Genomic DNA, 56,960 nt, shown 5'->3' with positions numbered 1-56,960 from the left:
TCCAGTCCGCGTGCGCCATGACCGCCTGGTGGTGCTCGATCACGATGACGCTGTTGCCGGCGTCGACCAGGCGGTCGAGCATCCCGAGCATGTTGTCGACATCGGCGAGGTGCAGACCGGTCGTCGGCTCGTCGAGCACGTAGATCGCGCCCTTCTTGGCCATCGAGATCGCAAGCTTGAGTCGCTGTCGCTCGCCGCCGGACAGGGTGTTGAGCGCCTGGCCGAGCGTGAGGTAGCCGAGGCCGACGTCGATCATGCGGACGAGGATGGTGTGCGCCGGCCCCTTGCCGAGGAAGTCGGCGGCCTCGGCCGCCGACATCGCGAGGACTTCGGCGATGTTCTTCCCGTCGAGCGTGTACTCCAGCACGACGTCGCTGAAGCCGGTGCCCTCGCACAGCTCGCACAGCGTCTCGACCGTCTGCGTGAAGCCGAGGTTCGTGATGATCACGCCGAGCCCCCGGCAGGCCGGGCACGCGCCCTCGGAGTTGGCGCTGAAGAGAGCCGGCTTGACCCCGTTCGCCTTCGCGAATGCGGTGCGCACCGTGTCGAGGATGCCGGTGTAGGTGGCGGGGCTGGAGCGCCTGTTGCCCTTGATCGGCGACTGGTCGACGACCACGACGTCGTCGAACGCGGGCACGTTGCCGTGGATGAGCGACGACTTGCCCGATCCGGCGACGCCGGTCACGACAGTCAGGATGCCGAGGGGGATGTCGACGTCGACGCTCTTGAGGTTGTGCTGGGTTGCGCCGCGGATCTCGAGCGCCCCCTTCGGCATCCGCGTCGACTCCTTCAGCCGCGCGCGGTCGTCGAGGTGCCGCCCGGTGATCGTTCCCGAGGCGCGCAGCCCCGGGACGTCACCCTCGTACTGGATCTCGCCGCCCGCCTTTCCCGCGCCGGGCCCCAGGTCGACGACGTGGTCGGCGATCTCGATCACCTCGGGCTTGTGCTCGACGACGAGCACGGTGTTGCCCTTGTCGCGCAGCAGGAGCAGCAGGGCGTTCATGCGCTGGATGTCATGCGGATGCAGCCCCGCCGTGGGCTCGTCGAAGACGTACGAGATGTCGGTGAGTGCGGAGCCGAGGTGGCGGATCATCTTCGTGCGCTGCGCCTCGCCCCCCGACAGGGTGCCGGACGCGCGGTCGAGCGACAGGTAGCCCAGGCCGATGTCGATGAACGACCCGATGAGCTGGCGCAGGCTGACCATCAGCGGCGCCACGTCAGGGGTGTCGACGGTCTCGAGCCACGCCGCGAGATCGGTGATCTGCATTGCCGCGGCGTCCGCGATGCTGATCCCGTTGATCTTCGACGAGCGCGCACCCTCGTTGAGACGCGTGCCGCCGCACTCGGGGCACGGGAGGAACTTCACGGCGCGGTCGACGAACGCGCGGATGTGCGGCTGCAGCGAGTCGCGGTCCTTCTGGAGCATCGACTTCGTGATCTTCGGCACCAGACCCTCGTAGGTCATGTTGATGCCCTGGATCTTGATCTTCGTCGGCTCCTTGTAGAGGAAGTCGGCGCGCTCCTGCTCGGTGTAGTCCTGGATGGGCTTGTTCGGGTCGACGAGGCCCGACTCGGTGTACCCCTTCACCATCCAGCCGTCGGGGCTGTACCCGGGGATGGTGATCGCGCCGTCGGCGAGCGACCTGGTCTTGTCGTAGAGCTCGTCGAGGTCGACGTCGCTCACCTCGCCCAGTCCTTCGCAGCGCGGGCACATGCCCCCCGTGATCTCGAACGAGCGGCGCTCCTTCTTGCCCTTGTCCTTGCCGACGGCGATCGTGACCGCGCCGGCTCCCGACACCGAGGGCACGTTGAACGAGAACGCCTGCGGCGATCCGACGTGCGGCTGCCCGATGCGGCTGAACAGCAGACGCAGCATGGCGTGGGCATCGGTCGCCGTGCCCACGGTCGACCGCGCGTTCGCGCCCATGCGCTCCTGATCGACGATGATCGCCGGACTCACGTTCTCGAGCCCGTCGACCTCGGGGCGGCTGAGCTGCGCCATGAACTGCTGCACGAACGTCGGGTAGGTCTCATTGATGAGACGCTGCGACTCGTTGGCGATCGTGCCGAACACCAGCGATGACTTGCCGGAGCCGCTGACCCCCGTGAAGACCGTCAGGCGGCGCTTCGGGATCTCGACGTCGACGTTCTTGAGGTTGTTCTCACGAGCTCCGATGACGCGGATGACCTCGTGCGAGTCGGCGATGTGGGGGACGGATGCCTCGGCCATGGGGTCCTTCCGATCGATGGCGACGCTACAGTCTGCCCGCCATCGCGGACACCCCGCTTCCTCGATCCTGCTCGGTTCGGTCAGGCCGCCTCGGACTCGGCCGGCTCGATCGCGAAGTTGTCGCGGAACACGCACGTCGGGTCGTACGCGGCCTTCACGGCGCGCAGCCGCTCGAGCGTCGCCGGCGGGAAGGCCTCGGCGATGCGCTCGGGCCGCTCCGACGAGTCGAAGCTCAGGTACATCCCCGCGGTGTGCGCGGCGAGCGCCTGCCACTGCACGTCGAGGCGCTGGGCGTCGGAGCCGAGCGCCACGACGGAGAAGTTCGCCGAGCGGTGGGCGTACGCCGTGGCGTCCTCGGCCACGTCGGCCACCGCTCCGCCGACCGCGCGGAGCTGGAAGAACGGCACCGCGCCGGAGGCCAGCATCCGTGCCGCCGTCTCTGCGAACTCGGGCGTGATGTGCTCGATCAGTCCCGAGCGCGAATGGGGCTCGCCCACGCCGTGCTGGGGGCCGAGATCCGCATTGGCCATGACCTGGGCGTACGACGCGACCTGCACGGACTGCTGCACGAGCGGCGCCAGCTCGGCGAACGGCTGCAGCCGCGCGATGATCGTGTCGGGGTCGTCGGAGTCGACCACGCCGTACAGCTGGACCACCTGGGGCTGGCCTGGGCGCGGGCCGCCGGCGAGGAGGAACGCGGTGAGGTCCCGCGGCGACTCCTCGACGACGCGGCCGTACCCCTTGAGGAACTCCGGCAGGTCGTCGACCTGGAACGCGAGCTGCGCCCACCCGATCGCGCCGACCTCGTCGACCTCGAACTCGAAGGCCGTGACGATGCCGACGTTGCCGCCTGCGCCCCGCACCGCCCAGAACAGGTCGCGGTGGGTGTCGGCGTCGGCGCGCACGATCGATCCATCGGCCAGCACCACCTCGACCGCGCGCAGGTGGTCGATGGTCAGGCCGTGCTCGCGCGCGAGGAAGCCGATGCCGCCCGCGGTCGCGAGGCCGCCGACGCCGACCCCGCCGTAATCGCCCGAAGTGAGCGCCCAGCCGTGCTCGCCGAGGGCCGCGGCGACCTGCATCCAGCGCGCTCCGGGCCCGATGCGCACGAGACGGCGCTCCTCGTCGAGGACCTCGATGGCGTCGAGCCGGCGCAGGTCGATCACGATGCCGCCGTCGTTCGTGCTGCGCCCGCTGATCCCGTGGCCGCCGCTGCGCACGGCGAGCGGGAGTCCCGGGTGCCGGCGGGCGAAAGCGATCGCCTCGGCGACCTGGGCGGGCGAGTCCGGCTGCAGCACGATGCCCGGCGATCCGCCGCGCATGTACGTCGACCGCACGTCGCCGTAGCCGAAGTCGCCGGGCTCGATCGCGGTGAGGCCCCCGGGCACGTCGTCGTAGGCGATGCCCTCGCGGCGTGCGGCGAGCGCGGCGGCGGAGCGCACCTCGCCCTGCGTCGTGCCGCGCGCAGTCCGCTCGCGGGCGACCAGCTCGCGGACCGCGGGTGCGACCTCCTGGCCGAAGGCCTGCAGCAGTCGCGGGTCGTCGCCGGCGAGGATGAACGTGCCGATGCCGTCCTCGAGCGCGAGCTGCGCGAGGCGGTCGGCGAACTCGGCGGGGTCGGCGGCGAGCTGCCCGACGTTGAGCAGACGGCGGATCTCTCGGGGGTCGCGACCGGCCGACTCGGCCGCCGCGTCGATGGCCGCATTGCCGCGCGCCAGGTCGCCCGGCTTCATGTACCCCAGGGACGGGAGCCAGCCGTCGCCCTTGCGTCCGGTGAGGGCGAGCATGCGCGGCTTGTACGCGCCGATCCAGATCGGGATGCGGTGCGCCGGGCTCGGTCCGCGCTTCGCGCCGTGCACGCGGTGGAACTCCCCGTCGGTGAACGCACCGCGCCGCTCGCTGGTGTCCCACAGCGCGCGGATGACGTCGATCGCCTCCTCCAGCGCGGTCACCGCCTGGCCGGGCGTGAGGCGTCCGCCGCCCATCGCCTCGATCGCATCCCAGAAGCCGCCGGCGCCGAGCGCCAGGTCGAACCGGCCGCCCGACAGCAGGTCGAGACTCGCCGCCGACCGCGCCACGACGGCGGGCGGGCGCAGCGGCACGTTGAGCACGTTGGGAGCGATGCGGATGCGGTCGGTGCGCGCGGCCACGAACGACATGAGCGTCCACGTGTCGAGGAACGCGGGCTGGTAGGGGTGGTCCTGAAAGGTGACGAGGTCGAGGCCCGAGGCCTCAGCCGCCTGCGAGAGCAGGACGGGGACGTCGGGGTCCGCCGCAGCGGGTGTGATGAATGCGCCGAACTCGAGTGAGTGTCCGTAATCCATGTGGGTCCTCCGAGTCTGCGAACGCCTCGGCGGCCGGGATCATTCCGTGCCGAACGACGCGGCGAGCGCGATCGAGTCGAACAGGTTGAGCATGGCGGAGCGGATCTCGCCGAGCGGGGTGGCGAAGCTCGCGAGCACGACCTGCTTCGACCCGGGCACGGCGAACCAGTACTCGGCTTCGAGTCGCGTCGACACCGCCTCGACGCCCTCCTCCTCGACATGCTCCTCGTGCACGCGGTCGATCCGGAGCATGCTGGCCCGCGGCCCGTCGAGCCGCCGGGCGGTCTCGGCACCCTCGACGTCCAGCACGCGGAAGCTCTCCTGCAGCACCGCGAGCACGGCGTCGGCCGACGTGCCCACCGCCGGGGTCATGCGCATCCCCGCCGGCGCGTGCACCGTGAGCGACGCGGGTGTGGGCAGGTCGGGCACGATCTCGATGCACAGGAAGAGGGCGTGGGCCGAGGCATCCGCTGCTCTCTCGACGACGGTCCGCAGCTGGTCGCGCAGCCGTCGTCGTGCGATCGCGGCGTCGTCGGCCGTTCCGACCACTTCGCACACGACCTCGTCGATGCGGAGGGATGCCGCGGCCCGATCGCGCGGGTCGACGGCGAGCCACCGCCCGGGCAGCTGGAACGTGAGCCGCGGCGCGATGCGCGTCGACTCGTCGGTCGAGGTCACGACCCGTCGGCGAGGCGGCGGACGTCGTCGGGCGAGAGGCGGAGCGCTTCACTGCCGGGCTGCGAGACGCCGAGCGCCTCGGCGAGCGCGGGCGTCACGGGGACGGCGTCCGCGAAGGCCGCGGAGCGTCCTTCGTAGTCCGCGCGGTCGCCGTCGATGAAGTAGACGGCAACCTCGCGGCCCGACGAGGCAGGGTCGCCGGCCAGCACGGGCGCCGCAGCCCTCGCGGTCGCGACGACGGCCTCCTCGGAGGGGTCGTCGACGAACAGCAGCACCACGACCTGGGTGTTCCACGGTCCGCCCGAGTGCGTCGTGTACGCCAGGGTGCCGCTGACGCCGTCGATCTCGGAGAGACCGGACTCGAGCCCGCCCACATCGGGGTCGGACGCACAGCCCGAGAGCGCGAGGGCGCCGATCGCGACGGCGATGGCGAGCACGGCGCGGAATCGCTTCATCGGCACTCAGGACCCTCTCGTGTATTCGGCGACGTACACGTCTTCGTAGCTGCCTGCGCCCTCACCGGCGAAGAAGATCTCGTCCCCGGGACGCGGTTCGGGCAGGTACCGCTCCGCCTCAGCACCATACATTCCGGAGTCGTGCATCGGCCATGTGAGCGGACGGTAGGTCTGCCAGTCGTTGTCGAACCGCACGTAGTCGATCGGGTCGAGTCCCAGGAACTCGAGCGTGTGCACCGGGTCGATGCCGTTGTTGATCTGCGTGACCCGCACGTCGGGCGGCATGTCGCTGTAGTGCTTGTCGATGGCGGAGCCGGCGGTGAACACCGACTCGACGCGGTCGGCGACCCGCGGGTCGGTGGCGAGCTCGCCCGCCATCATGCCGCCGAGCGACCAGCCGGTGAACATGATCGGCGCCTCGCTTTCGAAGACCCCGGCCTCGGTCATCGCGTCCCACACCGCCTGCTCGTACTGCGTCGGCACACCCGGGAACATCGACAGCATCGCGTCGGTGCGCGCGTCGTTGAGGGCGCCCCCGGTGTTGAGCGGATCCCAGTTCTGGGTGCTCGGCAGCTGCACACGCCACGAGATGACGTTGCCCTCGGAATCGCGGATGGCGACGACGCGGATCTGCGTCAGGTCTTCGCCGCCCTGCGAGTCCTGCTCGGCGAGGTCCGCCATGAGCCCCTCGTAGTCGCGCGCCTCGAGGGCGTCGGCCGCGGCATCCGCTTCCGCATCCCCCGTGGCCGCGGTGCTGCGGTGCGAACCGGAGACCTGCTGCGGCTTGCCCAGCATCTCGGCGATGGCGAGGGTCAGCAGCGCGGCGGCCAGCACAACACCCAGCAGGATCAGGCCCACGAGGCCGAAGGCCACGAAGACCAGCCCCACGAGGAGCAGACCGGCCACCAGCAGCAGGGCGACCACCAGCGCCGAGACGAGGGCGCTGAGCACCTCCATGAGCGCATCGACCACCACCGAGAGCACCTGCGATGCCCATTCGCCCACCATCTCGAAGAAGTCGCCGACGCCGCTCCAGAACTGATTCCAGTTGTCGCCGAACGAGTCGGCGCCGTGCTCGATGGCCGTCTCGATCGCGTCGATCGCGCGGTTCGCGGCATCCCAGATGTCCTGCCGCGCCTGATTGAGCGTGCGCCGCGCGGCGTCGACCTGCCCTGCCGAATAGGCCGCACCGTCGCTCGTGGACCAGAGCTGCTCGTAGAGGGCGTCGGTCGACGAGCCCTCCGCCTCGGCGCGGACGATGTCGTCGCGCAGATCGTCCGCGCTGCCCTGCAGCCGGTGGCTGCGCGCCTGATGGAAGTCGGCGTCGGCGATGGCCGCGCGCGCGCTCGCCTGGATCGGTGCGAGCTCGACGGCGTACGTCGTCAGCGCCGTCGCCGTGCCGCCGTAGCGGCGCCGGGCGCGACGGAGACCGGCGGATGCCTCTTCCGCCGACGCCTCGAGGGCATCGGTCGCGAGGCTGCGCTGGTCATCGACGAGGTCGCGCAGGGCGTCGGCCGCGCGCGAGATGGCCTCGGCGGTGGTCTGCAGACGGCGCGCCCGGCTCTCGAGCTCGGTCGGGTGACCGGCGAAGACGTCTTCGAACTCCCACTCCAGCCCCGATGTCACGGCGTCGTCCCCTGTTCCACGGAGTCGCCCATCGACTGGTCGAGCTCGGTCATCGTGTCGTCGATGGCCTCGAGCCAGTCGCGCAGGGTGACCAGCTGCTCCTCGAGCTTTCCGCGGTTGTAGTCCCAGTTGCCCGCGAAGTCGCGGACCTTGCCGGCCAGGCGGTGCTCGCCGGTCAGCTCGGCCAGGTCGTCACCCACGCGGTCGGCGCTGCGGAACGTCTCGAGTGCGGCGGCGACGCGGCCGCGCGCGAGGCGCAGCGCCGTCAGATCCAGATCGACGTCTGTCATCGGCTCCCCCGTCTCGGTGCGACCGGGTCGAGCCTACGATTCCGCGGCGGCGGCGGCGATGGGGACAATCCCCCACGAGCGTGCAGCGGGGCGGATCGGCGGGCAGCGGGCGGATCCGCGTGCGTCATGCGGCGCGCCAGCACCCGACGACGTGATCGTCGACCATGCCGGCCGACTGCATGAGCGCGTACATCGTCGTCGAGCCGACGAAGCGGAAGCCGCGCGTGCGCAGCGCTTTGCTGAGGGCGTCGGAGTCGGACGTCGTGGCCGGCACCTCGGCGAAGCTCGCGGGCCGGCGGCGCGCCGGCGGCGCGAAGGACCACATGAAGGCGTCGAGCTCGCCGTCGTCGAGCTCGGTGACGAGGCGGGCGTTCGAGATCGTCGCGAGGATCTTCGCCCGGTTGCGGATGATGCCGGCGTCGGCCATCAGCCGCTCGACGTCCTCGTCGTCGAACTGCGCCACCACGGCCGGGTCGAACCCGGCGAACACCTCGCGGAACCGAGGACGCTTGCGCAGGATCGTGATCCACGACAGACCGGCCTGGAAGCCCTCGAGGCTCATCTTCTCGAAGAGCGCCCGGTCGCCGTGCAGCGGGACGCCCCACTCCTCGTCGTGATATCGGCGGTACTCGGCGTCGTCGCCGACCCACGCGCAGCGGTCGATGCCGTCGGGACCGGTGCGGGTGTCGGTGCTCACGCGCTCAGCCTAAGCGGGCTCGCCGACGTCTCCCGGCGGGGCGACCGGGCGGGCGGGCCCGGCCCAGGTCGTCCTGCGCCGGGCATCCCCACGTCACTTCTTCTTGAGCGACTTCTCCGACACCGGCGCTTCGCCCGATGCGGCGAGCGCGGCGTAGTACTCGCGCGCCTCGGTCTGCCGCGCGAGCTCCGCACCCGACGCGATCGGAGCGCGCACGTGCTCCGGCGCGAAGCCGTAGGCGTCGACGAGATCCTGAGCGTGCGGGCGCAGGCGGGCGGCGAGCCGATCGATGTAGCGCGACACGGAGGCCCCGCGCTGGGCCGACAGCCGCCCGTTGATCAGATACCACGCCAGGTGCTTCTCGATCAGGTGCAGGCCGAACAGGTCGCGCAGCCACGTGAGCACCTGGCGGGTGCCGGCGTCCTCGATCCTGTTCACACCGTCGGTGAAGGCCTCCCACTGCAGCAGCTCGCCGTGGGCGCGCGCCGCCTCGATCAGCTCCGCCTGGTGACGGTTGAAGATCGCTGCAGCCTCCGTGGCCGAGAGCTTCGCCGCCGGACGCAGCGCACCGGCGACGTCGGCCACCATCTGCTGCACGCGGCCGGCGAGCAGGTCGTGCTGCTGGTCTTCGCGCAGTCCGAACTCCACCGAGCGCGCCGTCGAGCCGAGGTCGGCGACCGACTGCCCGAGCTGGCGCAGACCGGCACCGTGGAACACCCTGCCGGCGGTCTGGCCGACGGCGAAGCGCGCGAGGGTCGCGGCATCCGCTCCCTTGAACTGCTTCGCGTAGTCGGACAGGAGACGCTTGCCGACGAGTTGGAGCAGCACGTTGTTGTCGCCCTCGAACGTGACGTACACGTCGAGGTCCTGGTGCAGTCCGACCATCCGGTTCTCGGCGAGGAAGCCCGAGCCGCCGCAGGCCTCGCGGGCCTCCTGGATCGTGTCGAGGGCGTTCCACGTCGAGAGCGGCTTGAGCGCCGCCGCCAGGGTTTCGAGGTTCTCGCGCTCCTCGGGGGTGTCGGTGCGGCCCGAGAACACCCCGTCGAAGGTGCGCAGCAGCTCGTCGTTGGCGAAGAACTGCGCGTAGTTCTGCGCGAGCAGGGGCAGGAGGCGCCGCTGGTGCTTGCCGTAGTCGAGCAGGACGACCTCGCTGCTGCCGGCGCCCGAATCGAACTGGCGACGCTGGTTCGCGTAGGTGAGCGCGATGTACAGCGCCAGCGCCGTGCCGGTCGTCGCAGCGCCGTCGAGCGACACGCGACCCTGCACGAGGGCGCCGAGCATCGTGAAGAAGCGGCGGCCGGGCGAGGGGATGTCGGAGCTGTAGGTCCCGTCGGCGGCGACGTCGCCGTACCGGTTCAGCAGGTTCTCGCGCGGGACGCGCACGTGGTCGAAGTGGAGGCGCCCGTTGTCGATGCCGTTGAGACCGCCCTTGACGCCGTCGTCCTCGCCGCCGATGCCCGGCAGGAAGTCGCCCGCGTCGTCGCGCAGCGGCACGAAGAAGCAGTGCACGCCGTAGTTCACGCCGCCCGTGATGAGCTGGGCGAAGACCGTGGCGGCCTTGCCGTGCAGGGCCGCGTTGCCGAGGTAGTCCTTCCACGCACCGCGGAACGGCGTGTGGATCACGAACTCCTCGGTCTCGGGGTCGTACGTCGCCGTGGTGCCGATGGCGGCGACATCCGATCCGTGTCCTGTCTCGGTCATCGCGAACGCGCCCGGAAGCGACAGGTCGATGATGTCGCGCAGCCACTTGTCGTGGTGCTTCTGGGTGCCGAGCTGGTACACGGCGGAGCCGAAGAGGCCCCACTGCACGCCCGACTTGATCTGAAGGCTGGGGTCGGCGAGGACGAGCTCCATGAACCCGGCGATGTTGGCCCCGTTGTCGCCCATCCCGCCGAACTCCGCCGGGAAGGCGCGACGGGATCCGCCGTGCTCGACCAGCAGGTGCAGCTGCGTCAGGGTGCGCTCGCGGTGCTCGGCCATCGGCTGGCCCTCGATCTTCCAGAAGGCGGAGTCCTTGATCATCTCGCGCGCTTCACGGCGCGTCTCGGCCCACGTGCCGAGGAGCAGGTCGGTGACCGCGGCGATGTCGATGCGGGGGTCGGATGCCTCGGCCGCGCTGTGCGGTGCGGTCGGGGCACCGCCGGCGGGCGTGCGCTTGTTGGTGGCGGGCTTGCGGGAGCGGACGGCGGCGTCGGCCATATGCGTCACCTCTCGGTGTCGGAGGACGGGAAAGTCACTATCGACGGTAGGACTCCCACAACGCACACCCAAACCGCTTGGATGAGTTCGACAACGGGGTCGCGTCGCGAAGCGCGGTCCCGTTGTGCCCAGCCCACAGCGCGGCAGGATGGGCGCAGACTCAGCGCAGACGGAGGGAGGCCGGCATGCAGGTCATCCTCGCGCCGTGGGGCGCCGACGACCTCGAGGTGCTGCGCCGGGCGAACACCGCCGAGCTCACGCAGTTCCTCGGCGGGCCCGAGCCCGAGGCGGCGCTCGCCCAGCGGCACGCCGAGTACCTCGCCGGCGAGTCGATGTTCCGCGTCGTGAACGACGGGGTCACCGCCGGCTACGCGGGGTGGTGGGAGCAGGAGCACGAGGGCGCGCCGGCGTACGAGGTCGGCTGCGTGATCGAGCCCGCGTGGCAGGGGCGGGGCGTCGCGTCCGCCGCGCTCGCGGAGGTCGTCCGCCGGGCCGTGGCGTCCGGGGACGGGCGTCCGATCGTCGGATATGCACACGTCGGGAACGAGGCATCCCACGCCCTCTGCCGCCGGGTCGGGTTCGAGCTCGAGGGCACGGGGATGTTCCCCGGGGACGACGGCGGCGCTCCGATCGAGGTCGCGGTCTGGGTCATCCGCCCGTAATCCTGGCGAGGCACCGGGTTGCCGGTGACGGCGGGTTCGCGCGGCGGAAGGTCGCCGTCAGCGGCACCTCGGCGGGTTCCGCAGGGATCGGGGGTGGGCGTCGGAGGGGGCGCGCAGAATGGGCGCGATGATCATCGAACTGCGGCCCTGGCGCGAGGGCGACCTCGCCGTGCTCGAGCGGGCGAACACGCCCGAGATGACCGCGCACCTGTGCGGGCCCGAGACCGACGAGGAGGTGCGCGGGCGACACGCCCGCTACCTGCGCCTCAACGCCGCCGGCGAGGCCCGCATGATGCGGATCGACGTCGACGGCATCCCGGCGGGCGCCATCGGGTACTGGCAGACCGACCACGAAGGGGTGCCCGCATTCGAGACGGGCTGGTCGGTCGAGCCGCGGTGGCAGGGTCGCGGCGTGGCGCGCGAGGCGCTGCGGCAGGTGACCCGCCTGGTCGCCGCCGACGGCAGGCGCACGCTGCTCGTCGCCTACCCGGGCGTCGACAACCCGGCCTCGAACGCGCTGTGCCGGGGTGCGGGCTTCGAGCATCGCGGATCGGGCACCCTCCCGTGGCGCGGCGGCGAGCTGACGTTCAACACGTGGGTGCTCGACGTGTCCCCGCTCGATCTGGCCGGGCGCGTGCCCGACGTCGACGAGCGGTTCGACGGGTCCGCTCTCGACACCGAGCGCTGGTGGCCCTTCTACACTCCGCAGTGGTCGTCTCGGGATGCCTCGGCCGCGCGCTGGTCGATCGGCCGGGGTGGCCTCGAGCTGAGCATCGCCGCCGACACCGTCCCGTGGGCGCCCGCATTGGACGGCGACCTGCGGGTGTCGCACGTGCAGACCGGCCAGTTCTCAGGGCCGGCGGGCAGCGGCATCGGGCAGCACCGGTTCCGGACGGGCCTCAGCGTGACGGAGGAGCAGCCCGAGCACCGCGGCTGGCTCGTGCGACACGGGGTGATCGAGGTGCGTCTCGCGGCGATCCGCCACCCCGACGTGATGGTGGCGTTCTGGCCGATCGGGTTCGAGGAACGGCCCGAGGATTGCGGCGAGCTCTGCATCGCCGAGATCTTCGGCGCCGAGCTCGACGATGACGGCGGCTGGGTGGGCGTCGGCGTGAAGCCGCAGAACGACCCCCGTCTGCGCGAGGACTTCGAGAAGGTGCGCGTCCACGGCGACCTCACGCTGATGCACGACTACGCCGTCGAGTGGACGCCGGAGCGCATGCGGTTCTTCATCGACGGCGCCTGGGTGAAGACCGTCGTGCAGTCGATCGACTATCCGGTGCAGCTGATGCTCGACGTCTACGAGTTCCCGCGCGCCGACGGCACGCGCGACACCGCTGCGCTGCCGCATGTGCTGCGGGTCGAACGGGTGCGGTCGTTCGCTCTGGGGTGACGCGCACCATGGCAGTATCGGTCCACTCGCCGTACCGTGGCGGCATGACCCGTGCGCGCCTCGCGGCCGCCGACGACGCGGAGTCCGTCGCCCGGCTGCTGTACGACTTCAACACCGAGTTCGACACCGAGAGTCCGGGCCCGACGACTCTCGCTCGGCGACTGCGCTCGCTGCTCGCGGGCACGACGACCTTCGCCGTTCTCGGCGGCGAAGGCCCCGACGGAGTCGCGCTGGTCACACTGCGCACGAACGTCTGGTTCGACGGCCGGGTCGCGCTCCTCGACGAGCTCTACGTGTCGCCCGTGCGGCGAGGGCGGGGGATCGGCGGCGAGATGATCGCCGTCGTGGCGGACGAGTGCGCCGCACGCGGCGTCGAGCTGCTCGAGGTGAACGTCGACGAGGGCGACGTCGATGCCCTCCGCTTCTACGGCCGGCACGACTTCGAGCTGATCCAGCCCGAGACGGAGGAACGCGCCTTCTATCTGTCGCGGATGCTGCGCCCGCGGCCGGCCGGCGGCCGGTAGCGGCATCGACCCGGCGTCGCTGTCAGAACAGGCCGACGATCCTGCCGTTCTCATCGACGTCGATCGACGCGGCGGCCGGGACGACCGGGAGCCCCGGCATGGTCATGACGGCGCCGCAGACCATCACGACGAACCGGGCACCGGCGGCCAGCCGCACCTCGCGGATCTCAACGACGTGGCCGGTCGGGGCGCCACGCAGCTTGGCGTCGGTCGACAAGGAGTACTGGGTCTTCGCGACGCAGATCGGGTAGTCACCGTACCCCTCCTCCTGCAGGCGCCGGATCTGCGCGCGGACGGCGGTGGTGGCGGTGATGTCCGACGCCCCGTACACGCGGGTGGCGATCGTCTTCATCTTCGTCCAGAGGGACGCGTCGTCCGGGTAGACGAACTGCAGCTTCGACGGCTCGTCGCACAGCCGCACGACCTCGTGCGCGAGCTCCTCCGCGCCAGCGCTGCCCTCGGCGAAGTGGCGTGCGACGACGGCGCGCGCACCCTCCCGCTCCACGATGCCGACGAGCGCCGCGATCTCGGCGTCGGTGTCTTCCGCGCGATGGTTGATCGCGACGACGGCGGGCAGCCCGAGGATGTCGCGCACGATGCCGAGGTGCCGGATCAGGTTCGCCGAGCCCTTCTCGATCGCGGCGATGTTCTCGGCGGGCAGATCGGCGACCTCTACGCCCCCGTGGTACTTCGTCGCGCGCACGGTCGCAACGATCACGGCCGCGGAGGGTCGCAGGCCGGAGGAGCGGCAGAGGATGTCGACGAACTTCTCGGCACCGAGGTCGGAGCCGAAGCCCGCTTCGGTGACGACATAGTCGGCCAGCTTCAGAGCGGCCCGCGTCGCGACGAGCGAGTTGCAGCCGTGCGCGATGTTCGCGAACGGCCCACCGTGAACGAACGCCGGGGTGTGCTCGAGGGTCTGCACCAGGTTCGGGGCGAAGGCATCGCGGAGGATCGCCGTCATCGCGCCATGCGCCTCGAGATCACGCGCGCGGACCGGACGGTGATCGCGCGTGTAGGCGACGACGATGTCGCCCAGTCGCTCGCGCAGATCGGCGAGGTCGTGCGCGAGGCAGAAGATCGCCATCACCTCGCTCGCCACGACGATGTCGAAGCCCGACTCCCGCGGGTATCCGTTGTCGGGACCGAGACCGACGACGATGTCGCGCAGGGCGCGGTCGTTGACGTCGAGGACCCGGCGCCAGCTGATCCGCCGCACGTCGATTCCCAGCGCGTTGCCCCTGTGCACGTGGTTGTCGATGAGCGCGGCGAGCAGGTTCGTCGCGAAGGCGATCGCGGCGAAGTCGCCGGTGAAGTGCAGATTGATGTCTTCCATCGGCACGACCTGCGCGTAGCCTCCGCCGGCCGCGCCTCCCTTCATGCCGAAGACCGGGCCGAGCGCGGGCTCGCGCAGGCAGATCATCGCCCGTCGGCCGGTCCGGCTGAGCGCGTCGCCGAGGCCGACGGTGGTCGTCGTCTTGCCCTCACCCGCCGGGGTGGGAGACATCGCCGTCATCAGGATGAGCTTGCCGTCGGGGCGGTCCGCCAGCCCCGCGAGCCAGGGCAGGGCGACTTTCGCCTTGTAACGCCCGTACTGCTCGAGGCTGTCCGCCGGAATGCCCAGCCCCGCTGCGATCTGATCGATCGGCAGCATCTCTGCGGCCTGGGCGATGTCGATGTTGCTCGGGTTCATGCTGCCCCTTCGGCGGACGCCGTCGTCCGCGAGGTCAGCCTATGCGGGCGACCTCGCGAGGGTGGGGAACCCGAGTCCGATTCACAGCCGCGACCGCGCGGCGGATCCGAGGGTCGGGGCGCGCTTCCGCCGGCACGAGACCCGGCGTCCTGAGCCGGGATCAGGCCGCCGCGATGACTCCGAGCACCGACTCGCCGTACGCCTCGCGCTTCTTGGCGCCGATGCCCGTGACGCCGTCGAGGTCGGCGAGGCTCGCGGGGCGCACTTCGGCGAGCGCGCGCAGCGTGGCGTCGCCGAACACGATGTACGCCGGCACGCCCAGCTCTTTCGCGACGCCGGCCCGCCATTCGCGCAGCGCCTCGAAGAGCGCGCGATCGCCGTCGGCGAGGGTGTCGGATGCCGAGACCTTGCGCACCCGCGGAGTCGTCGAGCGCCCGAGCACGTCGCGACGGAGCGGCACCGGCGCCTCGCCGCGCAGCACCCCGGCGGCAGGTTCGCCGAGCGCCAGCGTGCCGTACTCGCCGCGGGACACGAGGATTCCGCGGGCCAGAAGCTGCCGGATCACGCTGCGCCAGTCCTGCTCGCTGAGGTCGGCGCCGAGGCCGTACGTCGACAGGGCGTCGTGACCCTGCTGCCGTACGCGCTCGGTCGAGGACCCGCGAAGGATGTCGATGAGGTGCCCCGCGCCGAAGGCCTGCCCTCGCTCACGCTGCAGGCGGACGATCGTCGACAGGAGTTTCTGGGCGGGCACGAGGCCGTCCCACGTCTCGGGCGCCTCGATGCAGGTGTCGCAGTTGCCGCACGGCTGGGAGTCCTGCCCGAAGTAGGCGAGGAGGTTCTGGCGGCGGCATCCGATCGTCTCGCACAACCCCAGCATCGCGTCGAGGTGCTGGCCCAGGCGGGTCTTGAATGCGCGGTCGCCGGGGCTCTGATCGATCATGCGGCGCTGCTGCACGACGTCGCCGAGGCCGTAGGCCATCCACACGACGGACGGGTCACCGTCGCGGCCGGCGCGGCCGGTCTCCTGGTAATAGCCCTCGACGGACTTCGGCAGGTCGATGTGCGCGACGAATCGCACGTCGGGCTTGTCGATGCCCATGCCGAAGGCGATCGTCGCCACCATGACGACGCCGTCGTCGCGCAGGAAGCGGGACTGGTTGGCCGCCCGGACGGATGCGTCGAGCCCCGCGTGGTACGGCAGCGCGTCGACGCCCTGCGTGCGCAGGAACTCCGCCGTCTGCTCGACCGACTTGCGGCTGAGCGCGTAGACGATTCCCGCCGACCCCTCGGGCTGAGCACGGATGAACGCGGCGAGCTGCCGGCGCGGATCGGTCTTGGCCTCGATCCGGTACTGGATGTTCGGGCGGTCGAAGCTGGCGACGAAGTGCCGCGCCTTCGGCAGCCGCAGCCGCTCGGTGAGCTCGCGGTGCGTCGCCGGCGTGGCGGTGGCGGTGAGCGCGAGGCGGGGAACGCCGGGGAACCGCTCGGCGAGGTCGCCCAGCGCGAGGTAGTCGGGCCGGAAGTCGTGGCCCCACTGCGAGACGCAGTGGGCTTCGTCGATCGCGATGACGCTGAGCCGACCGCGCGCGAGGAAGCGCAGGGTCGCCTCGGTGTTGAGCCGCTCGGGAGCGACGTAGAGCAGGTCGAGGTCGCCGGCGAGATACGCCTGCTCGACCGCCGCGCGCTCGGTCGGCGACTGCGTCGAGTTGAGGTAGGCGGCCCGCACGCCGTTCGCGACGAGGGCGTCGACCTGGTCGTGCATGAGGGCGATGAGCGGGCTCACGACGAGCCCGGTGCCCGGGCGCACGAGGGCGGGCACCTGGTAGCAGACGCTCTTGCCACCACCGGTGGGCATGAGCACGACGGCGTCGCCGCCGGAGACGACGTGCTCGACGATCGCGCCCTGCTCGCCGCGGAAGGCGTCGTAGCCGTAGACCTCGTGCAGCACGGCGCGCGGATCGGAGCCGACGAAGTCGCGGCGCGGGGCGGCGGCGAACGCGGGCTCGGGCGCCGGCCCGGTCGCAGCCGGCGCCGGGGTCGCGTAGCCGCGCGACGGCTCGACGTAGGGGGGCTCGTCGAACTCGGGCGGAGGTGCGAGCTCGTCGGGGTCCCACACGAGGTCGGCGTACGGGTCGCCCTGCGGAATGCTCATCGGATCCAGGGTAGCCGCGGGTGCCGACGCCCCGGTCCGGGTGCCTCGCCCGCTGGGGAGACCTCGGCGCCTCGTCCGCCCGGGGAGGAGCCGGCGCCCGATATCCTCGGCCCTATGCAATGCCGTTGACCCGCCTCCGCTCCCGTCACCCCGGCGCCACCGCGCCGGCTCGATCGCGCGCCGCTCTGCCGGGCGCGCGGGTCGAGGCATCCGAAAGGCATCGCATGTTCTCTCTTCCTCTACAGGGCAAGACCGCTCTCGTCACCGGTGTCTCTCGCCGCCGCGGGATCGGCTTCGCCGTCGCGTCACGGCTCGCGGGCCTCGGCGCGAACGTCTTCATCCATCACTTCCGGCCCCACGACACCGCCCTCCCGTGGGGCGGCGATGACCTCGACGCCGTCCGTGCCGAGCTGCGCGCTGCGCTCACCCCCGGCGCCTCGTTCGGCGATGCGGAGACCGACCTGCGCGACGCCGACGCGATCCCCGTCCTGATCGAGCAGGCGCAAGGGCTCAGCGGCGCGCTCGACATCCTGGTGTGCAACCACGCGCAGAGCGGCGGCGACGGTTCGATCCTCGACATGACGGCCGAGCGCCTCGACGCGTTCTGGTCCGCCAACGCGCGCTCGTCGCTGCTGCTGACGCAGGCGTTCGCCGCACTCCACCGCCCGGACGCCCCCGGGGCGCGACCGGGCGAGCGGCCCGGACGCGTCGAGCCCTTCGCCGAGCCCGTCGGACGCGTCTTCTGGATGACCTCCGGCCAGATCCACGGCCCGATGCGCGGCGAGGTCGCCTACGCGACGAGCAAGGCGGCGCTCGCGGGTGTCACGAGGACGGTCGCCGCGGAGCTGCTCGACCTCGGCATCATCCTCAACACGATCGATCCCGGCCCGGTCAACACCGGCTACCTCGATCCCGAGACGACGGACCGCCCCCTCGAGGAGATCCAGGAGTGGATCCGCACCACTCCGTTCGGGCGCGTCGGAGTCCCCGACGACCCCGCCCGCCTGATCGCGTGGCTCTCCACCCCCGAGGGCGCGTGGGTGGTGGGCCAGGTGCTGAGCTCCGACGGCGGCTTCGCCTTGGGCTGAGCCCCGGCGCCCGTGCTCATGGCTCACCTGTCACGAAGTGCAGGTCGACCCGGCACTTCGTGACAGGCGAGCAGCGGGCCCGGGGCTCGGGGGGAGGCGGGCCGGAGCCTCCGCCTACAGCCGCACGACCTCGGTGATCCGCACGACGGCGGAGCCCTCCTCCTCGGACGCTGCGAGGTCGACCACCCCGCGGATGCGCCAGTCGTGGTGGCCCTCGGGGTCGTCGATCGTCTGCTCGATTCTCCAGACACCGGATGCCGCGGCATCCGTCTCATCGATCGTCACCAGTCTGGGCGACCGGGCCGGTCCGCCCGTGAGGATCTCGTCGTGCTCGTCGAAGTAGCGATCGAGCGCGGCGGGCCAGTCGACGTCGGGGTCGAGCTCGACGAGCGCATCGTCGCGCTGCAGCGCCGCGAGCTGCACGCGGCGGAAGAGCTCGTTGCGCACGAGCACCAGGAACGCGCGACGGTTGGTGAGCACCGACGGGGGTGCGGGCGGCACGACCGGGGTGGTCGGGTCCTCGTGGGGGTTGACCAGGGCCTCCCACTCGTCGACGAGGCTCGAGTCCACCTGGCGCACGAGCTCGCCGAGCCACGCGACGAGGTCGTGCAGCGACTCGGTCTGCGCCTCGGCGGGAACCGTCTGCCGAATCGCTCGATATGCGTCGCTGAGGTAGCGCAGCACCAGGCCCTCGCTGCGGGCGAGCTGGTAGTGGTTGATCAGCTCGGCGAAGGACAGCGCGCGCTCGAACATGTCGCGCACGACCGACTTCGGGCTGAGCTCGAAGTCACGGATCCACGGCTGGCTCGAGGCGAAGACCTCGTACGACTGGGCGAGCAGCTCCTCGAGGGGCTTCGGATAGGTGACGTCCTCGAGCAGCTCCATGCGCTCGTCGTATTCGATGCCCTCGCGCTTCATGGCCGCGACGGCCTCGCCGCGCGCGAGGAACTGCTGCTGCGACAGCACCGGACGCGGGTCGTCGAGCGTCGCCTCGATCACGCTGACGACGTCCAGCGCATAGTGTCCGGTTCCGGCGCCGCCCGGCTTCTCCTCGGGGTCGAGCAGCCCGATCGCGGCGAGCGCGAACGGGGACAGCGGCTGGTTCAAGGCGAAGTTCGGCTGGAGGTCGACGGTCAGGCGCACCCCGCCGCCCGGCTGGATCTCGACCACGTCGGCGGCGAGCAGCGTGCGGAAGATCGCGATCGCACGACGGGCGAGCTCGAACTGACGGGCGCGGGGCTCGTGGTTGTCGCGCACGAGCGAACGGACGTTCTCGAACACGTTCCCGCCGCGCGCGATGACGTTGATGAGCATCGCGGCCGTGAGCTGCAGCTGCGGCACGAGCGGTTCGGGCTCGGCCTCGACGAGCCGGTCGAACGTCGCCTCGCTCCAGTTGACGAAGCCCTGCGGCGCCTTCTTGCGCACGACCTTGCGCAGCTTCTTCGGGTCGTCGCCCGCCTTGGCCAGCGCCGACGTGTTCTCGATCTCGTGGTCGGGCGCCATCACGACGACGGTCCCGGCGGTGTCGAATCCGGCGCGGCCGGCGCGGCCGGCGATCTGGTGGAATTCGCGGGCGCTGAGCTGCCGCATCCGCTGTCCGTCGTACTTGGCGAGTGCCGTCACGAGCACGGTGCGGATCGGCACGTTGATCCCGACGCCCAGGGTGTCGGTGCCGCAGATCACGCGGAGCAGGCCACGCTGTGCGAGCGTCTCGACCAGGCGCCGGTAGCGCGGCAGCATCCCGGCGTGGTGCACGCCGATGCCGGCGCGCACATAGCGCGACAGCGTGCGCCCGAACGCGGTCGTGAAGCGGAAGCCCCCGATCGCCTCGGCGATCTCATCCCGCTGCTCACGGGACACCACGCGGATCGACGACAGCGCCTGCGCCCGCTCCATCGCCGCGGCCTGCGAGAAATGCACGATGTACACCGGCGCCTGCCCGGTCTGCAGCAGCTCGTCGACCGTCTCGTGCACGGGTGTGCGCGCATACGAGAAGTGCAGCGGCACCGGTCGCTCGACGCCGGTGATCCGCGCCGTCGGACGGCCGGTCCGGCGCGAGAGGTCGTCGGCGATCGCCGTGACATCGCCCAACGTCGCCGACATCAACACGAACTGCGCGCGCGGCAGGAGCAGCAGCGGCACCTGCCACGCCCAGCCGCGGTCGGGGTCGCCGTAGTAGTGGAACTCGTCCATCACGACCTGGTCGACCGGGGCGTCTGCTCCGCGCCGCAGCGCGAGATTCGCCAGGATCTCGGCGGTGCAGCAGATGATCGGAGCGTCGGCGTTCACCGACGAGTCGCCCGTCACCATGCCGACATTGGCCGCGCCGAAGATGTCGACGAGTGCGAAGAACTTCTCGCTCACAAGCGCTTTGATGGGTGCCGTGTAGTAGGTGCGGCCGCCGCGCGCGAGGGCGGCGGCGTGCGCGGCGACGGCGACGAGCGACTTGCCCGTGCCGGTCGGCGTCGACAGGATCACGTTCGATCCCGAGACGATCTCGATCGCCGCCTCGTCCTGCGCGGGGTACAGCGTCAGACCGCGATCGGCCGCCCACTCGACGAACCCGAGATAGACGTCGTCGTCGTCGGCGCCGCGCGGCACGGCGTCGAGCAGCGAGAGGGGCATTCCCCGAGTCTGCCAGGTCGCGCCGCCGGGCTCGGGAGGAGAGCGGATGCCGTAGCCCTCGGCATCCGCTCCCGAGATGCTCGGCTATTCGGGGAAGACCCAGTACAACGCCGACGCGACGATCTCGCCGTACGCCTGCTGTCCCGCGCTGTTCGGGTGCAGGCTGCGCGCGAAGACGGGCTCCCCCCGGACGAAGCCGCTGATCCACCGGTCGCCGGTGCCGCACAGGCCGTGTGCGTACATTCCCTCCGCCACCTCGACGAAGCCGACGTTCGAGTCCCCTGCCGGGGGCATGTCGTACACCGTCTCCTGGATCTTGAGGATCAGCTCGATAAGAGCGGCGTTCGCGGCGGCCGCCTGCGCCGCAGTGACCTTGACCGGCGTCCCGTCGTAGTTGCCGATGCTGCACGTGCCGGTGAACTCCCCGAACAGAACCGGATAGTCGGCGAACGCGATCAGTGCCTGCGGCGCGGCTGCGCGCACCGCCTGATGCACGGCGTCGAGCTTCGGTCCGAGGTTCGCGATGGCCAGCATCATCTGACCGCCGGCGGCCTGGCAAGCCGCCGGCGTGCCGGCGTTGCTGCAGGCGAGGAGCACCTGCTGCCAGCCGACGTCGTTGGCCCCGACCGTGATCGTGACGAGGCGGGTGTCGGCGCCGAGTGCTCCAGCGGCGTCCAGCAGGGCGACCTGTTGCAGCACGCCCTCCGTCGTGGCGCCGGCGCAGGCGGCCGACACGACCGGCACGCCCAGCTGCGCGGCGACGACCTCGGGGTATGCCTTCTTCGAGCGGAGGCATGTGGGGTCGCTGTAGGGCTTGTTGCCGGTACCCGCAGCGATCGAGTCGCCCAGGGCGACGTAGGGTGCGCCGTCGGGGGCCGCGAGCGCCGCCGGCGAGGCGCCGAACAGCGCGGCGGCGCTGAGGGCGAGTGCCGCGAGCGCGGCGAGAGACCGTCGTTTCATGATTCCCCTTTGAATCGTCGGAACGGATCGAGCGATTCCCCCAAGGAACTGCCCGCGCAGTGCGGACGAGGCTGACGATAGACCTGCGGCACGTCCCGCGCCAGGGGTCTGGTGCGCGCTGGCGGAACACCCGCTCCGGCGCCTACGTTGAGACAGACGACGAAAGGATGCCGATGCCCGCCTCCACTGACGAGATCACCGTTGTCCGCAACGACGAAGACTCCCGCTACGAAGTCCACGTCGGCGATGTTCTCGCGGGATTCACGCAGTTCCGCGTGGACCGCCGGGGCCGCTACCTCTACCCGCACACCGAGGTCGACCCCGCGTTCCGCGGTCGCGGGCTCGCGCAGGCGGTCGTCGCCGCGGCGATGACGGACTCCGCTGCACGCGGTGAGACGGTGGTGCCCCACTGCCCCGTCGTCGCGAAGTACCTGCACGAGAACGACGTCCCCGGTCTGAAGATCGAGTGGCCCTCGCAGCCGCACCCGGAATGACCCGCAGGCCATGACGAGGCTCGACGCCGACGAAGCGGTGACCACTGCCGTCGGTCAGGCACAGGAACCGGCATCCGGCGGCGACGGACCACGGGCCCTGCTGCTCGAGGCCCGCGAGGTGCCGCTGGGCGGGGTGCGGGCGATGTCCGTGCGGCGGGCGCTTCCGCAGCGCGACCTGCCCCTCGTCGGAGCATGGTGCTTCCTCGATCGCTTCGGTCCGCAGGTGACGCGCATGCGCGTCGAACCGCACCCGCACATCGGGCTGCAGACGGTGACGTGGCCGTTCCAGGGCGACGTGCGCCACCGCGACTCGATCGGCAGCGACGTGATGGTGCGCCGCGGCGCGCTCAACCTCATGACGAGCGGTGCAGGGATCTCGCACTCCGAGTATTCGAAGGGGGAGGATGCCGCCCCGCTGGATGCCTTGCAGCTCTGGGTCGCGCTCCCCGAGTCCCGCCGCCACGGCGCACCGGCGTTCGAGCAGCACAGCGTCCTCCCCGAGGTCGTCCTCGCCGCCGAGTCCGGCGCCGACGGTGCGGCCGCCGTCGTGCTTGGCGAGTTCGCCGGCGTGGCGTCGCCCGCGACGACCTACACCCCGATCGTCGGCGCCGAGGTGCGCGTGCCGCCGGGATCGCGCCTGCGCCTGCCGCTCAGGCCGGATTGGGAGCATGCACTCGTCGGCGTCGAGGGCGACCTCGCCGTGCACACCGAGACGGAGGGCGACGTCGGCCTCGACGACGCGCACCTGCTGTACCTCGGACTCCGTCGCGACCACGTCGACGTGTCGAGCGCGGGCGGTGCCACACTGTTCCTCCTCGGCGGTGAGCCGTTCGAGGACGACATCGTCATGTGGTGGAACTTCGTCGGCCGCACGCACGAGGAGATCGTCGAGGCCCGCGAGGCATGGGAGGCGGGCGGCGAGCGCTTCGGGCACGTCGTGGACCACGGCGACGAGCGCATCCCGGCCCCGCCGCTGCCCGCGGTGCGACTGACCCGACGGCGCCGTCGGGTCTGACCGCCGGGCGGGGGCCGGGCCGGCGGACAGTACGCTGGGCAGGTGGCCGCCGACACCCGACTCTCGACGAGCGTTCTGCTCACCTGCGCCGCCATCGGCGTCGCGACAGGCGTCCTCGGCGGCATCGCCGGGTGGATCACCATCCCCGTCCTGGCGGCCCTGCCGATCGTCTACGGCTTCGTGCTCGGCGTGCACGTCCTTCCCGGCATCATCGCCCAGGAGGCGCTGCGCCTGCCGTGGGTCGCGCTGATCACGCACGGCGTGGCGGCGCTCGTCGGCATCGCGATCGCCCCGATCTACGCCGGGCAGTACATCGGCACCGCGATCCTCTTCGGCGGCATCCAAGAGCTCGTCGCAGCGCTCGTGCGCTATCGCTCGTGGGCGCCGTGGCGCTTCTTCGTCTCGGCCCTCGTGATCGGCGTCGTGGTCGCGCTCGCGGTCTTCTTCGCCGCCCACCTCGGCGCGATGCCGCTGTGGGCGCAGATCCTGTACCTCGTGCTGTCGGTGCTCGGGCCCGTCGGCTGGACCGCCGTCGGCCTGGGCGTCGGGCGCGCGCTGCGCCGAGCGGGCGTGGCGCGACCTCGCACGCGCTGAGCGACCGGCACGCACTCGGTTAGGGTCGGCTAAGTTAGGAGACACTTAGTCCACTTCTCCAGGAAGCCCCGTGACCGCACCACAGCGCGACCCTTCCGCCGCGCTCGCGGCGGGTTCCGGCGTCCCCCTCGTGCGGGTCCGCGATCTCGCGGTGACGTATGACGGTGAGAAGTCGGCGGTGCCGGCATCCGTCACCTTCGACATCACCGCCGGGGAGGTCGTGCTCCTGCTCGGCCCCAGCGGTTCGGGCAAGTCCACACTCACGCTCGCGCTCAACGGGCTGATCCCCCACGCCGTGCCTGCCGACATCGGCGGATCGATCGAGGTCGCCGGCCTCGACACCGCGGCGACGCCCGTCGCCGAACTGAGTACGCACGTCGCGATGGTGTTCCAGGACCCCGACGCGCAGCTGGTGACCGGCACGCTCCTCGACGAGGTGGCCTTCGGCCCGGAGAATCTGCGGATGCCGGTGGCCGACGTCCTCGCCCGGGCCGAGGCCGCGCTGCGCCGCGTCGGGCTGTGGGAGCGACGCGGCGACAACCCCGACCTGCTCTCGGGCGGAGGTCGGCAACGACTGGCGATCGCCTGCGCGCTGGCGATGGGCTCGCCGCTGCTCGTGCTCGATGAGCCGACCGCCAACCTCGACCCGCAGGGCATCGAGGAGGTCTACACTACCCTCGCCGACCTCGTCGCCGCCGGGGACCGCGCGATCCTGCTGGTGGAGCACAACCTCGACGCCGCCGTCGGCTTCGTCGACCGCGTGGTCGTCCTCGATCTCGACGGACGGGTCGCGGCGGACGGGAGTGTCGATGATGTGCTGCGCGGGCGCGCCGAGGAGCTGCACGCGATGGGCGTGTGGCTGCCCGTGTCGGCGCTCGCGGCGCTGAGGCTGCGCCGGGCGGGCTACGCGCTCGACCCCTTGCCGCTGACGCCCGAAGAACTGCGGGCGGGCCTCGATGCCGCCGATGCACCTGACTCCGCGGACCCGGATGCCCTGGACCCCGCCGACGCCCCGGCTGCCGCCGCGCGTAACGTTCGCAGGACCGACCCCGCCGACAGGGCTGATCCGCGGCGAAACGCCCCCGATCCGCACACCGGTCCTGCGAACGCTACGACGGACCCCTCCGCCTCCACCCCGCTCATCTCGGTGCGCGGCCTCACCCTCCGCCGCGGGCGCACCGAGGTGCTGCACGGGATCGACCTCGACATCGCGGCGGGCGAGTTCGTCGCGGTCGTCGGCGCGAACGGGGCCGGCAAGACGAGCCTGATCCAGGCGCTCGCGGGCGTGGTCCCGCCCCCGAAAGGGACGGTGCGCGTCGGCGGCGTCGACGTGGGCCGAGCCGACGCGCGCACCCTGTCGGCCCGCATCGGATTCGTGTTCCAGAACCCCGAGCACCAGTTCATCGCGCACACCGTCTTCGACGAGGTCGCACATGGTCTGCGCCGCCAGCACCTCGCCGACGACGACGTGCGCCGCCGCACGATGGAGCTGCTCGTGCGCTTCGGACTCGAGGGCAAGGCCGACACGCACCCGTTCCTGCTGTCGGGCGGTCAGAAGCGGCGCCTGTCGGTGGGCACGGCCCTCGTCGCCGGCGCGCCCGTCCTCGTGCTCGACGAACCGACGTTCGGACAGGATCGTGCCCGCGCCGACGAACTGCTCGCGCTGCTCCGCGAGCTCAACGTCGAGGGCACGACGATCGTCGTCGTGACCCACGACATGCAGCTCGTGACGGAGTACGCCCACCGCACTGTGGTCCTCGCCGACGGACGCGTGCGTGCCGCGGGCCCCACCGCCGACGTGTTCGCCGACGCCGAGCTGATCGAGGGCGCGGGGCTTCGCCTGCCGCCGCTGCAGCGAGCGCTGCTCGGACTGGAGCGGCATCCCGAACTCACCGGCCTCGCCCGCCTCGCCGACCTTCCCGCAGCGAGGGGAGGCGCGGCATGAGCGCGACCGGCCCCCTCTCGGCCACGCAGTCGCTTCGCGACCGCGTCGACCCGTACGCGGAGCGCCCCACCGCCTCGCCCGCGCGGTTCCTGTACGGCCTCAACCCCCTGGCGAAGATCGCCGCGCCGCTGCCAGCGATGGTGCTGCTGGTGTTCGTGCGGGATGCCGCGACCCCGCTCGCCTTCCTCGCTCTCAGCTACGCGATCCTGCTGATCGGCGTGACGTTCAGCGGACGCCTCGCGGCCATCCTCGTGGCGCTGCCCGCGGCCGCGGCGGTCGTCGGCCTCGGCTTCTCGGTGTGGGCGGATGCCGCGCGGGTCGACCAGTCCGTCGTCATCTGGCAGATCGGGTCATGGACCCTGTACGGCGGAGCGCTCGAGGTCGGCCTCGCGACCGGCCTGCGCATCGCGGCGATCGTGGCGCTGACCCTTCCCGTCGGGCTGTCGACGACCGGTCCCGACTTCGTGCGGGCCTCGGTGCAGCAGCTGCGCGTGCCGTACCGCATCGGCTACACGGCCCTCGCGGCGTTCCGGTTCGTGCCGCGGTTCGGATACGAGCTCGACGTCATCCGGCAGGCGCACCGCGTGCGCGGCGCCCACGGCGGCCGGGGGCCGTTCGCCGCGATCGCCCGGTGGTTCGGGTACATCGTGCCGCTCATGGCCGGCGCCATCCGGCACGCCGAGCGAGTCGCTCTGGCGATGGACGCGCGCGCATTCGGCGCGCACCCCGACCGCACCGAGCGTCACCTGGTGCCGTTTCGCACCCGCGACGTCGTGTTCGTCGTGCTCTTCTGGGCGGTCTCGGCGGCCCTGTTCTGGGCCCTGTTCCCCTGGGGCCTCGCCTAGCGCCGAGCCCGGGCATCCCATCCCTGACCGGCTCACCTGTCACGAAGTGCCGAGCGAAGCAGCACTTCGGGACAGGTGAGCATCCGGGAGTGCAGCCCGGACCAGCCGGGACGACCCAGGCACCGCCGGCCGGCGCGCGCGACGAACCGCAGCTCGCTCGCGCTGTCGTTCCCTGCACTCGCTCTCGTGGTGATCGATGGCATGTGCAGCAAGCGGCAGCGCGAACGGTGAGACGACGGATGCCGCGGCCCGATCCCTCACAAGGAGGGCGGGCCGCGGCATCCGGAACCGCGTCGTCGTCAGTGTGCGGTCAGCGCTTGCCGACGATCTGGCGCGACACGAGGTCGCGCATGATCTCGTTCGTGCCGCCGTAGATGCGGTGCACGCGGGCGTCGAGGAACGCGCGGGCGATCGGGTACTCGGTGATGTAGCCGTACCCTCCGTGCAGCTGCACGCCGATGTCGAGCAGCTCCCACTCGCGGTCCGTCGACCAGAACTTGACCTTCGCGGCCTCCTCGGCCGTGAGCTTCTGGTCCTTGTAGAGCATCATCGCGCGGTCGTTGTACGCCCACATCACGTCGACGGTCGTCGCCATGTCGGCGAGCTTGAAGCGCGTGTTCTGGAAGTCGGCGATCGGCTGGCCGAAGGCCTCGCGGCTGAGCACGTACTCGCGCGTCCAGTTGAAGGCGGCCTCGCCGGCAGCAGCGGCCGCGACGCCGATCGACAGGCGCTCGAGGGGCAGGTTCATCATGAGCTGGATGAAGCCGAGGCCCTCCTTGCCCCCGATGAGGTTGGCTTCGGGCACGAACACGTCGCTGAACGAGAGCTCGGCGGTGTCCCAGCCGTGGAAGCCCATCTTCTCGAGCTTCTTGCTGTGGTCGAAGCCCTCCATGCCGTCCTCGAGGATGAGGAGGCTGAACGCGTCGGGACGGTTACCCTCGCCGGTCTTGACGAACGTCACGACGATGTCGGCCGTCTTGCCCGACGAGATGAACGTCTTGGCGCCGTTGACGATGTAGCCGCCGTCGACCTTCTTGGCGGTGGTCTTGATGCCGCGCAGGTCGCTGCCCGCGCCGGGCTCGGTCATCGCGAGGGCGCCGAGGATCTCGCCGGTCGCCATGCCGGGGAGCCACTTCTCCTTCTGCTCCTGGGTGCCCATGTGCACGATGTAGGGGATCGCGAGGTCGTCCTGGATGCCCAGCGCACCGGCGAGCGACCCGAGGCCCGCGCCGATCGTCTCCTCGAGCACGATCGAGCGGAAGCGGAAGTCCTGCAGCATGCCCGCACCGCCGAACTCCTCGGGAACGGACAGACCGATGATGCCGGACTGGCCCGCGGCGAGCATGGTCTCGCGGTCGATCTCGCCCGCGGCGTCCCACTGCTTGCGCTTCTCGTCGGACGCGTAGCGCTTGATGAACTCCTTGACGACGTCGCGGAACGCGTCGTGGTCCTCGTCGTAGATGTTGCGCTCCATATGTGCGCCTTCCTCTCGTCTTCGAGCATGTCGTCGGCGCGCGGTCGTGCCGCTCGCCCGTGGCTCGACTCGATCATAAAGGTCATGCGCGGTGAGATCGGGCCGCCTGTGAGATCGCGTCCTAAGGATCGTGAAACTGGGTACCGCTGTTTGTGGGATGCCTCAAACCGGCCCGGACCGGCCGTTTCAGCGTGCACGCGACCGGGCTCGAACGCGATTCAGCCGACGTAGCCGGGGGCCGGGTCGAGCCCGAAGAACTCTTCGAGCGACGTCCATCCGCCGTCGTGGTACGCCCGCGAGAGCTCAGGGCCGATGTACCGCAGGTGCCACGGCTCCGGTGAGTATCCGGTGACGCCGGTCGCGCCCGCGACGTAGCGCACGATCCAGCCGTGCTCCCACGCGTGGTCGACGATCCAGGCACCCTGCGCCGTCGCCGCCAGATCGTCGAGCGTGCCACAGCCGCCCGCACAGGCGACGACGTCGCCGGCGAGGCCCGACTGGTGCTCGCTGTGCCCCGGCCGCGCGCTCACCAGATCTGCGCCGTCCTGGCCCCGCTGATCGACCTGGCGACCGTAGCTTCCCTGCTGCGTCGAGTACGAGCGGAAGCCGCTCTCGAGCGCGATCTCGCCGACGCCGGCTTCGCGTGCTGCAGTGACCATGGCGGCGAGAGCGGACGCCGCGTCCGACCGCAGCGCGCCGCCTTCGATGCTCCGCACACCGTCGGGCATGACGAGCCCGGTCGGGCGATAGTCGACCGGGGAGTACGGACGCGCCTTGTTCACGACGACCCACACGCGCGTCGGATCGCCGAGGTCGACGCACCGCGCCCGTCCCTCGGCGACCGCCGAGCGGAACGCCTCGGCGCCGCCCGCCGCCGTGATCGCGGCGGCGTCGTCGTGTGCCTCGAGGGCGCTCATGACCTCGGGCACGCCGCAGATGTCGGCGGCGACCTGCATCTGCTTCACGACGGGCACCGGAAGCGACGTCACGGACTGCGGCGCGTCGGAGAGCAGCTGCGCCTGGGCTGCGACACCCGGCGTGCCGCCCGAGACGAGCGCCGTCACAGCTGCGGTCGACCCAAGCAGCAGGGCGCCGCCCACCGCGATGAGCAGCGCGACCCCGCTGCGCGCGAACCGCGGACGGACATGCCGCGGCGGGGGAGCCTCGGCGTCGTCGGCGGTCAGCAGCCGCTCGGCCCGCGCCGCTCGCCGAGCGCTCTCCCGCACCATCGGCTCGGTCCGCCGACTGCGGCGGAGCGGCCCGGGCTGAGCCGTGACGCGCGAGGGCGACGCCGCGCGCGTGGCCGGCGCGGCATGCTGGGCGACCGCCGCGCGGAACTCGGCGGGCAAGAGGAAGGGGCTGGCTTCCGGCGCGGGCGCGACGGGCGGCGCGTACTCGTCGTCGGGAGGGACGGATCCCGCGAGTCCGTCGGACGCCGTCCGGCGGGCGCGCCGAGCAGCCTCTTCGCGCTGCTCTCTGGCGGCACGACGAGAAACCGGGGAGTCGGACGAACCGGGCGCCGTCACCATGCCATTCTCACCCGAGTCGGCGCCCGGCAGGGGGAGGCGCGAGTGCGATCGTGCGGTGTTCGATCACGCAGTGCGCGCTGTTGACATACTCTCGAACATCTGTTCCCATTGAGGCATGAGGTGGCAGGGTCAGGAACTGGGAATAGCGGATGCCGCGGCCCTGCCCGGCCTCGAGCACCTGAAAGGCCTCGTCCAATCGGTGACCACACCCGAGTTCGCCGGGGTGACGTTCCACGAGGTGCTCTGCAAGACCGCGCTCAACCACGTTCCCGGCGCGTCGGCGATGCCGTTCGACTGGACGGTCAACCCCTACCGCGGCTGCAGTCATGCGTGTGTGTACTGCCTGGATCCGTCCACGATGATCCTGATGGCAGACGGCCGAAGCAAAGCGCTGCGCGACGTCGCGGTCGGCGACATGGTCGTCGGGACCGAGCGAGAAGGCTCGTACCGGCGATACACCGCCGCGACCGTCTCTGCGAAGTGGTCCACACGGAAGCGCGCTCACCGCGTGCGGCTCGCGGACGGCACCGAGCTGATCGCGAGCGCCGACCACCGATTCCTGACGGAGCGCGGCTGGAAGTATGTGCGGCCCGCGCCGAGCGGCTCGCCTCAGCGGCCGTTCCTGACGACGAACAACAAGCTGCTGGGTTTCGGCATAGGCCCGACGGCCATCGACCACGCCGAGTCCCCGGCGTATCGCACGGGCTATCTGACCGGGATGATCCGCGGCGATGCCATGATGCTCAAGCGCGAGTATCCGCGGGCCAACGGGCGCGGAACGTATATCGCCCACCGATTCCGATTGGCACTCGCCGACACGGAGGCTCTGGACCGATCGCGCCGCTACCTCGCGGTGAGCGGCGTGAAGACGAATACCCGCGTCTTCGCCGAAGCCACCGCGAACCGTCGAGCGATGGACGCGATCTTCACGTCGCGCGCCGCTGACTATGAGGCCATCACGTCTCTGGTGTCGTGGCCGCAAGACCCGTCGCCGGACTGGCACCGCGGCTTCCTGGCGGGCGTCTTCGATGCGGAGGGGAGTTGCAGCCGGGGGATTCTGCGCATCTCGAACAAGGATCCCCAGATGATAGCGGCGATCCACAACGCGCTGGTCGCCTACGACTTCGACGTCGCGATCGAGCCCATCCGACCGAACGGCGTCACGTCCGTGCGGCTCCGCGGCGGCCTCGCCGAGCGCCGGCGATTCTTCGAACTCGTCCAGCCGGCGATCACGCGAAAGCTCGCCCTTCTCGGGGCTGCCGTGAAGTCGGATGCCCCACTGCGGATCGTGTCGATCGAGGACGTAGGCGAGACGATCGACATGGTCGACATCACGACGTCGACCGGGGACTTCATCGCCAACGGCGTCGTGAGCCACAACTGCTTCGCTCGCGGCACGCACGAGTACCTCGAGCTTGACGCAGGCCGCGACTTCGACAGTCAGGTCATCGTCAAGATCAACGTCGCCGAGGTGCTCGAGAGGGAGCTGCGCCGCGGCTCGTGGGCGCATGAGCCGGTGATGCTCGGCACCAACACCGACCCGTACCAGCGCGCCGAAGGCCGCTACAAGCTGATGCCCGGCATCGTGAGCGCGCTGACCGAGTCGGGCACCCCGTTCTCGATCCTCACAAAAGGCACGCTCCTGCGCCGTGACCTGCCCTTGCTGCGCGAGGCCGCGGCATCCGTCCGGGTATCGATCGCCATGTCGATCGCGATCTTCGACGAAGCCCTCCAGCACCTCATCGAGCCGGGCACGCCGACCGCTGCCGCGCGACTCGAGACCGTGCGCGCCGCGACCGAGACGGGCTTCCACGTGACGGTCTTCCTGATGCCGATCATCCCGCACCTCACCGACTCGATCGCGGCGATCGACGACGCCCTCACCCGCATCAAAGCGGCCGGAGCGACGCGCGTGGTCTACGGCGCGCTCCACCTGAGGCCGGGCGCGAAGCAGTGGTTCATGCAGTGGCTGGAGCAGCAGCATCCCGAACTCGTGTCGTCGTATCTCGGGCTGTACCCGGGCGCGTCCGCCAATGCTCCGAAGGCGTATCGCGCCTGGCTCGCGAAGCGCGTGCGCCCCCTGCTGCGGGTGCACGGGCTCGACGGTCGCGCCGAGGACGACCACCCGCGGGGCACCCCCGTCTCCGGGCTCGCCGCACGCGCCGACGCCCGGGCGTCGGGGATCATCACGACCTCACGCGGGCGGGCATCTGCGGCGGCCGTCGCCGAGCCGCGACTGTTCTAGGGACGTTAAATCTGGGCCGCGGCCTCCGCCTGGGCAGGCACCGCCACGGGCGCCGGCATCGGGTCGGCGACGAACTTCAGCACGGCGTCGAGGAACATGTCAGATTCGAGGATGCGGTTGTGGCCGAGACCGCGCGTCTCGATGACCTCGGCTGCGGGGTTGGCGCCGGCGATCCGCGAGAGCTCGCCGAACGGCACGACGCGGTCGCCCTCGTCGTGGAGGGCGAGCATCCGCACTCCACGGGGCAGAGGTCGGCGCACCGGGGACAGCCGCGCGAACGGGTCGCGCTCCCCCGGGAAGTAGTGTTCGGCGAACCGCGCGCGCAGTGCGGCGGCGGTGCGGTCGTCGAAGCGCAGCATCGCCTGGAACTGCCGCAGCAACAGGTCGGCATCCGCCGGGGCCGCCACGGTCACCACCCGGTCGACAGTCAGCCCATCGGCGGCGGCCACGAGCGTGGCCAGACCGCCGAACGAGTGGCCGACGACGCTGTGCAGCCGGCCGAAGCGACGCTGGATCGCCTCGAGGATGTCGAGCCAGTCGATCAGGTAGCTTCCGCGCGCGACCGTGTCGCCGTGCGCCGGAGCATCGAACGCCACGACGCGGTACCCCTCGGCGACGAGGTCGCGCACCAGCACGGCGAACTGGCTCGCCCTGCCGTCCCAGCCATGGGCGAGCACCACGACGTCGTCGCCGACGCCCCACTCGTACACCACCACGTCCACTCCGCGCCGCGTGAGTCCCGGGATACGGACGGTCGATCGACGGGCGGCCCACATGGTGTCCTGCGCACCAGCGCCGACCGGGCGGGCGCGGGCGATGCGAGCGAAGAAGGGCAGCGCGACGGCCGCGCCGAGTTCGGGCGTGAGAGCGCCGGCCGTGCGCACAACAGCGCCGGCCGCGGAGAGTGCCAGATTCACGATTGCTCCGATCGAAGGAGGAGATATACGAACGGTCGTACGTATGAATACGAACGATCGTACGGTAACCTGGGGATATGGCGCAAGAGCAACGTGACGGACGACGAGTGCGGGGCGACGAGTCGCGGCGCGTCATCCTCGCGCACGCGATCGACACCGCATCGGTCGAGGGGCTCGAAGGTCTCACCATCGGACGACTCGCGGATGCCGCGGGCCACAGCAAGAGCGGGGTCGCGACGCTCTTCGGCTCGAAGGAGCAGCTGCAGCTCGCCACGGTCGCCGCCGCGCGAGAGATCTTCATCGAACGCGTCGTGACGCCGGCACGTGCCGAGTCCGCGCACGGACTGACGCGGGTCTGCGCGCTCATCCGGGCGTGGCTGGCCTACTCGGACGATCGCGTGTTCCGCGGCGGCTGCTTCTTCGCGGCGACCTCGGTCGAGTACGACGCCAAGCCGGGGCCGATCCGGGACGCGGTCGTCGCCGCGTCGATGGAGTGGGAGGACTACCTCGCACTCTCGATCCAGCGCGCGATGGATGCGGGCGAACTGCCCGGGCTCGACGACGCACGGCAGCTCACTTTCGAGGCGGTCTCATTCCTCGAGGCAGCCAACACGCGTTCACTGCTGCACGGCAGCACCGAGCCCTACGACCGTGCCGCAACCGCTCTGCGCACGCGCCTGCTCGCGCTGGACGGCGACCCCGAGGTGATCGCGCAGATCGGGCGCGTGCCCGCCGGCGCCTGACCCGCGCCCGAGCAGGCAAAAGGCCCGACCCCGTTGCGGGGATCGGGCCTTTGCGGCAGTGCTGCTACGCGTCGACGTTCGACAGCTGGCGACCGCTCAGCTCTTCGATCAGGTCATCGCCGGGGCGCACCTCATCGAAGGGCGCGTCGATCTCAGCGCGGTCGAGGAGCTCCGTCATGCGGCGACGGCGCTGACGGGTGATCAGCGTGACGACGGTGCCCGAGCGCCCGGCACGGCCGGTGCGGCCCGAGCGGTGCAGGTACGTCTTGTACTCGTCGGGAGCGTCGGCCTGCACCACGAGGTCGATGTCGTCGACATGGATGCCGCGTGCCGCGACGTCCGTGGCGACCAGCACCTGCACCCGGCCCGACGTCAGTCGCTCCAGGTTGCGCGTGCGCTTGGCCTGATTGAGGTCGCCGTGCAGGGCGAGCGCGCGGATGCCCGCGTCGTCGAACTGCTCGGCGAGCATCTCGGCGTACGCGCGCGTCCGGGCGAAGACGAGGGTCTTGCCCTCGCGCTCGACGAGCGACTCGAGGATCTCGGCCTTGTCGCGGTGCTCGATGACCAGCACGCGGTGATCGATGGTGCCGGAGTCCTGATCCTCGCCCGCCACTTCGTAGACGGCAGGCTCGACGAGGAACTCGTCGACCAGCGCCGCGACCTCTCGGTCGAGCGTCGCCGAGAAGAGCAGCTTCTGGCTGCCGTCGGCCGTATGACGCAGGATGCGCTGAACCGGCTCGAGGAAGCCCAGCTCGCACATGTGGTCGGCCTCGTCGAGCACCGCGATGCGGATCTCCGACAGGTCGAGCTTGCCCTGATTCACGAGGTCCTCGATGCGCCCCGGGGTGCCGATGATGATGTCCACGCCCTTCTTGAGCGCACCGACCTGGCGACCCTGCGGCACACCGCCGTAGATCTGCGTGGTGAAGAGGCCGACGCTGCGGGCGATCGGCTGGATCGTGCGGTCGATCTGCAGCGCGAGCTCGCGCGTGGGGGCGAGGATGAGCGCCTTCGGCGCGCGGCCGAACTCACGACGCTGACCCGCCTGCGAGCGCAGGACGCTCTCGACGAGCGGAGCGCCGAACGCGATCGTCTTGCCCGAGCCGGTGCGGCCGCGCGCGAGCACGTCCTTGCCCTCGAGGATCGGCGTGATCGTGGCGGCCTGGATCGGGAACGGCGTCGCCGCACCGAGGTCGGCGAGCGTGCGGACGATGTTGTCGCCGAGACCCAGGTCTGTGAACGTCACATCGGCGACCTCGCCGGCCTGCACGGCCTCGGCCTGCAGGCGCTCGTGCACGACGTCGACGTGCGCTTCGTGCGCGGCCGTGCGGGCGGGCGCATTCCAATCCGACCGAGCCGGACGGGCATCGCGACGCGGACGGTCGTCGTACGAGCGAGCCGGACGGTCGTCACGGCGCGGACGGTCGTCGTAGGCGCGCTTCGGCCGGTCCTCGAACGAACGGGCCGGACGGTCATCGTAGGCGCGCTTCGGCCGGTCCTCGAACGAACGGGCCGGACGGTCGTCGTAGGCGCGCTTCGGCCGGTCCTCGAACGAACGGGCCGGACGGTCGTCACGGCGCGGGCGGTCATCGTACGAGCGGGCCGGACGGTCATCACGGCGCGGACGGTCATCGTACGAGCGAGCCGGACGGTCGTCACGGCGGTACGACGGGCGGGCGTCGCCGAACGAGCGGCGGTCATCGCGGTCGACGCGGTCGAGGTAGGCGGGGCGTCCGCTGCGGTCATCGCGATGCGGACGGTCGTCGTTCGAACGGGGCGGACGGTCCTCGAACGAACGCTTCGGCCGGTCGTCGAACGAACGCTTCGGCCGGTCCTCGAACGAACGCTTCGGCCGGTCGTCGAACGAACGCTTCGGCCGGTCATCGAACGAACGGGCCGGACGGTCGTCGCGGCGAGCGCGGTCGTCACGACCGGCGCCCGAGTGGGTGCGGATGCCGCGTGCCTGGTCGCGGCCCGCGCGCTCCTGGGCAGACCAGCGGCGCTTGGGCGCAGCATCCGTCGACTCCTCGGGGCGATAGCCCCGATGGCTCGGGCTCTTGCTGCCGGGCTTGCCGGCGGAGGCGTCACCCGGGCGACGCTTGCGGTCCTGGAAGCTCGTCTTGGCCCCGTAGCGCGGCTCGAAGTTCTTGGCGGGGCGGCCGCCTGCCGGCTTCTTGCTCTTGGGCATGGTGGTGTCCTTCTGGGTTGTTCCGTGAGAACAGCGCTCCTGAAGATCGCACGCGTGCGATGCCGCTCTGGCGGCGTGGAGTAACCCGGACTGTCGTCGGCCGGGGGCCATTCGATTGATGGTCGTCGAGACGGAATCGTCTCCACCATCGGCCCCTTGGACTCACAAACCCATCCGCGCGCACTGCGCGGTGTCCAGAGCCGACCCGTCGAGAATATCGGACGCGTCTGAGAACTCGCCGGTGGTAAAACCACACACCTTGCAGGTTCTCATGTACAGGGCGTTATCATATGCCCAGCGGTTCATTCGCGATCTGGGGATCAAGTCCGCGTTAGCGCGACGATCTCCGAGGCGTACGGCTTGGGGGGTCGGCGTGTTCGGAGTATCGGCGCACATAGAGAACGTGAGTACGTTGACCCTCCTCGCACCGCCCGAGCGCTCAAGCGCCATACCGACCGCCGGGGTGCTCTCCGCACGGGAGCACCCGCCGCATAGCGCGCACCACTTCAGCCGTGGTGCGATCACCGCGCTCGTCGCCGGCGTGCTCGTCGCCGTGCTCACCACCCGCGATCCGCTGTGGTGGCAGCTGCACTTCTCGCAGCTCGGCACGTTCGACGACTTCTCCGCCCACGTCTTCAACTCCACCGCGATCATCGCCGGCTTCCTGCTCGCCACCTACGGCGTCGTCGTCGTCACCGTCCTCCCCCGGTCCACCCACCGCGTGGTGTCGCGGGCCTTCCGCACGGCGGTGATCTCGGCCGGCCTGCACCTCACGGTCGTCGGCCTCATCCCCCTCACCGTCAGCACCGAGCTGCACGACCTCGCCGCGGCCGGCCTCGGCCTCTCGCTCCTCGCCATCGTGGCGTGGAGCCTCGGCATCCCCGGCTTCACCCGCGTGTTCCGCGTGGCCTCGAGCGGCTGCGTCGCCCTGCTCGCCTCGGGAATGGTCCTGCTCACGTCCGGTGTCATCACCCTCGCCTGCTTCGAGTTCTTCGGGTTCGCGTCGGTCGGCGCGTGGCTGATCGTGCTGCCGCGCGTGCTCGCCGCGTGCACGCACCCCGCCGAGGACTCCCTGTTCACCCAGGCCGCCGCGACGGTGTCCGCCGATCGTGTGGAATGGACGACATGGCAGAATCCGCGGCCCACCCCATCACCGTCGCGATCGAACGCCGGATCGACCCGTCCCGCGCCGTCGAGGCGACCAGCTGGATGCAGGCCGGCACAGATCTCGCGACCGGTTTCGCGGGGTTCCTCGGCTCGGGCTGGGTCAGGGCCGGCGAGGGGAGCGACCTCTGGTACATGCTCTACCGCTTCCGCGACATCCCGACCCTCGAAGCGTGGGAGCAGTCGCCCCAGCGCGAGTGGTGGCTCGACTCGGGCCGCGCATTCGCGAGTGAGGTCCGCGTCGAGCGCCGCACCGGCATCGAGGGCTGGTTCGATGCTTCCTTCGCGACTCACGTCGAGCGCCCTGAATCGGGACAGCGATCGGATGCCGCAGCCGCGACCGGCCCGATCCAGCAGCCGATCCCCGCAGCACCGCCCCGGTGGAAGCAGGCCGTCGCCATCTGGCTCGGCTTCTTCCCCACGAACCTGCTCGCCTCGTGGCTGCTCGGCTTCGTCCCCGGCTTCGGCGACTGGCCTCTCGTCGCACGCGTCCTCCTCGCGACCCTGCTGCTGACGCCGATCATGACCTACCTCGTGCTGCCCTGGGTCACGCGCCTGCTGCGCCCGTGGCTGCACCGCGCCGGCTGACACTCCGCGACCGGCACCGCCTCGCGACATCCCCCGCGCGCGTAGCGACGACGCGGCATCCCGCCGTCCTACACTGACGCCATGACCTCGCCACGTACGGCGGCCGCAGTCGACGGCCCCGGTCCGGTCCCCACTCGGCGCACCGAGTCCGAGGCGGTCTACCTCGCCCTCGGCGCCGGCGGCCTCGGCGCGCTCTACGGCCTCGTCGTGGCGCTCGTCGCCCCCTCGCTCAGCCTCGCGGACGACGATCCGTTCGCGCTCTGGGCGGCCGGCGGGTCAGCGGTCGTCGCCGCGGTCGTCTCGGCCGCCGGATACTGGCGCACGCGCAATCAGCCGGGTCAGGAGTGGCGACGCACCCTGCCCTCGTGGAAGTTCACGGTCAACACGATCTCGGTCGTGATCGTGCACACGGTGCTCGCATTCCTCGCGACGTACGCGCTGTACCGTGTGCTCGCCCTCGGGTTCATCGGGCTGCCGGTCATCGTGTTCTGGGCCGTCGTGCTCATGACGGTCACCCTCGGCCTGACGGCGTACATCGCGTACTTGTCGGTGTCGCGCATGACGACGCAGCGCATGTCGTCGCTGCTCATGGCGTTCATCGTGATCGGAACGCTCACCGCGATGGTGACCACACCGGACCCGCAGTGGTGGATGGTGCACTTCAGCCAGCTCGGAACCTTCGACAACCTGTCGAGCTGGGTCTTCAACGGCACGCTCATCGCCGGCGGACTGCTCGTGACGACGTTCGCGGTCTACATCGCCAACGACATGAGCGCCCTCACCGAAGCGGGCGTTCTCACCCACCCCCACGGGGCGAAGGTCGTGCCGGCGCTGTTCGTCGTGATGGGCGTGATGCTCGCGTGCGTCGGCATCTTCCCCGTCGACGTGAACCTCGCCCTCCACAACCTGTCAGCCTCGGGCATGGCGGCGATGTTCCTGGTGCTGCTCATCAGCGGGCCGATTCTGCTGAGAGGGATGCCGCGCACCTACTTCGTCTCGTCGTGGGCATTCCTCGGGGCGACGCTGCTGTCGGTGATCCTGTTCGTGCCCGCAGTGGGCTACTTCTCGCTGACCGCGTTCGAGATCATCGTGTTCGCGCTGATCTTCGGATGGATCGCCGTCTTCATCCGCTTCCTCGGCGTCGCCGGCCAACGCGACTGATCCCGGCGCCACCCGCACCGGGTGGCGCCCCGGGTCACTCCTCGCGGTGCTGGTCGGCGTCGTCCTCGGAGTGCCCGTCCTCGGAGTGCCCGTCGGCGGGGTGTCCGTCGGCGGGGTGCTCGGCGTTCTCCGTGGTCTCGACCGAATCGGCCTCGGGCTGCCTGCCGTCCTCTACGGGCTCGGCCACCGGCTCGGCGTCGTCGGATGCGGCATCCGATCCGCTCTCGATGTCGGAGTACGCGTCCGCAGCCGGGACCGCCTCGGTGTCGGAGTCCGCGTCCGCAGCCGATTCCTCCTCGGTGTCAGCTGCCGGCCCCCCGGTCTCGCCGACCGGCTCCTCCTCGGCGACAGGCGCGTCGACCTCTGCGCCATCGTCCTCCACGGGCTCGGTCTCGACCACGGGCTCGGTCTCGACCGCGGGCACGGTATCGCCGACGGGCTCGGTCTCGACCGCGGGCTCGGCCTCTGCAGACGTCGCCTCCGCTGCCTCGGACTCCTCGTCAGCGACGGGCTCCTCCGCCACGACCACCGGGGCCGCAGCGCCGACGGCCAGCGCACGCCGCTCGCGGCGCGTCATCGCCGCAGCGCCCGCGGGTGCTCCGACGAGCGCGGGGCTCGCGGCATCCGCTCCGCCCGTCGACGACCCGGTCGACGCGACACTCTCCCCGTCACCGCGACGGCGGGCGAGGCGGCGCTCCTTGGCGCCCTCGACGAGGTTGTAGAGCGTGGGCAGCACGAGCAGCGTGAGCACGGTCGACGACACCAGGCCACCGATCACGACGATGGCGAGCGGCTGCGAGATGAACCCGCCCTGACCCGTGATTCCCATGGCCATGGGGGTCAGCGCGAAGATCGTCGCGAGGGCCGTCATGAGGATCGGCCGCAGACGGCGCGACCCGCCCGCGACCGTCGCATCGTGGGCCGAGAGGCCCTTCTCGCGGTACTGGTTCACGAGGTCGACGAGCACGATGGCGTTCGTCACGACGATGCCGATCAGCATCAGCACACCGATGAGCGAGGCGACGCCGAGCGGCACGCCCGTGATGATCTGGAGCAGGATCGCGCCGGTGGCCGCGAACGGCACCGAGATCAGCAGCAGCAGCGGCTGGCGGAGCGACTTGAACGTCGCGACCATCACGATGTAGACGATCAGGATCGCGGCGAGCAGGGCGAGGCCGAGCTGCGAGAAGGCGTCCTGCTGCTGCGTGACCACGCCCCCGAGCGACGCGTCGGCCGACGCGGGAAGATCGGCGTCCTCGAGCGCGAGCGTCACGCTCGCTGACGCCGTCGCGAGGTCGTCCGTGGACGGCGTCACGGTGACGGTCGCAGTGCGCTGGCCGCGCTGGGTCGTGATCGACGTGGGGCCGACGCTCTCCTCGACGGTCGCGACCTGCTCGAGCGGGATCGGGCCGCGCGCGCTCGGTACCGTGAGCTGCCGCAGCTCCTCGAGCGAGGCGGGGGTCGCCGAGGCCGCGAGGTAGACCGTGAGCGCCGTGTCGTCGATCTCGACGGTGCCGATGCGCTGCGGCTGCATCGTGTTCGACACGAGCGCGCCGACGGCGACCTCCGACAGGCCGAGCTCCGCCGCGGCGTCGCGGTCGACGGTCACGGCGATGTACGGCAGCGACGCGGCGAGGTTGCTCGAGACCTGCCCGACGCCATCCTCGCCCTCGACGGCCGCGACGACGGCGTCCGCCGCCTCGGTGAGCGTCTCGGAGTCGGGCGCCGTGACATCGATCTCGATGTCGTTCGATCCGAAGCCGCCCTGCGCGGTCGAGACGGTGATCTGGCCGGCGTCCTCGAGGTCGGCGACGGCTTCCTGCACCTCCTGGCGCAGCGCGACCTGGTCGACGGCAGGGTCGGTCGTGATCGAGTACGTGATGCCGGTGCCGCCGCCCGCGAACGCGTCGCGCAGCGCCGAGCCGCTCGAGCCGATCGACACCTGCACGGTCTCGATGCCGTCGATGCCGAGGAGCACCTCTTCGACCTCCGCGGCCGCGGCGCTCTCGGCGTCGAGGCTCGGAGCGGGGCCGATGTCCTGCGTCATCGTGAAGGTGTTCTGGCCGGAGTCGCCGAGGAAGTTCGTCTTCATGAACGGCGCGGCCGCCGCTGTGCCCACGAGCACGAGCACGGCGAGGAGCAGCGTCACCCACGAGTGCTTGAGCGTCCAGCGCAGGATCGGCAGGTACGACTTCTGCAGTCGGCTCGGCGGCGCGGCAGGGTCCTCGGGGTCGATCGCCGCGCCCTGCTCGTCGAGGATCGGCTTGCCGGGCTTGAGGAACCAGTACGCCAGCACGGGCACGATCGTCAGGGCGACCAGCAGCGAGGCCGTCATCGCGATCGTCACGGTCAGGGCGAACGGCCGGAACAGCTCGCCGGTGACGTCGCCGACGAACGCGATCGGCACGAACACGGCGACCGTCGTGATGGTCGACGCGGTGATCGCCGCGGCGACCTCGCGCACCGCGCGGCGGATCGCGTCGCCCTTGTCGGCGTCGCCGACGTAGTGGCGCTTGATGTTCTCGATGACGACGATCGAGTCGTCCACAACGCGTCCGATCGCGATCGTGAGGGCGCCGAGCGTCAGGATGTTGAGCGAGTACCCGAACGCCTGGATGCCGACGAAGGTGATGAGCACGCTCGTCGGGATCGAGATCGCCGCGACCAGCGTCGACCGCACCGAGAGCAGGAACACGAAGATCACCAGCACGGCGAAGACGAGGCCGAGCAGGCCCTCCTTCGCGAGCGTGTCGATGGATTCCTGGATGTAGGGGGCCTGATCGAAGACGACCGTGAACTCCGCGCCGCCGAGGGTCTCCTCGAGCTCGGGCAGCACGGCGAGCACGCCACGCGAGACATCGACGGTGTTGGCAGCGGGCAGCTTGGTGACGGCGATCGTCAGCGCCGGCTCGCCGTCCACGCGCGAGATGCTCGTGATCGGATCCTGCTCCTGCGCAACGGCGGCGACTCCGCCGATCGTCGTCACGCCTGCCGCGATCTGCTCTGCGTTCGCCGGCACGAGCGGCAGCGCGGCGATCTCGTCGACCGTGGTGATCTTCGAGCCGGTCTGCACGGTGAGCGTCTCGCCGTCCTCGGTGATCTCGCCGCCGGGGAAGAGCACGCCGTTCTGCTCGAGGGCGTCGCGGATCGCCTGCTGGCTGAAGCCCGCCTCGGCGAGCGCGGCCGCGTCGGGCGTGATGGTGACGCGCTCGCCCACGCCGCCCACGACCTGGGCGGCGTTGACGCCGGCGACGTCTTCGAGCTCGGGCACGATCGACGCCTCGAGCTGGGCCTGGATCGACTCGGCGTCGTCGAACCCGCTCACCGCGAGGGCGATCACCGGGAAGTCGTCGATGCTCGCGCTCAGCACATTCGGCTCGACGCCCTCGGGCAGCTGGCCCTTGATGCGGTTGATCGCCTGCGTCATCTTCTGCTCGGCGGTCGCAAGGTCGGTGCCGTACGAGAACGACGCCTGGATCACCGACGCGTTCGTCGTGCTCGTCGCCGTGCTGGCCTCGAGCCCCGGGACACCCTGGATGGCGGTCTCGATCGGGCTGGAGACGTCGGTCGCGACGACCTCGGGCGATGCACCGGGGTAGGACGAGACGACGATCAGCCCCGGGAACTCGATCGAGGGGATGAGCTCCTGCTTGAGGTTCACGAGCGCGAGGCTGCCGAAGATCGCGGCGACGATCGTGATCAGTGCGATCAGGGCACGGTTCTTGAGACTGAGGACGGCGAGATTCGACACGGATGCCTTCGCGGGAATGGGGACGCGACGATGCGCGCCGGAACGTGACGGATACGGGAATGTATCGGATCAAGTATCTCACCCGCGTCCGAGCCCGCGGCCTGAGCATCCGCCGTCAAACGGCGCCCGCGGCGGCGGCGATCCACAGCCCCGCGCCGACACCCGCGGCGGCCGCGGCGACGCACAGGACGAGCGTGCCGAAGAGGTCGGCCGCGGCATCCCGCCACCGCCCTCGTTCGGCCAGCAGCACGGAGTCCACGGAGACGGCGCTGAAGGTCGTGTACCCACCCAGCAGTCCGGTGCCGAGCACCACCGCGAGCTGCGGCGCGACGAGCGTGCCGAGCCCGGTCAGCAGGCCGAGTGCGAGCGAGCCCGTGATGTTGACCACCAGGATCCCGAGCGGGAACCCGCCTCGCCCGCGGGTGCCGATCACGCGGTCGAGCACGTAGCGCAGGCCCGCCCCCGCCCCTCCGGCGACGGCGACGACCAGCAGCTCCAGCCAGCGGCTCATTCGGCTTCCCCCGGCTCGGGGACGGCGGCCGGGCGTCCGGCCAGCCCACGGCCCGCGAGGAGTCCGGCGAAGGCGGCGAGTGCGCCGAGGAGGACGGATGCCGCGGCCAGCGCCAGCGCCGCCCACGGCGCGGCCAGCCACCCGGCGGTCTGCACGGCGAGCGCGCTGTAGGTGGTGAATCCGCCGAGCACCCCTGTGCCCAGGAAGGGGCGGGCATGCGGATGCCGCTCGGCGAGCACGCCGACCACCACCCCGAGCAGGAACGACCCGACGACGTTGACCGCGAGCGTCAGCCACGGGACGGCCGCGGCGTCGTCGACCGGGGCCAGCAGGACCGCCCGAGCGAACACCCCCAGCGCACCGCCGACCACGACGTAGCCGAGAGTGCGCAGGTCGACGGGCTGCCGGCGCGAGGTCATCCTCACACGCTAGCGGCGATCAGCCCCTCGACCGGAGCCGCGGCACGCGGTTCAGCGCCGCCCTCGGATGAGCGCCAGGATCGCCGACTCCGGTGAGATCGACAGGTCGAGCAACTGGCCGTCGCGGTACCGGACGAAGACACGGGGGTCGATGTACGAGCCGCGGGCCACGGACGGCGTGTTGCCGAGCGCCTCGGCCGTGGCGCGCACCGCGAGACTCTCGGCGCGCTTGCGTTCGGTCGCGGTGTCGACGGTGCCGATGCGGGCGAGTGCCTCCGCGGCGAGGATCGTGCCCCGCAGCGTGCGGAAGTCCTTCGCCGTGAACCGCCCGCCGGTCAGCGAGCGGACGTAGTCGTTCACCTCGCTCGGCGTGAGCGCCACGCGCCGGCGTCCGCGCTCCCACGAGAGAAGCGCCGAGCGCGGGCGGCCCGCCGCGAGGATCTCGACGGCCGCGGCGAGGTCGCCGTCGTCGACCTCGAGGTACTGTCGCTTGCCGCTCTTGCCGGGGAAGGAGAGCGTGACGACGGATGCCTCGACCGAGGCATCCCGCCGCTGCAATGTGGTCAGCCCGCGGCTGCCGTGCGCGTTGAGATACCGCTCGGAGCCGATGCGCGGGGCGGCCTGGTCGAGCAGGCGGAACGCCACCGCCAGCACGCGTTCCCGGTCGAGCGCGCTGCGACGCAGCGACGTGGTCACCCGCGCACGAGCGCGGGGCAGGGTCTGTGCGAGCTGCAGCGCTCGGGCGTACTTCCGCTTGTCGCGACCGGCCGTCCATTCCGGATGGTAGATGTACTGACGTCGACCGGCGTCGTCGGTGCCGACGGCCTGGATGTGACCGTCGGGTCGGACGCAGATCCAGACGTCCTCCCACGCCGGCGGGATGACGAGCGCGCGGATGCGCTCCAGGTGCCCATCCGGACAGGCCGCGCCCTTGGCGTCGACGTAGCGGAAGCCCGAGCCTGCGCGCCGCCGGGTGTATCCGGGGTCCTGGAAGGGGCGCACGCGCATCAGCTTCGGCATCCGTCACCTTTCTTCTGTTCCCGGCGGCTGCGCCCCCGAGCGCGTGTCAGTGGTTGCGCAGCATGTCGATGAGCTGGGCCTTCTTCTTTCCCGAGTATCCCGTGATCCCGAGTTCCTTGGCCCGTCTGCGCAGGTCGTCGACCGTCCAGTCGTCGTACGAACCCGACTCCCCGCCGCGTTCGCCGATCTTCTTGCGCCCGTCGCGCGCGGCGGCGTTCGAGATGCGCGCGGCTTTCTCCTTGGACGCCCCGTCATCGCGCAGCTCCTCGTAGAGCTCCGGATCCTTGAGGCTGGCAGAACCGCGTCCGCGAGGCATGGCTCCTCCTCGATGGTGATGGGATGGTGACGCCACGGTAGAGCCCGCCAGGGCAGAGGGGCGCGGGCTTGACAGCACGCCCTTGCCCGCCTACTGCTCACCCCGCACACCCGGGTATCACCGCGGACAAGGGGCCGTCAAGCCCTTGTCGACGTGGAATCCCGGGTGCCACTGTGGTGTGACTGCCCGAAAGGCATCCGATGCGCAGACCCCGCGCACCGACGAAGGAGAAGGAGAACCTCCATGAACCTCGCCCTGATCATCATCATCGTCGTCGCAGTCGTGCTGGCGATCGTCGGAGGCCTGAACAGCGCCCTGAGCTGGCTGCTGTGGGTCGCCCTGATCGTCGGTGTGATCGCTCTCATCGCGTTCCTGTTCCGAGTAATCGGCGGCAGCCGACGCGTCTGACCTTCCGGATCCATCTCTCCGGAAACCACGGATGCCGCAGCCCATCGGGCTGCGGCATCCGTGTTTCTGCTCTAGAGGTTCGCGTCGGCGTAGACGCGCAGGGTGTCCCGCACGAACTCCGCGCCGGCCGTGCCTCCCGCGCTCGTCGCATAGTTCGCGCCGAATCGCGGGTCGGCCACGTACATCTCACCCAGCCCGATCACGTAGGCCTTGACGTCGCCGCCGGGCACCGCGGCGGGCGTGCCGGGGATGCCGGTCAGCCACTCCACGTGCCGACGTGCGACGGCCTGCGCCTCGTCGCTCTCGGGTGCGATGCCGCTCTCGGCGGCTGCGATCCAGTCGCGACCGAGGTCTGACACGCGCTGCTGCCACGCCTTCTTGTCGTCGGCGCTCATGCCGCGCCACCAGCGGTCGCTGTCGGCGTAGGCCTTCTCGCCCCAGCGCTGCTCGACCTCGTCCTTGTACTGGGTGTGGTCGAAGCCGTCGAACATGTTCTCTGCCATCAGTCGTTCACCTCCTTTCAACGCGGTGATGGTGGTCTCGACCGCTGCCACCTGTCGTGTCAGCCGGTCCTGTTCCTGCCGGAGCCACGCGAGGTGGCTCTCGAGGGCGTGCGCCTCGGACGACTCTCGGCCGAGGACATCCGCGATCTGCGGAAGCCCGAGGCCGAGGTCCCGCAGCAGCAGGATGCGCTGCAGGCGCACGAGCGCGGCCTGGTCGTAGTAGCGGTAGCCGTTGGCGCCGACGCGCGACGCGGGAAGCAGCCCGATGTCGCCGTAGTGCCGCAGCGTGCGGCTCGTCGTGCCGGCGAGCTTCGCGATCTGCTGTATCGACCACTCGTCCTCGTTCATGTCCACCACGCTAGAGGTTGACGTCACGTCAAGGTCAAGCCACCTGCGAGAACGAATCTTGACAATCTCGCGATATATCGTGTTACTCTCGCTAGACGCGATATATCGCGACCATCCCTGATACCCCTGGAGAACACCATGACCCTGGAAAAGTGGATCATCCACCCGGGCGAGACGCGCGTCATCGACCTGGAGACGGTCAGCCGCCTCAAGGTCGGCCTGGTCGGCGGCCAGATCGACGTCATCGCCCACGACGAGCCCGGTGCCCGCATCGAGGTGCACGGCGTCACCATCAAGGACCTCCGCATCGAGGTCGTCGGCGACCAGGTCGAGATCGACCACCCGCAGCTGCGGTGGGACAACTTCCTCGAGGTCTTCCGCAACTTCGGCGACGGCGGCCCCAAGGCCGAGATCAGCGTCGCAGTCCCCCGCTCGGTGGCACTGACGCTCGGCGTCGTGAGCGCGAGCGCCCTCGTGTCGGGACTTCACACCGACACGCGCCTCAACACCGTATCCGGCGACATCATCGTCGACGGGCTCACCGGCGACCTCACCGTCAATGCCGTCTCGGGCGACGTGCAGGTGCGCGAGCTGGTCGGCTCGCTCAGCGCCAACAGCGTCTCGGGCGACGTGGCGGCCACCGGCTCACTGCGCAAGGCGACCGTCGACACCGTCTCGGGGTCGATGCTGATCGACTCGACGGGAGAGCTCCACGCCGCGAACCTCAACACGGTCAGCGGCGCCTCGACCGTCCGCCTCGATGAGGGCTACCCCGCCAACTTCGTGGTGCGCAGCGTCAGCGGTCGCGTGCAGATCGACGGCGTCGTCCGCTCGGGCAAGGGCACGGGTCCCACGACCAACTTCTCGGGATCCGTCGGCGAGCTCAGCGGCAACTTCGCCGATGTGCGAGCCAACTCCGTCTCGGGTGATGTCACGGTGCTCCGCCGGTCCTCCGCACCGGCCGCGCCGGCCGCCCCGACCGGCCCCGCGGTCGAGTCCGCGGACGAGACGACTGAGGAGAAGTGGTGATGAGCCCCGTCTTCTCCCATGGCGACCTGCGCCTGTACCTGCTGAACCTCCTCGACGAAGGACCCCGGCATGGCTACGACATCATGCAGGCGCTGTCCGACCGCACCGGCGGCACGTACACGCCCAGCGCAGGCACGATCTACCCTCGCCTCGCCAAGCTCGAAGAGGAGGGACTCGTGACCAAGTCGATCGACGGCCGCAAGACGGTGTACGCGATCACCGAGGCCGGGCATGCCGAAGTGCAGTCCCGCGCGGGCGACCTCGAGGGCATCGAGGCCGGCCTCGCCGACTCGGTCCGCCTGATCGCTGAAGAGGTGCGCGGGAGCGTGCGCGAGGCGATGAAGAGCCTGCGAGCCGATCTCGCCGCCGCGAGCGCCGACGAGCGTCAGAGCGCGCCGCAGCCGACCGAGAGCGACGACCCGCGCGTGCTCACGCGGGAACAGCTTCATCGGGCGGATGCCGCGATCAGCGAGTTCCGCGCACGGCTGCGCAGCGACCTCCGGTCGCACGTCGCCCGCGGCGGCGTCCTGGCTGCGACGTTCGTGGACGAACTCGCGGACGACCTCGACCGCATCGCGCGCGACGTCACCCGCACGCTCAACGGCTGACCTGGGGACCGTCTCGCTGCGCTCGTTCGTCGAGCGGGCGCAGCGAGACCCCGGTCGGAGCGGCTTACGGCCCCGGCCAGATGTCCTCGTCGTCGGCCACGGGCTCTCCGAGAGGCACGACGAGGATGCTGCGGTGCTGCCGATGCGCGAGACGCGCGGCCACCGAGCCGGTGAAGAACTCGCGGATCGACTCGCCGAGCCCGCGCTTGCGCGTCCCGACGACGATGAGCTTGGCGTCGATCTTCTCGGCCAGGTGCTTGATCGCCATGGCAGGGTCGCCGACGAGCTGCTGGATGCTCCAGTCGACGTCATGTCCGGCGAGGAATGCAGTCACCGTCTCGGTGACCTTGGCAAGCTCGCCCTCACCTGCGGCGATGTTGAGGTCGATCGGCGCGGAGTGGACATAACCGTCGGGGTCTTCGTACGTGACGAACCGCGTGACGTCGACATGCACGACGAGAAGCGGAGCGCCGAGCAGCCTCGCATAGCGCGCTCCCTCGCCCAGCACGCGGGTGGACTGGTCGGGGACGACCCCCACGATGACCGCGCCCATCACCGCCTCGTTCGACGGGGCGGTTTCCGCCCGGTCCGATGCCTCATCCGTCATGCGTCCTCGCTTCCTCGCGCGCCGATGCCGCAACAGCGCCGGAGCCCGCCGGGGTGTGGAGGCTCCGTGTTATCCTGAATGCTACTCTTACCGGCCTCGAGCCGGCGTCGTTGCGGCGGGCCGACAGATTGCCCGCGACTCACAAATGAGGGGGTCTCGCATGGGGCGTGGCCGTCAGAAGGCGAAGCACACCAAGATCGCCCGCGAACTCAAGTACGACGTGCACAGCGTCAACTACGGGGCGCTCGAGCGCGAGCTCGGACACCCGTCCGACGACCAGTACGTCGACAAGTGGGCGGATCAGTACTCCGACGAGTACGAAGACGAGAAGGCGTAGCCGTACGCGCTTCTCCGGCTCCCCCTGAGCGGATGCCTCACCACGTGCCGTGACGGCGCTCCCAGTCATCTTCGACGGTGTGCTTGCGCGCCGCGACGACCCCCGCCGGGATCGCGGCCGCGACCACCGCGGCGAGGATGAGGAGCGGCACCGTCCATGAGCCGGTGACATCGTGGATCAGGCCGATGCCGAACGGGAACAGTGCCGCGATCGCGTAGCCGACGCTCTGCACGAACCCGCTCAGCGCGACGGCTCCCTCGTGGGTGCGCGTACGCAGCCCGAGCAGCACCAGGGTCATCGGGAACAGCAGGGGCGCGAGCCCGAGCAGCCCGACCCACAGCCACGGCGCCGCCGTCGGCGCGAAGAGCAGGCCCGCGATGCCGGCGAGCCCGGTGCCCACGGCGACGCCGAACAGGGCGCGGGTCGCATTCCAGCGCGTCACCAGCAGCGGCACGGTGAGCGACGCCGGCAGGCCCATGAAGGCGAAGAGCGCGAGGAGCACTCCCGCGACCGCCGGAGTGACGCCCGCGATATCGACGAGAATCGTGGGCAGCCAGACGAACGAGGTGTAGGCCAGCGTGCTCGACACGGCGAAGCCGACCGTCAGCGCCCAGGCGAGCGGGACGCGCCACATGCGTCCCAGCACGCCCGGCGGTGGCTGCTCGATGTCGTCATCGCTCGCAGCGGCATGCTGTCGCAGCGCGAGGCCGATCCAGGGGACCAGCGCCACGACTGCGAAGACGGCCCAGAGTCCCAGCGAGACGCGCCAGCCCGCGGCATCCGCCACCGGAACGGCGAAGAGCGGGGGAACGAAGGTCGACACGGCCATGGTGGTGGAGAACACCGTCGTCATGAGGCCGATGCGATCGGGGAAGTAGCGCTTGACGAGCGGCGGCAAGAGGATGTTGCCGCTGCCGACCGCCGCGAAGATGAGCGCGGTCCCCGCCAGCAGCAGGCCGGAGTTCGGCGCGAGGGCGCGCGCGATCAGCCCGAGCGCGACCACCACCATCGCTGCCACCGCCAGGCGCTCGAGGCCGAACCTGCGCTCGAGCGCGGGTGTCAGCAGCCCGAACACCGCGTAGCAGACGGGCGGCGCGGTTCCGATGAGCCCGATCACCGCGGCCGGCACGTCGTACTCGGCTGAGATGTGGTCGAACAGCGGCGAGAGCGAGGCGACGGCCGAGCGCAACGAGAACGCGAAGAGCACGATGCCGACGAGGGCGAGTGCACGCCCGCGCCAGAGCGGACGGGCAGGGGAACTCACCGGTCAAGCCTACGTGCCGCCGGATGCCCCGGCCGCGCGTGTGTCAGGACTCCTGGGAGCCCTCGACCCACGCCAGGTACTCCTCGGTCACCGTTCCGGTGACGTACCGCCCGTCGAAGCAGCTCATGTCGAGGTCGTCGACGTCGGAGCCCTCGAGGATCGCCGCCTTCAGGTCTTCGACCTCCTGGTAGACCATGTAGTCGGCGCCGAGCTCCTCGGCGATCTCGGGGATCGTGCGGCCGTGCGCGACGAGCTCATGGCGCGACGGCATGTTGATTCCGTAGACGTGGGGGTACCGCACGGGAGGGGCCGCCGACGCGAAGGTGACGCTCTTGGCTCCGGCATCCCGCGCCATCTGGATGATCTGCTTCGACGTCGTACCGCGCACGATCGAGTCATCGATCAGCAGCACGTTCTTGCCCTTGAACTCGCTCGACATCGCGTTGAGCTTCTGGCGCACGCTCTTCTTGCGGGCCGCCTGTCCCGGCATGATGAACGTCCGGCCCACGTAGCGGTTCTTGTAGAAGCCCTCGCGGTACTCGATGCCGAGCTTGCGCGCGACCTGCATCGCGGCGGGCCGCGACGAGTCGGGGATGGGCATCACGACGTCGATCGCCCCCGGGGGAGTGTACTTGGCGATCGTGTCGGCCAGGCGATCACCCATGCGCAGCCGAGCCTCGTAGACGGAGATGCCGTTCATGATGGAGTCGGGCCGCGCGAGGTACACGTACTCGAACGAGCACGGCACCAGCTTCGGGTCGACCGCGCACTGCTGGGTGTGCAGGTGACCGTCGAGGTCGACGAACACCGCCTCGCCGGGGTCGACGTCGCGCACGACCTCGAACTCGCCGTTCTCCAGGACGAGCGACTCGCTCGTGACGACCCACTCGTAGCTGCCGTCGTCGTTCTTGCGCGTGCCGAGGATGAGGGGCCGGATGCCGTACGGGTCGCGGAACGCGAGCAGTCCGTGACCGGCGATGAGCGCGATGGCGGCATACGACCCCTCGACGCGCTCGTGCACGCGGGTCACGGCCTGGAAGATCTGCTCCGGCTCGAGCTCGACGCCCGAGATCGAGCTCTGCAGCTCGTTGGCGAGCACGTTCACGAGCAGCTCGGTGTCGGACGACGTGTTGAGGTGCCGGCGGTCCTTATGGAAGAGCTCGTCGGTGAGCTCTCGGGTGTTCGTGAGATTGCCGTTGTGCACGAGGACGATGCCGTACGGCGCGTTCACGTAGAACGGCTGGGCCTCCTCCTCGCTCGACGCCGTGCCCTTCGTCGCGTAGCGCACGTGACCGAGACCGAGGTTGCCGAGGAGCGCGCGCATGTCGCGCGTGCGGAACGCCTCGCGCACCTGGCCCTTCTCCTTGTGCACGTGGAAGACGCCGTTGGTCTCGGCGGTGGCGATGCCCGTGGAGTCCTGACCTCGATGCTGCAGCAGGAGGAGTGAGTCGTAGATCTCCTGATTGACCGAGCCGCGGCCCACCATCCCGACGATTCCGCACATGGGGTGTTACTTCGCTCCGTTGTTCTCGCTGTATGCGCCGACGAGACGCACCGCGCCGCCGTCGACGCCTTTCGCGCCCTGCTCGAACTCGCCGTCCGGCCGGCTGCCGTCGCGCACGACGCCCACCTGCCAGGTCGCGATGCCTCCGGCGGTGAGAGCGGATGCTGCCGCCTCCGCCTTCTCGGCCGACACGACGGCCAGGAACCCGATGCCGAGGTTCCAGGTGCCCTCGGTGGACTCCAGATCGAGGTCGCCGAGGTCGGCCAGCACGCGGAAGACAGGCGGCGGCGACCAGGTCGAGCGGTCGACCTCGACCCACGTGCCCTGCGGGAGCACACGCGCCAGGTTCGCGGCGATGCCGCCGCCGGTGACGTGGCTGAGGGCATGGACGGCGTCGCCGGTCTCGGCGATGAGGCGCAGGAGGGGCTGGGTGTAGAGGCGCGTGGGCTCCAGCAGCGCCTCGCCCCACGTGACGTGCGAGCCGAGGTCGGCGGCGCGGTCGCCGTACTGGATGCCGGCGCCGGCGACGATGTGGCGCACGAGCGAGTAGCCGTTGGAGTGCAGGCCCGAGCTGGCGAGCGCGAGCACGACGTCGCCGTCGCGCACACGGTCGGCCCCGAGCACGCCGGCCGCCTCGACGACGCCGGTCGCGGCGCCCGCGACGTCGTAGTCGTTGATGCCGAGCAGTCCCGGGTGCTCGGCCGTCTCTCCGCCGACGAGGGCGGTGCCGGTCTCGTGGCAGCCGGCGGCGATGCCGCGGACGATGTCGGCGATGCGCTCGGGGAAGACCTTGCCGCACGCGATGTAGTCGGTCATGAAGAGCGGCTTCGCGCCCACCACGACGATGTCGTCGACGACCATGCCGACCAGGTCGAGCCCGATCGTGTCGTGCTTGTCGATCGCCTGCGCGATCGCGACCTTGGTGCCGACGCCGTCGGTGCTCGTCGCGAGCAGCGGCTTGTCGTACGCCGTGAAGGCCGAAGCGTCGAAGAGCCCGGCGAAGCCGCCGACCCCGCCGAGCACCTCGGGTCCGTGCGTGCGGCGGACGGCCGACTTCATCAGCTCGACGGCGAGGTCGCCGGCGGCGGTGTCGACTCCGGCGGCCGCGTACGGGTTCACCGGCGTGGAAGAGGGGGCATCGGGCGAAGAGGAGGCCACGCCTCCAGCCTACCGGCGCGACGGCGAGGCGGATGCCGCGTGACCGCGGCGGCTGCCACCTCCGTCGAGTGTCCACGGAAGCGCCGTAACCCGGGTCGACCAGGCGGCATCCGTGGACACTCGACGGGGTTGAGTACCTGTGGATCGGCGGGCTCGATGGGAGTGGCCGGTTCTAGAATGGCGGCATGGGCGGCACCGGTGCTCCGGAGTGGCTGATCCGCGAAGACGCCGGTCAGCCCGTCCTTCTCGCGCTCTATCTGCGACAGGTGCTGGGCATCCGCTCCCCTGACGAGCTGCCGCAGCTGCGCGGCATCCCTCCCCGCGTGAACGAGCGGTCCGAAGAGGCCCAGGCCCTCCTCGAACGCCAGTGGCGCGAGTACTGGGCGATGACGGTCGAGCCGCAGGCGCATCCGTCTCCCGTGCCGCTCGACCTCGTCGATGGGTTCGACACGCTCCTCGCGCTGCCGTCGGAGGGCTGCGACGAGCTGCGCGCCGCCGTCGCGCCGCACGCGGCGGGGGCGCTGGCGTTCACGCAGTCCGCACATGCTCGCTATCGGCGCGACGCGAGCCCCGGCACCGGAACGTCGTACCGGGCGTACGCGAGCGCGATCGCCGAGCACGAGCGTCAGGTCGGACGACGCGCCCACTCGTTCGAACTCAACGTGCAGGTGCTGCCGCTGACTCAGCGCGGCGTGTGGTGGATCGGTTCGCTGACGATCGCCGTCACCGACGGCCTGCGCGGCGACGTCGCGGCATTCGACGCCGCCATCCACCCGATCATCGCCGAGCTGGCCTGAGGCGCGGCGAGCTGAAGCGGGCGTCGACAGGGGGCCGGCCGGCGTCAGGAGGCGGGACGATCCTCGTCGACCTGCACCGACTCGTGGTCGACCGTGACCTCGCGCGTGCGCTTGCTCGAACGGCGGTCGAACCAGAGCGCGACGAAGCCGGCGAGCGCGAGCCCGACGGGGATGCAGACGAGGAGCAGGAAGCCGAACACCTGGCCCTGCGAGTAGACGAGCCCGGTGTTCGGGCTCTTCTCGGCGGAGCCGTCGAACGCGAACGTGAGGATCATCGCGACCACCACGCCGAGCGCGGCGCCGGCGAGCAGGAAGACCGAGATCTTCGGTGCGCGGCGGACGCGCACGGTCTCGATGTGGTCTTCGACGTGATCCGGCATGCCTCCATTGTCCCACTCCTGGCGAGCGGCGGCACCGGCCGGTCTCAGGGGCGCAGCGGGAGCAGGTCGGAGATGTCGGCGCGAGTGCCGGATGCGAGGATGCGGCCCTGGGCCGCGGCATCCGTCCACAGCTCTTGTCCGGTTGCGAGCGCGATCCACGTGGCGGAATCGGTCTCGACGACGTTCGGCGGCGTCCCGCGGGTGTGGCGCGGACCCTCGACGACCTGCACCGCACCGAACGGCGGCACGCGAACCTCGACCGAGTTGCCCGGCGCCTTCTCCGCCAGCAGCTGCAGCAGGTAGCGCACGGCGGTCGCGAGGTCGGTGCGGGAGGGGAGGGATGCCTCGCCCGCCGCATGCACGGCTTCGAGGGCGGTTCGTCCCTCGTCGGTCGTGATCCTTCGCGGCATGAGTCAACGCTACGCCGCGCGGAGCACGGTCGGGGCGGCCACGCCGCCGCGTCCGGTTCCCGCGTGACGGCCCATTCCGGTCCCACCGTCGGGAAACGCCGTGCCCGTCGCTCGCTCGCACAGCGGCGCCGACCGCGGGTCGCCTGACTGCGGATCGCCGAAACGCAGCAGATCGCCCTCGGTAGGCTGGTCGCGTGAAGATCCTCGTACTCGGCTCGGGCGCGCGCGAGCACGCCATCATCCTCGCCCTGCGCTCGGAAGACACGGCGCACGAGATCTTCGCGGCTCCGGGCAACGCCGGCATCGCGCAGGACGCCGAGGTCGTGGCGCTCGACGCGAACGATCCCGCCGCCGTCACCGTCTTCGCGAACGGGAACGCCATCGACCTCGTCGTGATCGGCCCCGAGGCTCCGCTCGTCGCCGGCGTCGCCGACGCCCTGCGCGAGCGAGGCATCCCGGTGTTCGGGCCCGGCAAGGCCGCGGCGCAGCTCGAGGGCTCCAAGGCGTTCGCCAAGCGCATCATGGACGCCGCGGGCGTCCCCACCGGGCGCGCGCTGCGGGCCACGAACCGCGCCGAGCTCGAGGGCGCGCTCGACGAGCTCGGATCCCCATACGTCGTGAAGGCCGACGGCCTGGCTGCGGGCAAGGGCGTCATCGTCACCGAGGACCGCGCCGCGGCGATCGAGCACGCCGACGCCTACCTCCCGTCCGGACCGGTGCTCGTCGAGGAGTTCCTCTCCGGGCCCGAGGTGTCGCTGTTCTTCCTGAGCGACGGCGACCACGTGCTTCCGCTCAGCCCCGCCCAGGACTACAAGCGCCTGCTCGACGCCGACGCCGGCCCCAACACCGGCGGCATGGGCGCATACTCGCCGCTGCCGTGGCTGTCGGAGCGCTTCGGCGGCGAGGACGAGTTCGTCGACCTCGTCACACGCGAGGTGGCCGAGCCGGTCATCCGCCGGCTCGACGCCGAGGGCACGCCGTTCATCGGCCTCCTCTACGCCGGGCTCATCCTCACCGATGCCGGCGTGAAGGTCATCGAGTTCAATGCGCGCTTCGGCGACCCCGAGACGCAGGTCGTGCTGCCCCGGCTCGTCGACCCGCTGTCGGAGCTGCTGCTGGCCGCGGCATCCGGCAATCTCGAGAGCCGCCCCCGGCCTGCCTTCGCCGACGCGGTCGCCGTGACCGTGGTGCTGGCGAGCGAGGGATATCCGCAGTCACCCGTGACCGGCCGCCCGTTGAGCGGATTGGATGCCGCGGCCGCCGTCGAGGGCGTCCACCTCGCTCACGCGGCCACGGCCGAGACCGATGGCCGCGTCGTCGCGACAGGCGGGCGCGTGCTGAACGTGGTCGGACTGGGAACGACGTTCACCGAGGCGCGCGGCCGCGTCTACCGGTCGATCGCCGAGATCGGGCTCGAGGGCGGGCAGCATCGCACCGACATCGCGGCCCGCGTCGTCGAGGACTGACGGTTCGACCGCGGCGTTCCGCGGCCTTCCGCCGCCCTGCAGCGCAATTCGGCGCGGCTGAACCGGAGGCCTGACGATTCACCCCGGCGCGGCTGGAGCAACCGGTCCCCGCACCTACCCGGCCTCCTCGGCGGCCTGCCACTCGGCGGTCGGCATCGGCGTCGGCCGACGCAGGAACAGCACCGCGACCACGCCGATCAGCAGCACGGCCGCCGGCAGCAGGATCGCCTGCGCCATGGCCGTCGAGAACGGCTCGGCGACCTGCGGAGGCAGCGTGCCCTCGCCGAAACCCGCCGCCGCTTCGGAGGCACCCGGGAGGTTCGCCTCGAGGCGCGCCTGCATGAACACGGCGATCGACGCCGAGCCGAGCACCGATCCGATCGTGCGCATGGTGTTGTAGATGCCCGCTCCGGCGCCGGCCTGACGCGGCGCGAGGTTGCGCGTCGCGGTCGTCGCGAGCGGACCCCACATGCCGGCATTTCCGACGCCCATGATGAACGACGGGATGAGGAACATCCAGATCGGGGTGTCGACGTTCATCAGGAACGAGTAGAGGACGAGCGACCCCGTCACGAGCAGCAGGCCGGGGACGAGCAGGACGCGCGGGTCGGTGCGGTCGAGCCAGCGCCCGGCGATCGGCGAGAGCACACCGGCGGCGACGGCCATCGGCACGAGCAGCAGCGCCGCCTCGGTCGGGGTGAGACCGCGGCCGAGCTGGATGAAGAACATCAGCGGCAGCGACATGCTCGTCACGGTGAACCCGACGGTCGCGATGCCGATGTTCGCCACCGAGAAGTTGCGGTCGCGGAACAGCTCCAGCGGCACGAGAGGCTCGCTCTTCGTCTTGGCCTGCTGCCAGATGAACAGCGCGAGCACGACGGCGCCGGCGAGGATCAGCCCCCACACCGTGATCGGGCCCCAGATCACGCCCCAGTCGTAGGTCTCGCCCTCCTGCAGGCCGAACACGATGAGGAACAGGGCGACCGCACTGAGCACCACGCCCACGAGGTCGAACTTGTGCGGGTGCGTCTCGAGCTTCGGCACGAGGATCCAGGCGAGGACGAAGCCCACGATCCCGACCGGGATGTTGATGAAGAAGATCCACTCCCAGCCGAGGCCGTCGACGAGCAGACCGCCGGCGAGCGGGCCGACGAGCATCGCGACCCCCGAGGTGGCGCCCCACAGCCCCATCGCCGCACCCCGCTGGTTCGGCGGGAAGGTGCGGGTGATGACGGCCATGGTCTGCGGCGTCATCATCGCGGCACCGAGGCCCTGTACGGCGCGGAACGCGATCAGCGCGCCGAGGGTCGGCGACAGGCCGCACGCGAGCGAGGCCAGCGTGAACACCGCGAGCCCGATGAGGTAGATGTTCTTCGGACCGAACCGGTCGCCCAGGCGACCGGTGATGAGCAGCGGCACCGCGTACGCCAGGAGGTACGCCGACGTCACCCACACCACGTTGTCGAGGTTGTTCGTCTCCGGGTCGAGCGCCGCCTTGATGGCCGGGTTCGCCACCGACACGATCGTCGTGTCGACGAGGATCATGAAGAACCCGATGACCAGTGCCCAGAGGGCGGGCCAGGCGCTGCGCGGACCCTTGGAGGGGCGAGCGGATGCCGCGGCCCG

49 protein-coding genes (2 of these 49 running past the window's edge) are annotated in these 56,960 nt (G+C 70.8%); 19 read left to right on the top strand and 30 right to left on the bottom strand.

What is annotated here, in order from left to right; genetic code table 11:
- The 8 genes from H9622_RS06150 to H9622_RS06115 form a co-directional block, all read right to left on the bottom strand.
- Positions 1–2,230 carry the 5' portion of an ATP-binding cassette domain-containing protein gene (locus tag H9622_RS06150; RefSeq protein ID WP_191765219.1) on the bottom strand. 128 nt of this gene lie to the left of the window's left edge, so only the first 2,230 of its 2,358 coding nucleotides appear in the window; the start codon lies at positions 2,228–2,230; the stop codon falls past the left edge of the window.
- 80 nt (positions 2,231–2,310) lie between these two features.
- Positions 2,311–4,554, bottom strand: coding sequence for an LLM class flavin-dependent oxidoreductase (locus H9622_RS06145; RefSeq protein WP_191765217.1), 2,244 nt, complete (start codon positions 4,552–4,554; stop codon positions 2,311–2,313).
- 39 nt (positions 4,555–4,593) lie between these two features.
- Positions 4,594–5,232, bottom strand: a complete 639-nt coding sequence (locus H9622_RS06140) for a hypothetical protein (RefSeq protein WP_318247045.1) — start codon at positions 5,230–5,232, stop codon at positions 4,594–4,596.
- Positions 5,229–5,693, bottom strand: coding sequence for a hypothetical protein (locus H9622_RS06135; protein WP_404802850.1), 465 nt, complete (start codon positions 5,691–5,693; stop codon positions 5,229–5,231). The genes H9622_RS06140 and H9622_RS06135 overlap by 4 nt, the downstream gene beginning before the upstream one ends.
- Positions 5,694–7,313, bottom strand: a complete 1,620-nt coding sequence (locus tag H9622_RS06130; RefSeq protein ID WP_191765215.1) for a hypothetical protein — start codon at positions 7,311–7,313, stop codon at positions 5,694–5,696. It abuts the gene before it with no gap.
- Positions 7,310–7,603 carry a hypothetical protein gene (locus H9622_RS06125; RefSeq protein ID WP_191765213.1) on the bottom strand — a complete coding sequence of 98 codons (294 nt, stop codon included), beginning with the start codon at positions 7,601–7,603 and terminating at the stop codon, positions 7,310–7,312. Before H9622_RS06125 ends, H9622_RS06130 begins: the two co-directional genes overlap by 4 nt.
- Positions 7,604–7,727: 124 nt before the next feature.
- Positions 7,728–8,300, bottom strand: a complete 573-nt coding sequence (locus H9622_RS06120; RefSeq protein ID WP_191765211.1) for a DNA-3-methyladenine glycosylase I — start codon at positions 8,298–8,300, stop codon at positions 7,728–7,730.
- Between the two features lie 93 nt (positions 8,301–8,393).
- A complete protein-coding gene (locus H9622_RS06115) occupies positions 8,394–10,499 on the bottom strand; it encodes an acyl-CoA dehydrogenase family protein (RefSeq protein WP_191765209.1) in 2,106 nt (701 codons plus the stop codon).
- A 185-nt stretch (positions 10,500–10,684) separates the two neighbouring features.
- Here H9622_RS06115 and H9622_RS06110 point away from each other — a divergent pair, with 185 nt between their 5' ends.
- The 3 genes from H9622_RS06110 (at position 10,685) to H9622_RS06100 (ending at position 13,078) form a co-directional block, all read left to right on the top strand.
- Positions 10,685–11,161: a GNAT family N-acetyltransferase gene (locus H9622_RS06110; protein ID WP_191765207.1), complete on the top strand. Its 477-nt coding sequence runs from the start codon at positions 10,685–10,687 to the stop codon at positions 11,159–11,161.
- 127 nt (positions 11,162–11,288) lie between these two features.
- Complete coding sequence (locus H9622_RS06105; RefSeq protein ID WP_191765205.1) at positions 11,289–12,554, top strand: GNAT family N-acetyltransferase; 1,266 nt, start codon at positions 11,289–11,291, stop codon at positions 12,552–12,554.
- Positions 12,555–12,598: 44 nt separating this feature from the next.
- Entirely contained in the window at positions 12,599–13,078 is a 480-nt protein-coding gene (locus tag H9622_RS06100) for a GNAT family N-acetyltransferase (protein ID WP_191765202.1), read from the top strand.
- Between the two features lie 22 nt (positions 13,079–13,100).
- Here the strand turns inward: H9622_RS06100 and H9622_RS06095 are convergent, their stop codons facing one another.
- On the bottom strand, positions 13,101–14,771 hold the full coding sequence (locus tag H9622_RS06095) for a formate--tetrahydrofolate ligase (protein ID WP_191765200.1): 1,671 nt from the start codon (positions 14,769–14,771) through the stop codon (positions 13,101–13,103).
- Between the two features lie 160 nt (positions 14,772–14,931).
- Positions 14,932–16,923 carry a DNA helicase RecQ gene (gene recQ / locus H9622_RS06090; RefSeq protein WP_191765198.1) on the bottom strand — a complete coding sequence of 664 codons (1,992 nt, stop codon included), beginning with the start codon at positions 16,921–16,923 and terminating at the stop codon, positions 14,932–14,934.
- A 224-nt stretch (positions 16,924–17,147) separates the two neighbouring features.
- Between recQ and H9622_RS06085 the strand changes: the two genes are divergently transcribed.
- Positions 17,148–18,011, top strand: a complete 864-nt coding sequence (locus H9622_RS06085) for an SDR family oxidoreductase (RefSeq protein WP_191765196.1) — start codon at positions 17,148–17,150, stop codon at positions 18,009–18,011.
- Between the two features lie 114 nt (positions 18,012–18,125).
- On the opposite strand, the gene H9622_RS06080 is transcribed toward H9622_RS06085, so the two are convergent.
- Positions 18,126–20,636 (bottom strand): DEAD/DEAH box helicase, encoded by a 2,511-nt coding sequence (locus H9622_RS06080; RefSeq protein WP_191765194.1) that lies wholly within the window; start codon positions 20,634–20,636, stop codon positions 18,126–18,128.
- A gap of 84 nt (positions 20,637–20,720) precedes the next feature.
- Positions 20,721–21,596, bottom strand: a complete 876-nt coding sequence (locus H9622_RS06075; protein ID WP_191765192.1) for an SGNH/GDSL hydrolase family protein — start codon at positions 21,594–21,596, stop codon at positions 20,721–20,723.
- Between the two features lie 173 nt (positions 21,597–21,769).
- On the opposite strand from H9622_RS06075, the gene H9622_RS06070 reads away from it, so the two are divergent.
- From H9622_RS06070 to H9622_RS06050, 5 genes are all read left to right on the top strand, one after another.
- Complete coding sequence (locus H9622_RS06070) at positions 21,770–22,090, top strand: GNAT family N-acetyltransferase (RefSeq protein WP_191765190.1); 321 nt, start codon at positions 21,770–21,772, stop codon at positions 22,088–22,090.
- 10 nt (positions 22,091–22,100) lie between these two features.
- A complete protein-coding gene (locus tag H9622_RS06065) occupies positions 22,101–23,105 on the top strand; it encodes a pirin family protein (protein WP_191765188.1) in 1,005 nt (334 codons plus the stop codon).
- Positions 23,106–23,147: 42 nt separating this feature from the next.
- On the top strand, positions 23,148–23,699 hold the full coding sequence (locus H9622_RS06060) for an ECF transporter S component (RefSeq protein ID WP_191765186.1): 552 nt from the start codon (positions 23,148–23,150) through the stop codon (positions 23,697–23,699).
- Positions 23,700–23,769: 70 nt separating this feature from the next.
- The gene (locus H9622_RS06055; RefSeq protein WP_191765184.1) at positions 23,770–25,644 is read left to right on the top strand and encodes an ABC transporter ATP-binding protein; all 1,875 of its coding nucleotides are present in this window, start codon (positions 23,770–23,772) and stop codon (positions 25,642–25,644) included.
- Positions 25,641–26,489, top strand: a complete 849-nt coding sequence (locus tag H9622_RS06050; protein WP_191765182.1) for an energy-coupling factor transporter transmembrane component T — start codon at positions 25,641–25,643, stop codon at positions 26,487–26,489. Before H9622_RS06055 ends, H9622_RS06050 begins: the two co-directional genes overlap by 4 nt.
- 310 nt (positions 26,490–26,799) lie before the next feature.
- Here H9622_RS06050 and H9622_RS06045 read toward each other — a convergent pair whose 3' ends face one another.
- Entirely contained in the window at positions 26,800–27,963 is a 1,164-nt protein-coding gene (locus H9622_RS06045) for an acyl-CoA dehydrogenase family protein (protein WP_191765180.1), read from the bottom strand.
- 218 nt (positions 27,964–28,181) lie between these two features.
- Positions 28,182–29,489: a M15 family metallopeptidase gene (locus H9622_RS16090; RefSeq protein WP_318247044.1), complete on the bottom strand. Its 1,308-nt coding sequence runs from the start codon at positions 29,487–29,489 to the stop codon at positions 28,182–28,184.
- 118 nt (positions 29,490–29,607) lie between these two features.
- Between H9622_RS16090 and H9622_RS06035 the strand changes: the two genes are divergently transcribed.
- Positions 29,608–31,737, top strand: a complete 2,130-nt coding sequence (locus H9622_RS06035; RefSeq protein WP_191765176.1) for an intein-containing Rv2578c family radical SAM protein — start codon at positions 29,608–29,610, stop codon at positions 31,735–31,737.
- Positions 31,738–31,742: 5 nt separating this feature from the next.
- Here the strand turns inward: H9622_RS06035 and H9622_RS06030 are convergent, their stop codons facing one another.
- Complete coding sequence (locus H9622_RS06030) at positions 31,743–32,654, bottom strand: alpha/beta fold hydrolase (RefSeq protein ID WP_191765174.1); 912 nt, start codon at positions 32,652–32,654, stop codon at positions 31,743–31,745.
- A 77-nt stretch (positions 32,655–32,731) separates the two neighbouring features.
- On the opposite strand from H9622_RS06030, the gene H9622_RS06025 reads away from it, so the two are divergent.
- Complete coding sequence (locus H9622_RS06025; protein WP_191765172.1) at positions 32,732–33,397, top strand: TetR/AcrR family transcriptional regulator; 666 nt, start codon at positions 32,732–32,734, stop codon at positions 33,395–33,397.
- Positions 33,398–33,461: 64 nt separating this feature from the next.
- Here H9622_RS06025 and H9622_RS06020 read toward each other — a convergent pair whose 3' ends face one another.
- Together H9622_RS06020 and H9622_RS06015 are read right to left on the bottom strand one after the other, a co-directional pair.
- Positions 33,462–35,585 (bottom strand): DEAD/DEAH box helicase, encoded by a 2,124-nt coding sequence (locus tag H9622_RS06020; RefSeq protein ID WP_191765170.1) that lies wholly within the window; start codon positions 35,583–35,585, stop codon positions 33,462–33,464.
- A 675-nt stretch (positions 35,586–36,260) separates the two neighbouring features.
- A complete protein-coding gene (locus H9622_RS06015; RefSeq protein WP_318247043.1) occupies positions 36,261–36,665 on the bottom strand; it encodes a resolvase in 405 nt (134 codons plus the stop codon).
- A gap of 36 nt (positions 36,666–36,701) precedes the next feature.
- Between H9622_RS06015 and H9622_RS06010 the strand changes: the two genes are divergently transcribed.
- Complete coding sequence (locus H9622_RS06010) at positions 36,702–37,337, top strand: antibiotic biosynthesis monooxygenase (RefSeq protein WP_191765168.1); 636 nt, start codon at positions 36,702–36,704, stop codon at positions 37,335–37,337.
- Positions 37,338–37,418: 81 nt separating this feature from the next.
- Complete coding sequence (locus tag H9622_RS06005) at positions 37,419–38,498, top strand: DUF998 domain-containing protein (RefSeq protein WP_191765166.1); 1,080 nt, start codon at positions 37,419–37,421, stop codon at positions 38,496–38,498.
- A gap of 34 nt (positions 38,499–38,532) precedes the next feature.
- Here the strand turns inward: H9622_RS06005 and H9622_RS06000 are convergent, their stop codons facing one another.
- From H9622_RS06000 to H9622_RS05980, 5 genes are all read right to left on the bottom strand, one after another.
- A complete protein-coding gene (locus H9622_RS06000; protein ID WP_191765164.1) occupies positions 38,533–42,249 on the bottom strand; it encodes an efflux RND transporter permease subunit in 3,717 nt (1,238 codons plus the stop codon).
- Positions 42,250–42,364: 115 nt separating this feature from the next.
- Positions 42,365–42,760, bottom strand: coding sequence for a fluoride efflux transporter FluC (locus H9622_RS05995; protein WP_191765162.1), 396 nt, complete (start codon positions 42,758–42,760; stop codon positions 42,365–42,367).
- The gene (locus H9622_RS05990) at positions 42,757–43,179 is read right to left on the bottom strand and encodes a fluoride efflux transporter FluC (protein WP_191765160.1); all 423 of its coding nucleotides are present in this window, start codon (positions 43,177–43,179) and stop codon (positions 42,757–42,759) included. The genes H9622_RS05995 and H9622_RS05990 overlap by 4 nt, the downstream gene beginning before the upstream one ends.
- A gap of 51 nt (positions 43,180–43,230) precedes the next feature.
- Entirely contained in the window at positions 43,231–44,199 is a 969-nt protein-coding gene (locus tag H9622_RS05985) for a DNA topoisomerase IB (protein ID WP_191765158.1), read from the bottom strand.
- A gap of 46 nt (positions 44,200–44,245) precedes the next feature.
- Positions 44,246–44,515 carry a DUF7218 family protein gene (locus H9622_RS05980; RefSeq protein ID WP_191765155.1) on the bottom strand — a complete coding sequence of 90 codons (270 nt, stop codon included), beginning with the start codon at positions 44,513–44,515 and terminating at the stop codon, positions 44,246–44,248.
- A 243-nt stretch (positions 44,516–44,758) separates the two neighbouring features.
- Here H9622_RS05980 and H9622_RS05975 point away from each other — a divergent pair, with 243 nt between their 5' ends.
- Positions 44,759–44,923 (top strand): hypothetical protein, encoded by a 165-nt coding sequence (locus H9622_RS05975; protein ID WP_191765153.1) that lies wholly within the window; start codon positions 44,759–44,761, stop codon positions 44,921–44,923.
- Positions 44,924–44,994: 71 nt separating this feature from the next.
- Here H9622_RS05975 and H9622_RS05970 read toward each other — a convergent pair whose 3' ends face one another.
- Positions 44,995–45,774, bottom strand: coding sequence for a MerR family transcriptional regulator (locus H9622_RS05970; protein ID WP_191765151.1), 780 nt, complete (start codon positions 45,772–45,774; stop codon positions 44,995–44,997).
- 138 nt (positions 45,775–45,912) lie between these two features.
- Between H9622_RS05970 and H9622_RS05965 the strand changes: the two genes are divergently transcribed.
- The gene (locus H9622_RS05965) at positions 45,913–46,803 is read left to right on the top strand and encodes a DUF4097 family beta strand repeat-containing protein (protein WP_191765149.1); all 891 of its coding nucleotides are present in this window, start codon (positions 45,913–45,915) and stop codon (positions 46,801–46,803) included.
- Positions 46,803–47,411 carry a PadR family transcriptional regulator gene (locus H9622_RS05960; RefSeq protein WP_191765147.1) on the top strand — a complete coding sequence of 203 codons (609 nt, stop codon included), beginning with the start codon at positions 46,803–46,805 and terminating at the stop codon, positions 47,409–47,411. The genes H9622_RS05965 and H9622_RS05960 overlap by 1 nt, the downstream gene beginning before the upstream one ends.
- Before the next feature lie 64 nt (positions 47,412–47,475).
- Here the strand turns inward: H9622_RS05960 and H9622_RS05955 are convergent, their stop codons facing one another.
- Positions 47,476–48,018, bottom strand: coding sequence for a universal stress protein (locus H9622_RS05955; RefSeq protein WP_191765145.1), 543 nt, complete (start codon positions 48,016–48,018; stop codon positions 47,476–47,478).
- Between the two features lie 160 nt (positions 48,019–48,178).
- On the opposite strand from H9622_RS05955, the gene H9622_RS05950 reads away from it, so the two are divergent.
- Entirely contained in the window at positions 48,179–48,355 is a 177-nt protein-coding gene (locus tag H9622_RS05950; RefSeq protein WP_191765143.1) for a DUF3073 family protein, read from the top strand.
- A gap of 37 nt (positions 48,356–48,392) precedes the next feature.
- On the opposite strand, the gene H9622_RS05945 is transcribed toward H9622_RS05950, so the two are convergent.
- From H9622_RS05945 to purM, 3 genes are read right to left on the bottom strand one after another with little or no spacing between them, the layout of a single operon-like run.
- Complete coding sequence (locus H9622_RS05945; RefSeq protein WP_191765141.1) at positions 48,393–49,619, bottom strand: MFS transporter; 1,227 nt, start codon at positions 49,617–49,619, stop codon at positions 48,393–48,395.
- Between the two features lie 43 nt (positions 49,620–49,662).
- A complete protein-coding gene (gene purF / locus H9622_RS05940) occupies positions 49,663–51,123 on the bottom strand; it encodes an amidophosphoribosyltransferase (protein WP_191765139.1) in 1,461 nt (486 codons plus the stop codon).
- Positions 51,124–51,129: 6 nt separating this feature from the next.
- Positions 51,130–52,281 carry a phosphoribosylformylglycinamidine cyclo-ligase gene (purM, locus tag H9622_RS05935; protein WP_191765138.1) on the bottom strand — a complete coding sequence of 384 codons (1,152 nt, stop codon included), beginning with the start codon at positions 52,279–52,281 and terminating at the stop codon, positions 51,130–51,132.
- 185 nt (positions 52,282–52,466) lie between these two features.
- On the opposite strand from purM, the gene H9622_RS05930 reads away from it, so the two are divergent.
- On the top strand, positions 52,467–53,078 hold the full coding sequence (locus tag H9622_RS05930) for a zinc-binding alcohol dehydrogenase (protein ID WP_191765136.1): 612 nt from the start codon (positions 52,467–52,469) through the stop codon (positions 53,076–53,078).
- A 44-nt stretch (positions 53,079–53,122) separates the two neighbouring features.
- Here H9622_RS05930 and H9622_RS05925 read toward each other — a convergent pair whose 3' ends face one another.
- Positions 53,123–53,458 (bottom strand): potassium transporter Trk, encoded by a 336-nt coding sequence (locus H9622_RS05925; protein WP_191765134.1) that lies wholly within the window; start codon positions 53,456–53,458, stop codon positions 53,123–53,125.
- 44 nt (positions 53,459–53,502) lie between these two features.
- Entirely contained in the window at positions 53,503–53,868 is a 366-nt protein-coding gene (locus H9622_RS05920; protein WP_191765132.1) for a sterol carrier family protein, read from the bottom strand.
- A gap of 194 nt (positions 53,869–54,062) precedes the next feature.
- Between H9622_RS05920 and purD the strand changes: the two genes are divergently transcribed.
- Positions 54,063–55,334 (top strand): phosphoribosylamine--glycine ligase, encoded by a 1,272-nt coding sequence (gene purD, locus H9622_RS05915; protein WP_191765130.1) that lies wholly within the window; start codon positions 54,063–54,065, stop codon positions 55,332–55,334.
- 114 nt (positions 55,335–55,448) lie between these two features.
- Here the strand turns inward: purD and H9622_RS05910 are convergent, their stop codons facing one another.
- Positions 55,449–56,960, bottom strand: the 3' portion of a protein-coding gene (locus H9622_RS05910) for a DHA2 family efflux MFS transporter permease subunit (RefSeq protein ID WP_191765128.1). The gene runs 18 nt beyond the window's last position; 1,512 of the gene's 1,530 nt are visible here — the last part of the coding sequence; its start codon lies beyond the right edge, outside the window; its stop codon occupies positions 55,449–55,451.

Source organism: Microbacterium gallinarum (assembly GCF_014837165.1).
GTDB lineage: Bacteria > Actinomycetota > Actinomycetes > Actinomycetales > Microbacteriaceae > Microbacterium > Microbacterium gallinarum.
This window is presented reverse-complemented; position numbering and strand designations above follow the sequence as displayed.

What these genes read in the sequence shown, in the direction of transcription:
- H9622_RS06145 (WP_191765217.1), bottom strand. Translation starts at nt 4,554, where the DNA reads ATGGATTACGGACACTCACTCGAGTTCGGCGCATTCATCACACCCGCT.
- H9622_RS06125 (WP_191765213.1), bottom strand. Translation starts at nt 7,603, where the DNA reads ATGACAGACGTCGATCTGGATCTGACGGCGCTGCGCCTCGCGCGCGGC.
- H9622_RS06115 (WP_191765209.1), bottom strand. Translation starts at nt 10,499, where the DNA reads ATGGCCGACGCCGCCGTCCGCTCCCGCAAGCCCGCCACCAACAAGCGC.
- H9622_RS06110 (WP_191765207.1), top strand. Translation starts at nt 10,685, where the DNA reads ATGCAGGTCATCCTCGCGCCGTGGGGCGCCGACGACCTCGAGGTGCTG.
- H9622_RS06105 (WP_191765205.1), top strand. Translation starts at nt 11,289, where the DNA reads ATGATCATCGAACTGCGGCCCTGGCGCGAGGGCGACCTCGCCGTGCTC.
- H9622_RS06100 (WP_191765202.1), top strand. Translation starts at nt 12,599, where the DNA reads ATGACCCGTGCGCGCCTCGCGGCCGCCGACGACGCGGAGTCCGTCGCC.
- H9622_RS06095 (WP_191765200.1), bottom strand. Translation starts at nt 14,771, where the DNA reads ATGAACCCGAGCAACATCGACATCGCCCAGGCCGCAGAGATGCTGCCG.
- recQ (WP_191765198.1), bottom strand. Translation starts at nt 16,923, where the DNA reads ATGAGCATTCCGCAGGGCGACCCGTACGCCGACCTCGTGTGGGACCCC.
- H9622_RS06085 (WP_191765196.1), top strand. Translation starts at nt 17,148, where the DNA reads ATGTTCTCTCTTCCTCTACAGGGCAAGACCGCTCTCGTCACCGGTGTC.
- H9622_RS06080 (WP_191765194.1), bottom strand. Translation starts at nt 20,636, where the DNA reads ATGCCCCTCTCGCTGCTCGACGCCGTGCCGCGCGGCGCCGACGACGAC.
- H9622_RS06075 (WP_191765192.1), bottom strand. Translation starts at nt 21,596, where the DNA reads ATGAAACGACGGTCTCTCGCCGCGCTCGCGGCACTCGCCCTCAGCGCC.
- H9622_RS06070 (WP_191765190.1), top strand. Translation starts at nt 21,770, where the DNA reads ATGCCCGCCTCCACTGACGAGATCACCGTTGTCCGCAACGACGAAGAC.
- H9622_RS06065 (WP_191765188.1), top strand. Translation starts at nt 22,101, where the DNA reads ATGACGAGGCTCGACGCCGACGAAGCGGTGACCACTGCCGTCGGTCAG.
- H9622_RS06050 (WP_191765182.1), top strand. Translation starts at nt 25,641, where the DNA reads ATGAGCGCGACCGGCCCCCTCTCGGCCACGCAGTCGCTTCGCGACCGC.
- H9622_RS06045 (WP_191765180.1), bottom strand. Translation starts at nt 27,963, where the DNA reads ATGGAGCGCAACATCTACGACGAGGACCACGACGCGTTCCGCGACGTC.
- H9622_RS06035 (WP_191765176.1), top strand. Translation starts at nt 29,608, where the DNA reads ATGAGGTGGCAGGGTCAGGAACTGGGAATAGCGGATGCCGCGGCCCTG.
- H9622_RS06025 (WP_191765172.1), top strand. Translation starts at nt 32,732, where the DNA reads ATGGCGCAAGAGCAACGTGACGGACGACGAGTGCGGGGCGACGAGTCG.
- H9622_RS06020 (WP_191765170.1), bottom strand. Translation starts at nt 35,585, where the DNA reads ATGCCCAAGAGCAAGAAGCCGGCAGGCGGCCGCCCCGCCAAGAACTTC.
- H9622_RS06010 (WP_191765168.1), top strand. Translation starts at nt 36,702, where the DNA reads ATGGACGACATGGCAGAATCCGCGGCCCACCCCATCACCGTCGCGATC.
- H9622_RS06005 (WP_191765166.1), top strand. Translation starts at nt 37,419, where the DNA reads ATGACCTCGCCACGTACGGCGGCCGCAGTCGACGGCCCCGGTCCGGTC.
- H9622_RS05995 (WP_191765162.1), bottom strand. Translation starts at nt 42,760, where the DNA reads ATGAGCCGCTGGCTGGAGCTGCTGGTCGTCGCCGTCGCCGGAGGGGCG.
- H9622_RS05990 (WP_191765160.1), bottom strand. Translation starts at nt 43,179, where the DNA reads ATGACCTCGCGCCGGCAGCCCGTCGACCTGCGCACTCTCGGCTACGTC.
- H9622_RS05985 (WP_191765158.1), bottom strand. Translation starts at nt 44,199, where the DNA reads ATGCCGAAGCTGATGCGCGTGCGCCCCTTCCAGGACCCCGGATACACC.
- H9622_RS05980 (WP_191765155.1), bottom strand. Translation starts at nt 44,515, where the DNA reads ATGCCTCGCGGACGCGGTTCTGCCAGCCTCAAGGATCCGGAGCTCTAC.
- H9622_RS05975 (WP_191765153.1), top strand. Translation starts at nt 44,759, where the DNA reads ATGAACCTCGCCCTGATCATCATCATCGTCGTCGCAGTCGTGCTGGCG.
- H9622_RS05970 (WP_191765151.1), bottom strand. Translation starts at nt 45,774, where the DNA reads ATGAACGAGGACGAGTGGTCGATACAGCAGATCGCGAAGCTCGCCGGC.
- H9622_RS05965 (WP_191765149.1), top strand. Translation starts at nt 45,913, where the DNA reads ATGACCCTGGAAAAGTGGATCATCCACCCGGGCGAGACGCGCGTCATC.
- H9622_RS05960 (WP_191765147.1), top strand. Translation starts at nt 46,803, where the DNA reads ATGAGCCCCGTCTTCTCCCATGGCGACCTGCGCCTGTACCTGCTGAAC.
- H9622_RS05955 (WP_191765145.1), bottom strand. Translation starts at nt 48,018, where the DNA reads ATGACGGATGAGGCATCGGACCGGGCGGAAACCGCCCCGTCGAACGAG.
- H9622_RS05950 (WP_191765143.1), top strand. Translation starts at nt 48,179, where the DNA reads ATGGGGCGTGGCCGTCAGAAGGCGAAGCACACCAAGATCGCCCGCGAA.
- purF (WP_191765139.1), bottom strand. Translation starts at nt 51,123, where the DNA reads ATGTGCGGAATCGTCGGGATGGTGGGCCGCGGCTCGGTCAATCAGGAG.
- H9622_RS05930 (WP_191765136.1), top strand. Translation starts at nt 52,467, where the DNA reads ATGGGCGGCACCGGTGCTCCGGAGTGGCTGATCCGCGAAGACGCCGGT.
- H9622_RS05925 (WP_191765134.1), bottom strand. Translation starts at nt 53,458, where the DNA reads ATGCCGGATCACGTCGAAGACCACATCGAGACCGTGCGCGTCCGCCGC.
- H9622_RS05920 (WP_191765132.1), bottom strand. Translation starts at nt 53,868, where the DNA reads ATGCCGCGAAGGATCACGACCGACGAGGGACGAACCGCCCTCGAAGCC.